Origin of the sequence: Streptosporangium sp. NPDC049078, assembly GCF_040648855.1 — a bacterium.
In the GTDB taxonomy this organism is placed as follows: Bacteria; Actinomycetota; Actinomycetes; order Streptosporangiales; family Streptosporangiaceae; genus Streptosporangium.
Window position 1 is genome coordinate 44375 of sequence record NZ_JBEZEL010000029.1, and the last position, 55579, is coordinate 99953.

Annotated in this window: 55 protein-coding genes and 2 pseudogenes; 31 read left to right on the top strand and 26 right to left on the bottom strand. The window is 70.2% G+C overall.

The window, feature by feature from the left end:
* The first annotated feature begins 659 nt into the window (after positions 1-659).
* Positions 660-2105 (top strand): amidophosphoribosyltransferase, encoded by a 1446-nt coding sequence (purF, locus tag AB0B90_RS36585; protein WP_350941240.1) that lies wholly within the window; start codon positions 660-662, stop codon positions 2103-2105.
* Positions 2106-2133: 28 nt separating this feature from the next.
* On the top strand, positions 2134-3159 hold the full coding sequence (gene purM, locus AB0B90_RS36590) for a phosphoribosylformylglycinamidine cyclo-ligase (protein ID WP_362906643.1): 1026 nt from the start codon (positions 2134-2136) through the stop codon (positions 3157-3159).
* A gap of 199 nt (positions 3160-3358) precedes the next feature.
* On the opposite strand, the gene AB0B90_RS36595 is transcribed toward purM, so the two are convergent.
* Both AB0B90_RS36595 and AB0B90_RS36600 read right to left on the bottom strand, forming a co-directional pair.
* A complete protein-coding gene (locus AB0B90_RS36595) occupies positions 3359-3592 on the bottom strand; it encodes a DUF3073 domain-containing protein (RefSeq protein WP_350941243.1) in 234 nt (77 codons plus the stop codon).
* Between the two features lie 149 nt (positions 3593-3741).
* A complete protein-coding gene (locus AB0B90_RS36600) occupies positions 3742-4845 on the bottom strand; it encodes a Glu/Leu/Phe/Val dehydrogenase dimerization domain-containing protein (protein WP_350941245.1) in 1104 nt (367 codons plus the stop codon).
* A 180-nt stretch (positions 4846-5025) separates the two neighbouring features.
* On the opposite strand from AB0B90_RS36600, the gene AB0B90_RS36605 reads away from it, so the two are divergent.
* Both AB0B90_RS36605 and bldC read left to right on the top strand, forming a co-directional pair.
* On the top strand, positions 5026-5883 hold the full coding sequence (locus tag AB0B90_RS36605) for a hypothetical protein (protein ID WP_362906648.1): 858 nt from the start codon (positions 5026-5028) through the stop codon (positions 5881-5883).
* A gap of 318 nt (positions 5884-6201) precedes the next feature.
* Complete coding sequence (gene bldC / locus AB0B90_RS36610) at positions 6202-6405, top strand: developmental transcriptional regulator BldC (protein WP_013133571.1); 204 nt, start codon at positions 6202-6204, stop codon at positions 6403-6405.
* A gap of 169 nt (positions 6406-6574) precedes the next feature.
* Here the strand turns inward: bldC and AB0B90_RS36615 are convergent, their stop codons facing one another.
* The gene (locus AB0B90_RS36615) at positions 6575-7300 is read right to left on the bottom strand and encodes a TetR/AcrR family transcriptional regulator (protein ID WP_350941249.1); all 726 of its coding nucleotides are present in this window, start codon (positions 7298-7300) and stop codon (positions 6575-6577) included.
* Between the two features lie 240 nt (positions 7301-7540).
* Here AB0B90_RS36615 and AB0B90_RS36620 point away from each other — a divergent pair, with 240 nt between their 5' ends.
* The 3 genes from AB0B90_RS36620 (at position 7541) to AB0B90_RS36630 (ending at position 10076) form a co-directional block, all read left to right on the top strand.
* Positions 7541-8521 carry a LacI family DNA-binding transcriptional regulator gene (locus AB0B90_RS36620; protein ID WP_350941250.1) on the top strand — a complete coding sequence of 327 codons (981 nt, stop codon included), beginning with the start codon at positions 7541-7543 and terminating at the stop codon, positions 8519-8521.
* A gap of 122 nt (positions 8522-8643) precedes the next feature.
* On the top strand, positions 8644-8892 hold the full coding sequence (locus AB0B90_RS36625; RefSeq protein WP_344978307.1) for a hypothetical protein: 249 nt from the start codon (positions 8644-8646) through the stop codon (positions 8890-8892).
* A gap of 269 nt (positions 8893-9161) precedes the next feature.
* Positions 9162-10076, top strand: a complete 915-nt coding sequence (locus AB0B90_RS36630) for an N-acetylmuramoyl-L-alanine amidase (protein ID WP_362926540.1) — start codon at positions 9162-9164, stop codon at positions 10074-10076.
* 190 nt (positions 10077-10266) lie between these two features.
* Here AB0B90_RS36630 and AB0B90_RS36635 read toward each other — a convergent pair whose 3' ends face one another.
* Positions 10267-11808: a N,N-dimethylformamidase beta subunit family domain-containing protein gene (locus AB0B90_RS36635; RefSeq protein ID WP_362926541.1), complete on the bottom strand. Its 1542-nt coding sequence runs from the start codon at positions 11806-11808 to the stop codon at positions 10267-10269.
* Positions 11809-11936: 128 nt separating this feature from the next.
* On the opposite strand from AB0B90_RS36635, the gene AB0B90_RS36640 reads away from it, so the two are divergent.
* On the top strand, positions 11937-13580 hold the full coding sequence (locus AB0B90_RS36640; RefSeq protein ID WP_350941255.1) for a beta-N-acetylhexosaminidase: 1644 nt from the start codon (positions 11937-11939) through the stop codon (positions 13578-13580).
* 186 nt (positions 13581-13766) lie between these two features.
* Here the strand turns inward: AB0B90_RS36640 and AB0B90_RS36645 are convergent, their stop codons facing one another.
* From AB0B90_RS36645 to AB0B90_RS36665, 5 genes are read right to left on the bottom strand one after another with little or no spacing between them, the layout of a single operon-like run.
* Positions 13767-13967 carry a heavy-metal-associated domain-containing protein gene (locus AB0B90_RS36645; protein ID WP_350941256.1) on the bottom strand — a complete coding sequence of 67 codons (201 nt, stop codon included), beginning with the start codon at positions 13965-13967 and terminating at the stop codon, positions 13767-13769.
* Between the two features lie 42 nt (positions 13968-14009).
* Complete coding sequence (locus tag AB0B90_RS36650; RefSeq protein WP_350941258.1) at positions 14010-15119, bottom strand: quinone-dependent dihydroorotate dehydrogenase; 1110 nt, start codon at positions 15117-15119, stop codon at positions 14010-14012.
* A gap of 11 nt (positions 15120-15130) precedes the next feature.
* Positions 15131-15475, bottom strand: a complete 345-nt coding sequence (locus AB0B90_RS36655) for an STAS domain-containing protein (protein WP_350941260.1) — start codon at positions 15473-15475, stop codon at positions 15131-15133.
* Positions 15472-16179, bottom strand: coding sequence for a GAF and ANTAR domain-containing protein (locus AB0B90_RS36660; protein ID WP_362926542.1), 708 nt, complete (start codon positions 16177-16179; stop codon positions 15472-15474). Before AB0B90_RS36660 ends, AB0B90_RS36655 begins: the two co-directional genes overlap by 4 nt.
* Positions 16180-16236: 57 nt before the next feature.
* The gene (locus tag AB0B90_RS36665; protein WP_350941263.1) at positions 16237-16695 is read right to left on the bottom strand and encodes a GAF domain-containing protein; all 459 of its coding nucleotides are present in this window, start codon (positions 16693-16695) and stop codon (positions 16237-16239) included.
* Between the two features lie 185 nt (positions 16696-16880).
* Here AB0B90_RS36665 and AB0B90_RS36670 point away from each other — a divergent pair, with 185 nt between their 5' ends.
* The 4 genes from AB0B90_RS36670 to AB0B90_RS36685 all read left to right on the top strand — a co-directional run bounded on the left by AB0B90_RS36670 (position 16881) and on the right by AB0B90_RS36685 (position 19381).
* Entirely contained in the window at positions 16881-17264 is a 384-nt protein-coding gene (locus AB0B90_RS36670) for a hypothetical protein (RefSeq protein WP_350941265.1), read from the top strand.
* 80 nt (positions 17265-17344) lie between these two features.
* Positions 17345-18124, top strand: a complete 780-nt coding sequence (locus AB0B90_RS36675; RefSeq protein ID WP_362926543.1) for a phosphatase PAP2 family protein — start codon at positions 17345-17347, stop codon at positions 18122-18124.
* A gap of 40 nt (positions 18125-18164) precedes the next feature.
* Positions 18165-18830, top strand: coding sequence for a phosphatase PAP2 family protein (locus AB0B90_RS36680; protein WP_350941267.1), 666 nt, complete (start codon positions 18165-18167; stop codon positions 18828-18830).
* 290 nt (positions 18831-19120) lie between these two features.
* Positions 19121-19381 carry a hypothetical protein gene (locus tag AB0B90_RS36685; RefSeq protein WP_362926544.1) on the top strand — a complete coding sequence of 87 codons (261 nt, stop codon included), beginning with the start codon at positions 19121-19123 and terminating at the stop codon, positions 19379-19381.
* 242 nt (positions 19382-19623) lie between these two features.
* Here the strand turns inward: AB0B90_RS36685 and AB0B90_RS36690 are convergent, their stop codons facing one another.
* On the bottom strand, positions 19624-21528 hold the full coding sequence (locus AB0B90_RS36690; RefSeq protein WP_350941270.1) for a glycoside hydrolase family 15 protein: 1905 nt from the start codon (positions 21526-21528) through the stop codon (positions 19624-19626).
* 259 nt (positions 21529-21787) lie between these two features.
* Between AB0B90_RS36690 and AB0B90_RS36695 the strand changes: the two genes are divergently transcribed.
* Positions 21788-22732: a hypothetical protein gene (locus AB0B90_RS36695; RefSeq protein ID WP_362926545.1), complete on the top strand. Its 945-nt coding sequence runs from the start codon at positions 21788-21790 to the stop codon at positions 22730-22732.
* A gap of 98 nt (positions 22733-22830) precedes the next feature.
* On the opposite strand, the gene AB0B90_RS36700 is transcribed toward AB0B90_RS36695, so the two are convergent.
* On the bottom strand, positions 22831-23793 hold the full coding sequence (locus AB0B90_RS36700; RefSeq protein ID WP_350941272.1) for an AraC family transcriptional regulator: 963 nt from the start codon (positions 23791-23793) through the stop codon (positions 22831-22833).
* 80 nt (positions 23794-23873) lie between these two features.
* On the opposite strand from AB0B90_RS36700, the gene AB0B90_RS36705 reads away from it, so the two are divergent.
* The 5 genes from AB0B90_RS36705 (at position 23874) to AB0B90_RS36725 (ending at position 29970) form a co-directional block, all read left to right on the top strand.
* Positions 23874-24395 carry an anthrone oxygenase family protein gene (locus AB0B90_RS36705; protein WP_362926546.1) on the top strand — a complete coding sequence of 174 codons (522 nt, stop codon included), beginning with the start codon at positions 23874-23876 and terminating at the stop codon, positions 24393-24395.
* Positions 24396-24726: 331 nt separating this feature from the next.
* Positions 24727-25413: a response regulator transcription factor gene (locus AB0B90_RS36710; RefSeq protein ID WP_350941276.1), complete on the top strand. Its 687-nt coding sequence runs from the start codon at positions 24727-24729 to the stop codon at positions 25411-25413.
* Positions 25410-27110, top strand: coding sequence for a HAMP domain-containing sensor histidine kinase (locus tag AB0B90_RS36715; RefSeq protein ID WP_362926547.1), 1701 nt, complete (start codon positions 25410-25412; stop codon positions 27108-27110). Before AB0B90_RS36710 ends, AB0B90_RS36715 begins: the two co-directional genes overlap by 4 nt.
* A gap of 186 nt (positions 27111-27296) precedes the next feature.
* Entirely contained in the window at positions 27297-28436 is a 1140-nt protein-coding gene (locus AB0B90_RS36720) for a serine hydrolase domain-containing protein (protein ID WP_362926548.1), read from the top strand.
* Positions 28437-28674: 238 nt separating this feature from the next.
* On the top strand, positions 28675-29970 hold the full coding sequence (locus AB0B90_RS36725) for a hypothetical protein (protein ID WP_350941281.1): 1296 nt from the start codon (positions 28675-28677) through the stop codon (positions 29968-29970).
* Between the two features lie 195 nt (positions 29971-30165).
* On the opposite strand, the gene AB0B90_RS36730 is transcribed toward AB0B90_RS36725, so the two are convergent.
* From AB0B90_RS36730 to AB0B90_RS36745, 4 genes are all read right to left on the bottom strand, one after another.
* Positions 30166-31197, bottom strand: a complete 1032-nt coding sequence (locus AB0B90_RS36730) for an ABC transporter ATP-binding protein (RefSeq protein ID WP_350941283.1) — start codon at positions 31195-31197, stop codon at positions 30166-30168.
* Complete coding sequence (gene modB, locus AB0B90_RS36735; RefSeq protein WP_350943511.1) at positions 31194-31928, bottom strand: molybdate ABC transporter permease subunit; 735 nt, start codon at positions 31926-31928, stop codon at positions 31194-31196. The genes AB0B90_RS36730 and modB overlap by 4 nt, the downstream gene beginning before the upstream one ends.
* A gap of 232 nt (positions 31929-32160) precedes the next feature.
* Positions 32161-32568: a helix-turn-helix transcriptional regulator gene (locus tag AB0B90_RS36740; protein ID WP_350941284.1), complete on the bottom strand. Its 408-nt coding sequence runs from the start codon at positions 32566-32568 to the stop codon at positions 32161-32163.
* Between the two features lie 130 nt (positions 32569-32698).
* Positions 32699-34858 carry an ATP-dependent RecD-like DNA helicase gene (locus tag AB0B90_RS36745; protein WP_362926549.1) on the bottom strand — a complete coding sequence of 720 codons (2160 nt, stop codon included), beginning with the start codon at positions 34856-34858 and terminating at the stop codon, positions 32699-32701.
* 1200 nt (positions 34859-36058) lie between these two features.
* Here AB0B90_RS36745 and AB0B90_RS36750 point away from each other — a divergent pair.
* Positions 36059-36529 carry a hypothetical protein gene (locus AB0B90_RS36750; protein ID WP_362926550.1) on the top strand — a complete coding sequence of 157 codons (471 nt, stop codon included), beginning with the start codon at positions 36059-36061 and terminating at the stop codon, positions 36527-36529.
* 272 nt (positions 36530-36801) lie between these two features.
* On the opposite strand, the gene AB0B90_RS36755 is transcribed toward AB0B90_RS36750, so the two are convergent.
* The gene (locus tag AB0B90_RS36755; RefSeq protein ID WP_362926551.1) at positions 36802-37806 is read right to left on the bottom strand and encodes a YafY family protein; all 1005 of its coding nucleotides are present in this window, start codon (positions 37804-37806) and stop codon (positions 36802-36804) included.
* Positions 37807-37869: 63 nt separating this feature from the next.
* Between AB0B90_RS36755 and AB0B90_RS36760 the strand changes: the two genes are divergently transcribed.
* The 4 genes from AB0B90_RS36760 (at position 37870) to AB0B90_RS36775 (ending at position 41722) form a co-directional block, all read left to right on the top strand.
* Positions 37870-38985, top strand: coding sequence for an epoxide hydrolase family protein (locus AB0B90_RS36760; protein WP_362926552.1), 1116 nt, complete (start codon positions 37870-37872; stop codon positions 38983-38985).
* A gap of 369 nt (positions 38986-39354) precedes the next feature.
* Positions 39355-40266: a helix-turn-helix transcriptional regulator gene (locus AB0B90_RS36765; protein ID WP_350941293.1), complete on the top strand. Its 912-nt coding sequence runs from the start codon at positions 39355-39357 to the stop codon at positions 40264-40266.
* 336 nt (positions 40267-40602) lie between these two features.
* Positions 40603-41574: a hypothetical protein gene (locus AB0B90_RS36770; protein ID WP_362926553.1), complete on the top strand. Its 972-nt coding sequence runs from the start codon at positions 40603-40605 to the stop codon at positions 41572-41574.
* 25 nt (positions 41575-41599) lie between these two features.
* Positions 41600-41722, top strand: coding sequence for a hypothetical protein (locus AB0B90_RS36775; protein ID WP_362926554.1), 123 nt, complete (start codon positions 41600-41602; stop codon positions 41720-41722).
* A 122-nt stretch (positions 41723-41844) separates the two neighbouring features.
* Here AB0B90_RS36775 and AB0B90_RS36780 read toward each other — a convergent pair whose 3' ends face one another.
* A complete protein-coding gene (locus AB0B90_RS36780; protein ID WP_350941296.1) occupies positions 41845-42750 on the bottom strand; it encodes an AraC family transcriptional regulator in 906 nt (301 codons plus the stop codon).
* Between the two features lie 157 nt (positions 42751-42907).
* Here AB0B90_RS36780 and AB0B90_RS36785 point away from each other — a divergent pair, with 157 nt between their 5' ends.
* Together AB0B90_RS36785 and AB0B90_RS36790 are read left to right on the top strand one after the other, a co-directional pair.
* The gene (locus AB0B90_RS36785; protein ID WP_362906704.1) at positions 42908-43213 is read left to right on the top strand and encodes an antibiotic biosynthesis monooxygenase; all 306 of its coding nucleotides are present in this window, start codon (positions 42908-42910) and stop codon (positions 43211-43213) included.
* Positions 43214-43247: 34 nt separating this feature from the next.
* The gene (locus AB0B90_RS36790; RefSeq protein WP_350941300.1) at positions 43248-44222 is read left to right on the top strand and encodes an alpha/beta hydrolase; all 975 of its coding nucleotides are present in this window, start codon (positions 43248-43250) and stop codon (positions 44220-44222) included.
* A 200-nt stretch (positions 44223-44422) separates the two neighbouring features.
* Here AB0B90_RS36790 and AB0B90_RS36795 read toward each other — a convergent pair whose 3' ends face one another.
* A complete protein-coding gene (locus tag AB0B90_RS36795; RefSeq protein WP_350941302.1) occupies positions 44423-44893 on the bottom strand; it encodes a MarR family transcriptional regulator in 471 nt (156 codons plus the stop codon).
* A gap of 75 nt (positions 44894-44968) precedes the next feature.
* Here AB0B90_RS36795 and AB0B90_RS36800 point away from each other — a divergent pair, with 75 nt between their 5' ends.
* Both AB0B90_RS36800 and AB0B90_RS36805 read left to right on the top strand, forming a co-directional pair.
* Entirely contained in the window at positions 44969-47065 is a 2097-nt protein-coding gene (locus AB0B90_RS36800; protein WP_362926555.1) for an MMPL family transporter, read from the top strand.
* 253 nt (positions 47066-47318) lie between these two features.
* Positions 47319-47438, top strand: a pseudogene (locus AB0B90_RS36805) (ABC transporter ATP-binding protein); the annotation flags it as partial.
* Positions 47439-47850: 412 nt separating this feature from the next.
* Here AB0B90_RS36805 and AB0B90_RS36810 read toward each other — a convergent pair.
* The 3 genes and pseudogenes from AB0B90_RS36810 to AB0B90_RS36820 all read right to left on the bottom strand — a co-directional run.
* Entirely contained in the window at positions 47851-48324 is a 474-nt protein-coding gene (locus AB0B90_RS36810; protein ID WP_350941304.1) for a hypothetical protein, read from the bottom strand.
* Between the two features lie 10 nt (positions 48325-48334).
* Entirely contained in the window at positions 48335-49123 is a 789-nt protein-coding gene (locus tag AB0B90_RS36815) for a hypothetical protein (RefSeq protein WP_350943572.1), read from the bottom strand.
* A 225-nt stretch (positions 49124-49348) separates the two neighbouring features.
* A pseudogene (locus tag AB0B90_RS36820) lies at positions 49349-49588 on the bottom strand (helix-turn-helix transcriptional regulator); the annotation flags it as partial.
* Positions 49589-49887: 299 nt separating this feature from the next.
* Here AB0B90_RS36820 and AB0B90_RS36825 point away from each other — a divergent pair.
* The 4 genes from AB0B90_RS36825 to AB0B90_RS36840 all read left to right on the top strand — a co-directional run bounded on the left by AB0B90_RS36825 (position 49888) and on the right by AB0B90_RS36840 (position 51638).
* The gene (locus tag AB0B90_RS36825) at positions 49888-50178 is read left to right on the top strand and encodes a hypothetical protein (protein WP_350941306.1); all 291 of its coding nucleotides are present in this window, start codon (positions 49888-49890) and stop codon (positions 50176-50178) included.
* Positions 50175-50633, top strand: coding sequence for an ATP-binding protein (locus AB0B90_RS36830; protein ID WP_350941308.1), 459 nt, complete (start codon positions 50175-50177; stop codon positions 50631-50633). Before AB0B90_RS36825 ends, AB0B90_RS36830 begins: the two co-directional genes overlap by 4 nt.
* On the top strand, positions 50630-50893 hold the full coding sequence (locus AB0B90_RS36835; protein WP_350941310.1) for a hypothetical protein: 264 nt from the start codon (positions 50630-50632) through the stop codon (positions 50891-50893). Before AB0B90_RS36830 ends, AB0B90_RS36835 begins: the two co-directional genes overlap by 4 nt.
* Before the next feature lie 298 nt (positions 50894-51191).
* Entirely contained in the window at positions 51192-51638 is a 447-nt protein-coding gene (locus AB0B90_RS36840; RefSeq protein WP_362926556.1) for a HAMP domain-containing sensor histidine kinase, read from the top strand.
* A gap of 107 nt (positions 51639-51745) precedes the next feature.
* Here AB0B90_RS36840 and AB0B90_RS36845 read toward each other — a convergent pair whose 3' ends face one another.
* The 5 genes from AB0B90_RS36845 to AB0B90_RS36865 all read right to left on the bottom strand — a co-directional run.
* Positions 51746-52279 carry a nuclear transport factor 2 family protein gene (locus AB0B90_RS36845; RefSeq protein WP_350941314.1) on the bottom strand — a complete coding sequence of 178 codons (534 nt, stop codon included), beginning with the start codon at positions 52277-52279 and terminating at the stop codon, positions 51746-51748.
* Positions 52276-52746, bottom strand: coding sequence for an Atu4866 domain-containing protein (locus AB0B90_RS36850; protein ID WP_362926557.1), 471 nt, complete (start codon positions 52744-52746; stop codon positions 52276-52278). The genes AB0B90_RS36845 and AB0B90_RS36850 overlap by 4 nt, the downstream gene beginning before the upstream one ends.
* Entirely contained in the window at positions 52743-53597 is an 855-nt protein-coding gene (locus AB0B90_RS36855; protein WP_350941318.1) for a helix-turn-helix domain-containing protein, read from the bottom strand. The genes AB0B90_RS36850 and AB0B90_RS36855 overlap by 4 nt, the downstream gene beginning before the upstream one ends.
* Before the next feature lie 239 nt (positions 53598-53836).
* The gene (locus AB0B90_RS36860; protein ID WP_362926558.1) at positions 53837-54817 is read right to left on the bottom strand and encodes a pyridoxal-phosphate dependent enzyme; all 981 of its coding nucleotides are present in this window, start codon (positions 54815-54817) and stop codon (positions 53837-53839) included.
* Between the two features lie 276 nt (positions 54818-55093).
* The coding region (locus tag AB0B90_RS36865; RefSeq protein WP_362926559.1) for an RICIN domain-containing protein at positions 55094-55579 on the bottom strand (486 nt) is incomplete at its 5' end.

The following is a 55579-nucleotide window of genomic DNA, read 5'->3' on the forward strand; positions in this document are numbered from 1 at the left end:
CTGGGGCGGCGGCCGGGGGGGCGGCGCGGGGGGGGCGTGGGGGGGGGGGGGGGGGGCCGCCCCCCCCCCCGGCGCCGCCCCCGGGGGGGGGGGGGGGGGGGGGGCCCCCCCCCCCCCCCCAACCCCACACGGCCCCCTCGCCGGGCACCCCGCCCTGCGGCTCGGCCCTGCCGGGAATCTCCGTCCACCCGGTCGACGCCGTCCTGTCGGGAGGCTCGGCGGAACCGGAAGGCTCGGTCCACCCGGTGGACCCGCTCGCCGGGGCGGCGGGCTCCCGCCACGTGGGCGGTTCGTTCGAGGGAGGGACGGGCCACGCGCCCGGTTCCGGGGCGGCGGGCGCGTGCTCGGGCTCGGGCTCGGGCTCGCCGGGGACGGCCGCCTCCTCGGAGGTGCCCCGCGTTTCCTCCGCGCCGGCCCCTTCCTGGTCGGAGCCCCTGTCCCGCGGCACTCGTCGCGGGCCGGGCTGGTTCGGGTCCACAGGGTCCACAGGTGTTGTCACGTCTCGTCTCCCGACGCTCGGGCATGCCGGATATCTCACACTCCCCTGTCGGCCGGTGACGAAACAGGCTGACACGGCAAAACACCGATGATCGTTCGGTCAGGGTGCGACATGCCACGGAACGGACCCTGGGTGCGAGCAGGGAAGAAGCCGACCTAGAATGAAGCATGTGCTGAAGGGCGACGGCCATCTGAGCCATGACCTCGACTCCCGCGACCGGCCTCCGAAGGACGCATGTGGCGTCTTCGGAGTGTGGGCCCCCGGGGAGGAAGTCTCCAAACTCACCTACTACGGGCTGTACGCGTTGCAGCACCGCGGCCAGGAGTCCGCGGGCATCGCGGTCAGCGAGGGCAGCAGGATCCTCGTCTACAAGGACATGGGCCTGGTGGCCCAGGTCTTCGACGAGTCCGTGCTCGGGACCCTCCGCGGCCATCTGGCGATCGGCCACTGCCGTTACTCGACCACCGGATCGAGCGTCTGGGAGAACGCGCAGCCGACGCTGAGCTCGACCGAGTCGGGCGGGCTCGCGCTCGCCCACAACGGCAACCTGATCAACACCCCGGAGCTGTCCAGGCGGCTCTCCCCCGGCTCCACCCGGGCGACGACCGACACCGAGGTGCTGGCCGCACTCCTGGCCCAGGACCGCGACCGGTCGATCGACGACGCGGCCGCCGACCTGCTTCCGCAGGTCAGGGGCGCCTACTCGCTCGTCTTCATGGACGAGAAGACCCTTTACGCGGCCCGTGACCCGCAGGGCGTCCGCCCGCTGGTCCTGGGACGCCTGGAGCGCGGCTGGGTGGTGGCCTCGGAGACCGCGGCGCTGGACATCGTGGGCGCCACGTTCGTCCGCGAGATCGAGCCGGGCGAGCTGATCACCATCGACGAGCGCGGTGTGCGCTCGCGCAGGTTCGCGCTCGCCGAGCCCAAGGGCTGCCTGTTCGAGTACGTCTACCTCGCCCGCCCCGACACCACGATCGCCGGGCGCGGCGTGCAGACCACGCGCGTCGAGGTCGGCCGCGTGCTGGCCCGCGAGCACCCGATCGAGGCCGACCTGGTCATCCCGACGCCCGAGTCGGGCACCCCCGCCGCCGTCGGCTACGCCGAGGAGAGCGGGATCCCCTACGGTCAAGGTCTGGTCAAGAATTCCTACGTGGGCCGCACCTTCATCCAGCCGTCCCAGACGATCCGGCAGTTGGGCATCCGGCTGAAGCTCAACCCGCTGAAGGAGGTCGTCGCGGGCAAGCGCCTGGTGGTCGTGGACGACTCGATCGTGCGGGGCAACACGCAGCGGGCGATCGTGAAGATGCTGCGCGAGGCGGGTGCCACCGAGGTGCACGTCCGGATCTCCTCCCCGCCGGTCAGCTGGCCCTGCTTCTACGGCATCGACTTCGCCACCCGGGCCGAGCTGATCGCCGGTTCGCTCAGCGTGGAGGAGATCCGCGCCTCGCTCGGCGCCGACTCGCTCGGATACATCTCGCTGGAGGGCCTGACCGCGGCCACCACGATCCCCGAGGACCGGCTCTGCCGCGCCTGCTTCGACGGTAGGTATCCGATCCCGATCGACCAGGACAACGTGGGCAAGTACGTGCTAGAGGCCAAGCGTTGAGCGGGCCCGGCACGCGAGGAGAGGGTTCATGACCAGCTACGCGGCCGCCGGAGTGGACATCGACGCGGGCGAGCGCGCCGTCGAGCTGATGAAGTCGAAGGTCGCGCGGGCGCGCAGGCCGGAGGTCGTGGACGACGCCAGCGGCTTCGCCGGCCTCTTCGACGCCTCGGCCCTGCTGTCGTACAGACGACCGCTGCTCACCACGTCGACCGACGGTGTCGGCACCAAGGTCATGCTGGCCCAGCGGCTGGACAAGCACGACACGATCGGGATCGACCTGGTCGGCATGGTCGTCGACGACCTGGTGGTCTGCGGTGCCGAGCCGCTTTTCATGACCGACTACATCGCCTGCGGCAAGGTGGTCCCCGAGCGGATCGCCGAGATCGTGGGCGGCGTCGCCGAGGGCTGCCGCCTCGCGGGCTGCGCCCTCGTCGGCGGGGAGACCGCCGAACACCCCGGCGCCATGGAGGCCGGCGAGTACGACCTCGCGGGCGCCGCCACCGGGGTGGTGGAGGCCGACAGGATGCTCGGCCGCGACAGGGTCCGCGCGGGCGACGTGGTCCTCGCGCTGGCGTCCTCGGGCGTGCACTCCAACGGATACTCGCTGGTCAGGCACATCATCGACCGGGCGGGGCTCTCGCTGGAGGCCGAGCTGCCCGAGCTGGGGCGGACGCTGGGCGAGGAGCTTCTGGAGCCGACCAGGATTTACTCCCTCGACTGCCTGGAGCTCGCCCGCGCGGTCGACGTCCACGCGTACGCCCACATCACGGGCGGCGGCCTCGCGGGCAACCTGTCCCGCTCGCTGCCTCCGGGGCTGGACGCGCTGCTCGACCGCTCGTCGTGGACCCCGCCGGCCGTCTTCGAGGTGCTCGCGGGGCACGGCGGGGTGGCCCAGGCCGACATGGACCGGACGTTCAACCTGGGCGTGGGCATGGCCGCGGTCGTCCCCGCCGAGGCCGTGGGGCCCGCCCTCGCGCTGCTCGGCGAGCGGAACCTCCCCGCCTGGGTGCTCGGTGAGATCGTCGAGGGCTCGGGCGAGGCGCGTTTCCGCTGATCCGTGCTTTTCCGGAAAACCTTCGCGTAGCTCTCCTCCTCCCCTCGCGAAGGGGAGGAGGAACCGGATGGGAGTCGGGTACGGCGAAAGGCGCTCCGGACCCACCGGAGCGCCGCATATGGTCGACCCGCAGCGAGAAGAACACCCGGCGGCTTGTGTCCACCACCGGGTGCCCTGCTCACATCAACCTGAAATCCGCCTAGCGGCGGCCGGATTTCCCGTCGTCGCGGTCATCTCCGGAGCCGAAGTCATCGGCGTAATCGGCGTACCGATCCGCCAGCTCGTCGTAGGCGTCGTTGGAGTCGTCATTGTGGTTGGAGTCGTCTCTGACTCCGAGCTCGTCGCGCAGACGCTCAAGATCAGTGCCACCGCTGTTGTACTTCAGCTGGCGAGCAACCTTGACCTGCTTGGCCTTTGCTCGGCCGCGCCCCATTGGCTCGACCCCCTCGTGTGGGGTCGTGCCCGACCCCTCGTCGCTAACGCACCACGCACTGACGCCACCTGACTTAGGCGTCAGCTCTCGTTCGCCTACAACCGTACCCGTTTTACGCCCGGCTCGGTACGTCGTATGGGCGTGTGGGGCTAGCGGCCCAGCCAAATGCCCCTAATTCGCCCGACTTCCGACATTCTGCGCTCAGCCAGCCTATCGGCTGCGACCGCCGGGGGAACGCCTTCCTCCGCCGCGCTGGAGAAGATCTTGAGAGTCGTGTCGTAGATCTGGGTGGCCTTTGCCCGCGCCCGCTCCATGTTGAACCCCCTGATCTCGTCCGCGACCTGGATCACACCGCCGGAGTTGACCACGTAGTCGGGCGCGTAGAGGATCCCGCGGTCGGCGAGCCGCTTCTCCACGCCGGGGTGGGCGAGCTGGTTGTTGGCCCCGCCGCAGACGATCGTGGCGCGCAGGCGGGCCACCGTCTCGTCGTCCAGCGCCCCGCCGAGGGCGCACGGCGCGTAGACGTCGATGTCGGCGGAGGTGATCTCCGACCGGTCGGCGACGACCTCGACCTGCGGGTGGATCCGCCGCAGCCGCTCCACCGCCTGTTCGCTCACGTCGCAGACCACGACCTCCGCGCCGTCCTCGATCAGGTGGCCGACCAGGCGGTGGCCGACCTTGCCCACGCCCTCCACGCCGACACGCCTGCCACGCAGCGAGGGCGTCCCGTACGCGTGCTCGGCGGCGGCGCGCATGCCCTGGAACACGCCGAGCGCGGTCAGGATCGACGAGTCGCCGGCCCCGCCGTTGGCCGGGGTGCGGCCGGTCACGTACGAGCACTCGCGGGCCACGACGTCCATGTCCTCGCTGTAGGTGCCGACGTCGCACGCCGTGTAGTAGCGGCCCCCGAGCGACTGGACGAACCTGCCGTAGGCGCGCAGCAGCGCCTCGCTCTTGTCCTTCGCCGGGTCGCCGATGATGACGGCCTTGCCGCCACCGAGGTCGAGTCCCGCCAGGGCGTTCTTGTAGGCCATCGCCCGCGAGAGGTTGAGCACGTCCGCCAGCGCGGCCTGCTCGCTCTCGTAGGGGTAGAACCTGGTGCCGCCCAGACCGGGGCCCAGGGCGGTGTTGTGGATGGCGATGATCGCGTGGAGGCCGCTTCGCTCGTCGGAGCAGAAAACGACCTGTTCGTGCCTCGCCTGGCCGGTTACCGGGCCCTCGTCCTTGTGGGACGGCCCGAAGACGTCGGTCACTGTGGTGACTCCCAGTCGTTCGTTACCGCCGCACCGTTGCGGCGGAGATCACCCTCAGCGTAACCACAAGTCCCCAACCGGGACGACGTGCGCGAACGTCCCATCTCAGTGACCGAGACGACCCCCGCGGAAGCGGGCTCGCTACGGACAACGGTCGGTCCTTCGTGACACGATGCGGTCGTGCTGCCCTATGCCGCGTACCTCCGCGTCTACGAACCGCTGGTCGCGTTCGCCCCGGCGGAGCGCGTCTCGTGGTCCGCCTACTCCGAGACGACCGACCGACCGCGCCGAGCGAGCGCCCTGCACGCCGAACACGGCGAGGCGGTGCGGCGCCTCCTCGGGGTACCGCCGACCCCGGCACCCGCCCAGGAGAGCCCCAACGCCTATCTGAGGCGCGTGGAGGAGGTCCTGTACGTCTGCCCCTGGCAGAGCAGGCTGAGGTCGTGGCTCGCCTTCTCACGCTTTCGCGGGGCGACCCCGCCCAAGCTGATGGAGCGCTTCTTCCCGCCGGCCGTCGCGGAGCGGACGGCCGACGACTTCGACCGGTTCAAGCGCGGCACCGACTCCGCCGCGCTGCGCACGCACATCCGCGGCTCCACCTGGCACGTTCCGACCTCGTGGTTCGTCCCCTTCGACGGCAACGAGCGCTGGCTGGTGATCGACGGCGGCGAGGGGCAGGGCGGCACGACCACCACGCGCAACCTGATCTACGTCACCTCCATGGCCCACGCGAGGCGCCGCAGCGCCCGCGCCCTGCAGATCATCAAGAGGCAGGTGGGCGACGCCTCGGTCACGGCCGAGGTCGAGGACGTGGCACGCTGGCTGGAGGAGTTCCACCCGCACTCCCTGGTCGAGCTGGACTACGGCGGCATCGTCAACCTCATGGACGACGAGACACTCCAGGCCGACGAGTCCGTGGCGGAACTCACGGCGGCGCTGACAGGTCTGGAAAAAGGCGAGGAAGAACTGGCGTTCGCCATGTACCAGCGCGTCATCCTCCGCTGGCGATCAATACAACTTCTCGAATCAGCAAACTGAGTCGCAAATCATCCCTTCGACCTGCGTAAGTAGGTCCGTCGATGACCGGGGATGCACCTACGAACTGAGTAGTTTGCCGTTTTCACTGCGATACCACGAAACGTGTCGCTAGAATCACCGAGCGTGACAACAACACGTGTACAAGAGAGATGAGTCGCTCAAAGACTCGCCAATCGCTCTACGTGGCTGTATGGTCACATCGGGTGATGCCGCATATGGCCCAAACAGCCGCACGCAAGGGCCATAGGCGGACATCCGTGACAAGCGTCAAGTCGCAGGATCGCTGTCGCCGGTCCACATGGAGGAGAGGCCGCACAAATGTCAGCTCGTACACCCGAGGCAGAGCCGCTGCTCACCCCGGCGGAGGTCGCAACCATGTTCCGCGTCGATCCCAAGACCGTGACCCGGTGGGCGAAGGCGGGCAAGTTGACGTCCATCCGCACCCTGGGTGGACACCGCCGATACCGGGAGACCGAGGTTCGCGCGCTGCTCGCGGGGATTCCGCAGCAGCGCTCAGAGTAAGACGGGGGCCGTCACTGACCTAGGGGGATTGGTGCGCGCTCACCCTTTGAGCGTGTAGGCCACACGGGTTTGTGGGGAGCGGCGTCGCCCGCCCGGCGCCGCCCCAGCACGTGCTCCGCACGGCCGGGCACGTGCTCCTGAACGGCTCAGCGGTGCCCCAGGGGCTTCCTCAGCCGTCCGTCCCCGACCTCTCCAGGTCCACGGGACGACTCGCCTGTTCTCTGAACAGGTCGTCCAGCAACTCGCCGACGCGCGAATCGTGCTCGGCCGCCACGCCGAGCAGCGCCACCAGCTGGCCGATCAGCATCCGCTCCAGCGTCGGCCGCTCGATGTCGCGGCGCTCCAGCCAGTCGAGGCCCGCGGTCTCGACGGAGGCGATCCACGAGCGCAGCGCGACCCGGAGCACGGGTCCCGGCTCCTCGATCCGCATCTGCTTCATGATCAGCCTGAGCAGCCGGCGCCTGACCGAGTCGACGACCTCCCCGATCTCGCCGCTGCGGTTGGCGGGACCGCCCTTGAGCAGCGCGGCGAAGCCCGTCGCGTGCTCCTCGACGAAGTCGAAGTATCGGGTGAGCCCTCCGGCGAGCTCGTCCAGCGGGGTGCCCGCCCCCTGAGGCCTGAGCCTCGCCTCCAACTGGGCCGCGGCGCTTCTCAGCGCGGCGACGTAGAGCTCCTGCTTGCCACCGAAGTAGTGGTAGACCAGGGCCCGCGACGCGCCGGCCGCGGAGGCCACGTCGTCGATCGACACGTGCTCGGCGTCATGCCTGCTGAACAGCTCCAGCGCCGCCGCCATGAGCTCCTCGCGACGCCGGTCGACACTGAGCCTGCGCCGCGCCGGTCGCGTGTCCCCCGGCACGGTTTTCGCCCGTTCGGCGGCTCCGGATGTCGACCTCACATCGTGAAGACTATCGGAGCCGTTCCGCCCGGCCGCTTGGTCAAGATCGGAGTTCCCTTCCCTCCAACCCGTACCCCATTCGGAACTCGATCGTTTTGAGTGACAGGTGCCCATCCACCATCGCGGGGGAGAGCCATGTCAGGACCGTCAGTCAACACCACCGTCACACGAGCCCGCGGGTTCGCCGAGCCCGTCTTATCCGACGGGAGCGGGCCACGCCCGAGACCCACGATCCGCAACGTGGCAGAACGAGCCGGTGTCTCCAAATCACTGGTCTCGCTCGTCCTGCGCGGATCGCCCCACGTCAGCGAACATCGCAGGCAGGCCGTGCTCCAGGCGGCCAGAGACCTCGGCTACCGGCCCAACGCCGTCGCGCGCAGCCTGGTCGAGGGCCGTACCCACCTGGTCGGGGCACTCGTCGCCGACCTGCACAACCCGTTCTACGCGGAGTTCCTGGACGGCCTGCAGGAGAGCCTGCACGGCGACGGGCTGAGACTCCTCATCGGCAACAGCCAGTGGGACCCCGCCTTCGAGGACGAGGCGGTCGAGGCGTTCCTCGAACTTCGCGTCGACGGGCTCGTCCTGCTCGGCATCGCGCCCACCAGCGGGACGCTCATCGAGGCCACCGGCTACACGCCGACCGTGGTGGTGGGCGAACGCGACATCGACCTCGGCGGCGTGGACATCGTCGTCGACGACGACCAGCTCGGTGCCCGCCTCGCCGTCGACCACCTCGTGGAGCTCGGTCACCGCAGGATCGCCCACATCGAGGCCGCGGGCATCTCCTCGGGGCGCTTCCGGTGCGAGGGTTACCTGGTCGCGATGCGCAGGCACTCCCTGGCGCCGTACATCATGGTCGAGGAGGGCGAGTCCAGCGAGGAGGGGGGCGCCAGGGCGGCGCACAGCCTGCTCACGCGCGACCCCCGGCCGACAGCGATCTTCGCCGCCAACGACCGGGTGGCGATGGGCGTGCTCTCCGCGGCCACCGAGCTGGGACTGCGGGTTCCCGAGGACCTGTCCGTGGTCGGGTACGACAACATCCACCGGGCGGGCACCCAGCCGATCTCGCTGACCACCGTGGACCAGCCCCGCCGCGCCATGGGACGCTCCGCCGCCGCGCTGCTGAACGACCGGATCGGAGACCCCGGCAAGGCCTCACGTCTGCGTCAGGTCACGCCGCAGCTGGTCGTACGGAACAGCACGGGCCCCACCGAACGCTGAAGAGCCTGCCTGGAGCGTTACAGTCCGCCCAGGCAGGCTCCATGACCTCCTCAAATCCGGGTCAACATCGAGGGCGCCCGCGTGCCGCCGGTGTTGACTCTGGCCGAGACGAGGGGGTAGCGATGCGTGATCCGGAACTTGTGTCATGCGCCCAGCGGGCCGCGGCCGAGCTTGAACGGGCATGGGCCCACTGGCGGGCCGCCCGGGGCCGCGGCGGCGACGCCGGAGCCGAGTCCGTGGCCAGTTACGTGGCTCATTCGATCGACCATCCGTGGGGACGGCCGCGTGTGGTCCTCGGGCTGGACGCCGAGGACGCCAGGGAGCTCGCCTCGCTCCTGCAGAAGCAGGAGGTCGGCGAGCACGTCTGGTGAGCCTGTCCCGGGACGGGAGAGTCCGGCTGAGACCGGGGCCCGTGACGGGAGGGTTCCCCGAAGCCGTGTCTCCTGGCGGGCCGTGTCCCGTGACGGGCCGTGTCCCGTGACGGGAAGGCCCGCCTGAGGCGGGAACGTGTCACATCGCGTGACGGGCGTCGCGGGGCGGGAGAGCACTGCTGAGGAGGGAGTGCGTCACGCCTCGTGACGGGCGAGCACATATCGCGACATCGGCTGAGTCACACGTCCGGGCCACGTAGGTTGGGTGATTGACGACTTCCTTGGGGGCGATGAGCGTGACCGGCAAAGCACTCGCGACGACCCTTGTCCTGTGCGGACTCGGCGCCGCCGCCTGCGGTGGCACCGCCACGGGCGCCGACCTCGCGCGAGAGCGCGGCCCTGTCCCTCCCGCCGCCGACACGGCCGCGGCACCGGCCGCCGACACCCTGAGCGGCCCGGCGACCGGCACGGCGAGCGATCCCACCGCGAGTCCCGCGGCGGGGCGGAGCGTCCAGAGCGACCGGCCGCTCAGCGGCAAGATCGTGGTCATCGACCCCGGCCACAACGGGCAGAACTACCGCCACCCCGCGGAGATCAACAAGAAGGTCAACGTTCTGACCCAGTGGAAGGCGTGCGACACCACGGGCACCGCCACCGCGAACGGCTACAGCGAGGCCGCCTTCACCTGGGACGTCTCGCAGCGCCTGGCCAAGATCCTGAAGAGCCGCGGCGCGACGGTGAAGCTGACCCGTGCCGACAACTCCGGCGTCGGGCCGTGCATCACCGAGCGAGCCGCGATCGGCAACAAGGCGAAGGCGGACGCGGCGATCTCGGTCCACGCCGACGGGGCGAACCCCGCCGACCACGGCTTCCACGTGATCATGCCGGAGAAGATCGGCGGCCCGGTCGACCCGGTGGTCGGGGCCTCCAAGAAGCTCGGCCTGGACGTTCGCAACGCCTTCGCGCGCGGCACCGGCCTGTCGTACTCCACCTACATCGGCAAGAACGCCCTCGACTACCGCGACGACCTCGGCGGACTGAACCTCTCCACGGTTCCCAAGATCTTCATCGAGTCGGGCAACATGAAGAACCCCACCGAGGCTGCCAAGTTCCAGCAGGCGGCGTTCCGGCAGAAGATCGCGCTCTCTCTCGCGAACGGGCTCCAGCAGTACCTCAAGCGGTAGGCGAGGGCGAGATCGCCCGAGGCGCCTCGGGCGGGCTCCGGCGGTATCCCGTGGGCACGGAGAAGCCCCTCAGCGGCTTCCAGCGTTAGCGCCGAGACTCCAGCCGCCGGAGGGAGTTACGGCGGCGCGGAGACATGCTCAGCGGCTTACAGCGGCACCTCCGAGCCCGCGCTCGGGGGGAGGGGACACCTCAGCGGGGTCCTTCCAGACCCAGGGACCTCAGGTTGTCGCGGGCCGGGTGGCTGCGCGCGGCCGGGCCGGCCGCGAAGACCTTCAGGATGTTCCCCGTCGCCCTGCGGACGAAGGTCCCCGCCTCCCGCGTGACGCCGTGGCCGCAGCGGGCACCCCGCATCGCGCACACCCAGCGCATCGTGCCCGAGCTGAACACCCCGGCGCCGCTCGGCACGGTGTAGTAGGCGCTGTGCGCGACCGTGGCGCGACCTCCGCAGTCGACCGGGGAGACCGACAGGACCTCCATGGGGCGCGGTACGCCCGCGCCGACCCTGTCGGTCTCGACGCCGACCATCCCGGGGAAGACGGTGCCGCGCCGCACCCCGGTCCCCTTGAAGATCCAGTTGCCGGGGCGCCTGACCACGTAGGCGGACTCGGAGGGAAAGCAGTCGTACATCGGGCCGGTCAGCGAGCTCTCCGGCCTGGCCGTGGCCCGCCACAGGACCGTCCGGGCGTCCTCGGCGGCGTCCTTGTGGCAGACCACCAGGCGGCGAGGTCCCAGGCGCGTCGCGGCGAGGCGGATCCGCCAGTAGACCGCGTTGGCACCGAGGAAGGCGAGGTTGGTGCCGCGGTCACGGGCGGCCTCGACGGTGCGGCGCATGCCCGGCGACCAGTACTCGTCGTGGCCCAGCGACACCAGCCCCCTGGCCCCGTCGAGGACGTGCGGGTCGCGGTCCAGGTCCAGGCTCGTGACGTAGGCGAGCGGAAGGCCGCGACGCTCGGCGAGCTCGATGGCGTCGCGTTCCATGTCCAGGAAGAGCCGCGCCCCCGATGTGTCGTACGGACGGTCGAAGCTGACCGCCCGGGACCTGTCCGCGAAACCGCCGGGGCCGTGGTAGAGGCTGCGGCCGCCCCAGTCGTTGTACGCCTGCCAGGTGGTGACCGCGTTCACGACGACGAGGCGTCCCCCGGCGGAGGCGGACCTCACGGTGAGGGGGACGTAGCGCCGTCCCCCGGTGGCGGCGTCCAGCCTGATCAGGTAGGAGCCCTCCGGCCATCCCGAGGTGTCCACCTCGGGGCCGGGCTTCCAGTGGGCGGCGGTCACCGTTCCCGTGGCGGCGATCGTCCTGGGCGGAGCCTGCCTCCTGCCGGGTAGCCCTGCCGCCCGCCAGACCTGCCTCGCCCCGGCCCCGCCGTACCAGCCCATCCGGAAGGCCCTCGCGGTGTAGCGGTCGGCGGTGGTCGAGACGTACAGCCGGAAGCTCTCGCCGGGCAGCACGCTCACCCGGTCGGCGAAGCCCTCGATCTCGTGCTCGGCGCCGCGTCGGCGCACCCGCCACCCGGGATCGCCCTCCCTCGCGTTCTCCGCCACGGTGGTGTCGTCCCCCTCGGCACTCCTCACCGCGGAGGAGGACACCGTGGGAGTGGGCGGGGACGAGGTCGAGGGGTCCTCGACGGTGACGGCGCACCCGGCGACCAGCATGATCGTCACCAGGATCGCCGACGGTGTGCGGGCCGGACGCCTGGAGACCCTGGAAGGTTGGAACATGAGCAGCAGCATGTCCGGACGGAGCGTCTCCCCCGCTTCTCCCGCGCGGTACTTGGGCGGTTCTTGATCCCGTGTCCGGGCTCGCCGGCGTGAAAAGCCGGTCCCTCCGGCGATTCCGGCGATTTGGCATGATCTATAGCATGACTGACCTCCTGCCGTCCCCCTCCGCTTTCACACCTGCCGGCGGCGTCCTCGGCCTGCCCCACGGGGTCGTCGTCTCCGGCCCCGCCGAGCCGGTCGACGCCGTACGTCTCGCGCTCGCCGTCCTCGACCCGCGCCCCGGCGAGGCGGGAACGATCACGGTGGAGCCGGACGCCTCACTCGGCGCCGAGGCGTACGTCCTGGAGGTGACCGGCGAGGGCGTGCGGATCGCGGCCGGAGACCGCGCCGGCGCCTTCTACGCGGGCCAGACGCTGCGGCAGCTGCTGCCCTCGGCGGCGTTTCGCACGGTGGCCGGTGGCGGGGCGGACTGGAGCGTCCCCCTCGGCCGGGTGCGGGACGCGCCCCGGTTCTCCTGGCGCGGGGTGCACCTGGACGTGGCGCGGCACTTCATGCCCAAGCGCGAGGTGCTCAGGATGGTCGACCTCATGGCGGTCCACAAGCTGAACCGCCTGCACCTGCACCTGGTGGACGACCAGGGGTGGCGGGTCGAGAGCCGTCGATATCCCCGGCTGCACGAGGTGGGCGCGCACCGCCCGCGTACGGTCACCAGCCACTACCGGGAGGATCTCGCCTTCGACGACACACCGCACGGCGGCTACTACACGCTGGAGGACCTCGCGGAGATCGGCGCCTACGCGCGGGCCCGAGCCGTGACGGTCGTGCCCGAGATCGACGTGCCGGGACACGCCTCGGCGATCCTCGCCGCCTACCCCGGGTTCGACGCCCGCGCCACCGGCGGCCGGAGCCCCGAGCCCTTCACGGTGCTGGATCGCTGGGGCATCTCCCCCGCGATCCTGTCCCCCCTGCCGGAGACGATCGACTTCCTGACCGGCGTGATCGAGGAGATCACGGGGGCGCTGGGCGAGACCCCGTACGTCCACATCGGCGGGGACGAGTGCGTGCTCGACGACTGGGCCGGCTCCCCCGAGATCGTCGCCTTCCAGGCGGAGCTGGGGCTGGGGAGCCTGAGCGACCTGCACGCCTGGTTCCTGCGTCGGCTCGCGGACGAGCTGGCCGAACGCGGCAGCAGGACGGTGGTGTGGGACGAGGCGTTCGTGAGCGGCATGCTCAGGCCCGACACGATCGTGATGCCCTGGCGCGGTCCCGGGGTGGCGAGGCGCGCCGCCGCCGCCGGGCACGACGTGGTGCAGACCCCCGTCTTCCCCCTGTACTTCGACTACGCCGAGGCCTCCAGCGAGGAGGAGCCCCTCGCGATCGGCGACGCGATCACCGTCTCCGACGTCGCGGCCTACGCTCCGGCGCCGGAGTCGTGGACGGCCGAGGAACGGGAACACGTGCTCGGGACACAGTTCCAGCTGTGGAGCGAACGGCTGCCCGACGCGCGGGCGGTGGACTACCGGGCCTGGCCCCGGGGGTGCGCGCTGGCCGAGATCGCCTGGTCGGGCTCGGCCGGGGCCGGGTTCGAGACCCGGCTGGAGGCGCACCTGACCCGCCTCGACGCGCTCGGTGTCGAGTATCGGCCGCTGACCGGCCCGCACCCCTGGCAGCGTGGGGGGACCGGCCGCCGACGCCACCGCCCGGGGGTCGTCAAGGTGGACGAGGCGATGAAACACCTGGAGGAGCTGACCCACGAGGCCGACTCGACCCGTCCCAGCATGTGACCCTCGGCGAGCTCCCGCCGAGGGTGACCGCCCGGGGGCCCGTAGCCCCGCCCCCGCCCCCGCCCCCGCGCCCGTCCCGGCAGGTGACGGCTCCGGCTCTTGACGAGCCCCCACGGGCGGAACCCGGATTCCGTCCCGGTGCGGGACGGGGGCGCCCTTCACGGGCGGGGCGTGGATTCCGGCCGGTCAGGAGACCTCGTAGCCCGCTTCCTTGACGGCGGCGCGGACGGCCGTGTCGTCGAAGGCGTCGCCGGAGACGTCGACCCGTCCGGTCTCAAGGTCGACGTCGACACCGGTGACACCCGGGACCTCGCCGACCTCCTCCTTGACCGAGCTCACGCAGTGACCACAGGTCATGCCGGTGACGGTGTATGTGATCGTGCTCATCGTGCCTCCAAAGCCGTGAGGTTACCCACCCAGGGTATAGCGTCAGGCCGTGGCGCTCCGGTCGGCGGTGCGGCCGATGATCTGGCGGAGGTCGACCACGCCGTGACGGCGCAGGCGGCGAGAGAGGTCGCGGTTGACGTGATAGGCCCAGAGGGGCCCCTCGTAGATCAGCGCGCTGTATCCCTGGACGAGCGTGGCCCCGGCGAGCAGGCGCTCCCAGACGTCGTCCACGTCCTCGACCCCGCCGACGGAGACGAGCACCAGGCGGTCGCCCACCCTGGCACGCAGCCTGCGCAGCACCTCCAGCGACCTGGCCTTCAGCGGACGCCCCGACAGGCCGCCGCTCTCGCGGCTGTGGTCACGGCCCGAGGGCTCCGCGACGGCCAGCGTCTGCCTGCCGATCGTGGTGTTGGTGGCGATGATGCCGTCGAGCCCGAGCTCCAGGGCGAGGTCGGCGACCGCGTCCACGTCGGCGTCCGCCAGGTCGGGGGCGATCTTGACCAGCAGCGGGGTGCGCTTGGGCGTGGCGTCGGCCACCTCCTTCACCGCCCGCAGCAGCGGGCCCAGCAACTCCACGGCCTGCAGGTCGCGCAGGCCGGGGGTGTTGGGCGAGCTGACGTTGACGACGAGGTAGTCGGCCAGGGGGGCGAGCTCCCTGGCACTGGCCACGTAGTCGGCGACGGCACCCGACTCGGGAACGACCTTGGTCTTGCCGATGTTGACGCCCACGATCGCGGGGACGCCCCTGGGCCTGGCCAGCAGCCTGGCCGCGGCGGACGCGCCCGCGTTGTTGAAGCCCATCCGGTTGACGATCGCCCGGTTTCTCACGAGGCGGAACAGGCGGGGCCTGGCGTTGCCCGGCTGGGCGTGGGCGGTGATCGTGCCGACCTCGACGTGGCCGAAGCCGAGCGCGGACACGGCCTCCACGCAGCCGGCGTCCTTGTCGAAGCCGGCCGCCAGCCCGAACGGGCCGGGGAAGTGCACGCCGAAGGCCTGCACGCGCAGCGCGGGGTCGCGTGGCGCGAGACGGCGGTGGACCAGCCGTCTGACCACGGGCGTCACCGAGAGGACGCGCAGGGCGCGCACCGTCAGATGGTGCGCGTCCTCCGGGTCGAGGCGGCTGAGGACCTGCGAGAAGACGAATCGATACATCACCGATCAGGTTAGTGCCCCGGCGAGGTGCCGCTCGCGCCGACCGCGTCCCCGGGGTATCTGATCAGGAGGTATCGGTCGAATCCCAGCAGCCGCAACAGGCGGAGCACAGGACCCGAGGGGCGGAGAACGATCATCTCGCGGCCCAGGCCGCGCATGTACTCGTCGGCCCGGAGCAGGGTCCGGGCGCCCGCGCAGTCGATGAAGCCCACGTGGGCCAGGTCGAACTCCACCGTCTTCGCGGTGGTCGTGCCGAGGACGCGTCGTAGCTCGACGCCTCCAACGGCGTCGAGATCACCGTGAACGGTGATCTCGACGCTGTTCTTCGAGGGCTCAGGCGACGTGAGCAGGATCACCGTATTTCGCCCGCCCCCTCACCGAGCACCTCGGCCGCCAGGTCGGCGACGCGGCGGCGGGAGTCACGGGCCTGCTTGCGCAGGCCGGTGAAAGCCTGGGTGGCGGTCAGATCGTGCTTTCCCATCAGATAGCCGATCGCCCGCTCGATGACCACGCGGTAGTCGAGGGCGTACTGGAGCTGGTCGGCCAGGGCGCTCTTCTCCTCGGCGGCCATCGCGACGGTGAGAAGCTGCTCGATCACATCCGCGTAGCCGTAAAGCGTCTGGACATCCGACTCGTCCCACTCGTACAACTTCGCCTGGTAGACGTTCAGCGTGCCCACGGGCTCGCCTCCAAGACGCACCGGCACCCCCGCCACCGCCCGCACCTCGGGGTGCAGCCGGTCGGCGAGCTTCGGCCAACGGGGGTCGACCCGCACATCACTTGAGGTCACCGCGCAATTCTGCTCATACGCGGAAACACATGGTCCCTGACCAAGATGGAGCTGCGCGCCTTCAAGACTGCGGCCCCGCTCATCGGTGGCCACCAAATAACGAAGATCTTTACCTTCTTCGGCAAACATCAAACCCGCACCCGCATATCCGAACAGCGAGTTCACCACATCCACGGCACGCTCCAACTGCTGAACTATGCCTGTGGTGGACGAGGTCGTCTGAAGCCTTCTCAGGCTCGCGACCAGCGCTTCCGGATCAATGTGAGTCATATGTGGAGCGCCTTTCAGCGTCGACCTGGTTACTTGACGTGCACACTACGACTTCCCTCAACAAGAAGATCTATGAGCCATGCTCTGGAGGACCATCACCATGAGCTCTCCGAGACGTTCTCCCGTACGGACTTTCGCGGGTTGCCATTCGTGGCTCGTCCGGTCGTAGAAATTCAGGGTGCCGATCAGCGTTTTCTCCGCCCGCAATGGCACGGAGAGCACCGCCCTGACCTCCGAGACCCGCGCGGCGACGCCGGGGAAGCCGAGGGGCCTGGCCGCCCGCAGGTCGTCGACCACGACGTCCTCGCCGCGGCTCAGGGTCTCGATGGCGGGCCCGGCGCCGATCTGCTCCTGGATCAGCTCCAGTTGCCGGCCCCGCTCGTCGGAGCCTCCGACCGCGCGCAACCGGTCGTGGTCGTCTATCAGCATGAGTGCGGCCCCGTCGGAGCCGAGAACGTCGGCGAGGGCGCTCAGGGTACGGTCGACGAGCTGAGTGAATTCAAGAACCTGGGTCATGGGCGAGCTTCCTCCACGTCGAGGTAGCTCCGCGGACACAGGGCGGAATGATCTGCGAAACAAAGCCTAGTGCTGCCCGATGACTCCGGCCAAGCGGTTCCCCCTTTGGCCGTACGCAGGGGCCGGACATCACCGTCAATACATCGTTAAGCGTTCGGCAAACAACGATCGGCAGGGTTGAGCCTATGAACATCCTGTCACGTTCGGCCATCGCCCGACGACGGCGCACCCTGGCGAACCTCGTGCTCCGCGATCTCGCGGACACCGGTGACGTCACCCTCCCCGCCTGGTGGGAGGAGGAGATCCAGCGGGAGTTCGGCGGGCTGGGCGGGTTCCTGGCCGAGCTGAGCCGCCAGTGGTGGACGGCCTACGCCGCGCACCTGGACGCGCTGATCGAGCTGGGCCTCGACGACCCCTCCCAGGCGTGGGACGACGTCAGCGAGCAGATGCCGTGGCTGCGGGCCGTACTCGACGCCCACACCGACGACGCGGCACTCGCCGAGGCCGAGCGGCGGCACTGCGACGTCCTGCGCTGGACGACCCGGCGCGAACCCCGCCACGCGGCCTGAGGACCCCTCGGGCCCGGACGCTCACATGTCGTGCGGGGAATCGCGGGGAATATTCGCGGGGAATCGGGTAGCCATGAACGATGGTCAGATTTGTCGAAGGCAAGCCCTCGCCGCAGAGGAAACCCGGTAACCACGCCTCTGACCTGCGGCTGGGCGTGCGCCTGACGATGGCGCTCGTGGCAGTGGCGATCTTCACGGTGCCGTTCGTGGTGCTGCTGGTGCTCGTGAAGACCTCCTCCTCGCCGCTCAAGAGCCTCGACGAGAACATCGCCCTGAGCCTGCACGCCCAGGCGCTGGCGAACCCCGGCTACACCACCTTCCTCAGCGTGGCCACCGAGGTGTTCGGCCCCTGGACGTGGCGTGTGCTGGTGGTGCTGGCCGCCGTCTGGCTCTGGCGCCGGGGCGCGCCGCGCCTGGGGATCTGGGCGGTCGCCACGATCACCTTCGGCGGCCTGCTGAACCTCGCCGTCAAGGAGATCGTCGACCGTGCCCGGCCCGACCTGCCGGATCCGGTGGCCTCGGCGCCCGGAGCCTCCTTCCCCTCCGGGCACGCGATGGGAGCGGCGCTGGGTACGTGCATCCTCGTGCTCCTCCTGCTGCCCTTCCTGCGGAGCACGGCCTCGCGGATCATCGCCTGGGTCGTCGCCGCGGCCATCATGGTGTTCGTCGCGTACAGCCGGATGGCGCTCGGCGTCCACTGGACCAGCGACGTGATCGCGGGGGTCGCGCTGGGCGTGGTGGTCGTGGTGGGAGCGGCGGCGGGGTTCGAGGCCTGGCGCCGTGGGGAGGGCCGCAGACCCGCCGAACCACACGTGGAAGGCGTCGAACCCGAGGCGTTCCGGGAGACCCATTCGGGGTAGCTGGCGCGCCATGTCGAAAATGTCGGTGGATTTCAAAGGCGTGACACGTCTCATCCTGGCGCCGCTGGCCATCATGGCCGTGCTGACGATCGGCGTCGGCCTCCTCATCACCAAGGTCCTGCAGACGACGACCCTCATCGCGAACGACCAGGGGGTCAACGCGCAGATGGCCGAGGGCCGCACGGCCCAGCTGAGCTCGATCACCGACGTGCTGTCGGGCCTGTCCGACACCCCGGTGATCATCACTGCCACCGCGCTGCTGGTCATCGGCTTCCGGCTCGCCTTCAAGCGCTGGAACGAGTCGATCTTCCTCGCGCTCGCGGTGTTCTCCCAGTCGGCGATCTTCCTGCTCGCGACCGTCTTCGCCGAGCGCAAGCGACCCGCCGTCGAACACCTCGACCCCGCCCCGCCCACCTCCAGCTTCCCCTCCGGGCACACCAGCGCCGCGGTCGCCTTCTACTGCGGCGTCGCCCTGGTCCTGACCCTCCACACCCACCGTTTCAAGATCCTGAACGTGCTGTGGTGGGTGGTCGGCCTGGGCATTCCCCTGGGCATCGCCTACTCGCGCATGTATCGCGGCATGCACCACCTGAGCGACGTGAGCTGGGGTTTCCTGCTCGGCGCGGTCTGCATCGCGGTGGCCGCCAACGCGCTGCTGTTCCGGCCGGTGGTGCAGGAAAAAAAGAAAAAAATTCTGAGCACGTAGCGATCCCCGGCCACGTCGGGGATCCAGGCGTCGCGAAGATCGCTGAAGCGTGCACCGGCGGGGGTGAGAGAGGGACATTCCCACCCGCCGGACCGCTTCACATGAGACCGTTGTGAAGCAGCACCACCAAGGTTCACACCCGCTATCAGGTGTCACCAAAAGATCACTGCGCGCTACGAAGTAAGATGAAAACCTCGTTAGGGAGATTCAACTCCTCCCCTCGGGGCACGAGCAGCCAGCCGACCGGACCGAGGACGTTCGCCGGCTACCCTCCAGGAAGGAAGCCGGCCATGGATCAACAGTCCGTCGTCTGCCAGAAATGCACAGGCGTTCTCCTCGCCACCGACTCCCGCACCTACACCGCACAGCGAGGACGCCTGATCCTGGCCAACGGCTACTGCACCTGTCCCGCCGAGCAGGCCCCCACCGAGCAGGCCGCTCCCCAGCAGCAGTCCCAGCCTCAGCCCGCCGCGGAACAGCCCGCCACGCACCGGCAGCCCGCCCACCCTCAGCAGCAGCCCGCGAACCAGATCTCGATGGTGGGCGCCTAGCACCTTCTTCGAAGGGGCGCCCTTGGGAGGGTCGTCGCGGCGTCGGGAGGCGTACGCGACGACGAAGCGGTGCTCAGCCGCTCAGCCCCCAGGCCAGCACCACGGACAGACCGCTCGTCGCGAGCAGGCCGACGACCACCACTATGGCAATCACTCGACGGTTCATACCCGAGAGCCTAGCCAGGCATCCGGATGGTCCCGCACGTCAGCGCCCGGGTGGGGCACCAGGGGCGAGTACGGGATCATGACGGCCAGCTGGTCGGGGGCGTCCGCTCGCTCTCCGCGCGGATGATGTGGATCACCGCGTTGATGAGCGCCAGGTGGGTGAACGCCTGGGGGAAGTTGCCGAGGTGGCGCCCGGTCACCGGGTCGATCTCCTCGGCGTAGAGACCGAGTGCGCTGGCGAAGGAGAGGACCCTCTCGCACAGCCTGCGGGCCCGGGTGAGCTCCCCGATCTCCGTCAGCGCCGAGACGAGCCAGAACGAGCAGATCGCGAAGGTGCCCTCCTCCCCGCTCAGGCCGTCGTCCGTGCTCTTCGTCTCGTAGCGCAGGACCAGCTCTTCGGCGGTCAGCTCGTCGGCGATGGCCAGCACGGTGGCGCGGACCCTGGGATCGTCGGGCGGCAGGAAGCGCACCAGCGGGATGAGCAGGAGCGACGCGTCGAGGGCGTCGGTGTCGTAGTGCTGCCTGAAGACCCCGCGCTCGCTGACGCCGTGGGCGCACACGTCGGCGTGGATCTCGTCGGCGACCGCCTGCCAGCGCTCGGCGAGTTCCGGCTCCTCCCTGAGCCTGGCGAGCCTCGCGCCCCTGTCGGTCGCCACCCAGCACATGACCTTCGAGGAGGTGAAGTGCTGTGGCTCGCCGCGTACCTCCCATATGCCGCGGTCGGGCTCCCGCCAGTGCCTGATGGCCGACTCGACCTGCCGCTTCAGGATGGGCCAGATCCGCTCGTCCAGGCGGTCCCGCGACCGGGTGTGGATGTAGAAGGAGTCGAGGACCGCGCCCCAGACGTCGTTCTGACGGTGCCGGTAGGCGGCGTTGCCGACCCTGACGGGCTTGGCGCCCTCGTAGCCGGAGAGATGGTCGAGAACGTACTCGTCCAGCTCCCGTTCGCCGTCGATGCCGTACATGACCTGGAGTTCCTCGTCCCGTTCCGCCACATCGGCGATGAACCAGAAGAAGTCGTCGGCCTCCCAGTCGAAGCCCAGCGTGTACAGGCCCCAGAGGGCGAAGGTCGAGTCCCTGATCCAGGCGTAGCGGTAGTCCCAGTTGCGGTCGCCGCGCGGGGTCTCGGGCAGGGAGGTCGTCGCCGCCGCGATGAGGGCACCCGTGGGGGCGAAGGTGAGGCCCTTGAGGGTGAGGGCGCTGCGCTCCAGGTATCTCCGCCAGGGGTGGTCGGGGAAGGCGCCTCTGGCGAGCCAGTGCTGCCAGTGGTGGGCGGTCCACACGAGCCGGTGGTAGGCGTCCTCGAAGGTGTACGGCGGCTCGTGCATGGTCCACGACAGCGCGCAGAAGCGCGTGTCGCCCTCCTTGAGCAGGGTGCGCGCCATCGCGCGTCCGCCCTCGAACCCCAGCCGCATGTCGGTGGTGAGCCGCAGCTCCAGGCTCTCCCCCTCCGCGGTCGCGACGCCCTGCTGGTAGCCCCTGTCGGTGTACGCCCAGTCGGCGGACTTGCGCCCGTAGTCGAAGATCGGCTCGCAGTCGAGCGTGACCTGTGCCTCCCCGCTGACGCACCGCACCGTGCGGAGCAGCACGTGGGAGGCGTCGTAGTCGGTCGGCGCCCTCCTGTGCGTGTGGGAGAGCTCCTCCTCCTCGTGGTGCCAGGGCCCCATGAGCAGCACGTCGCGCACGATGATCCAGCCGGTGGGGGTGCCCCAGCTCGTCTCCAGGACCATGGTGCCCGGCAGGTAGCGGCGCGCGGCGGGCACCCTCAGGTCGGCGGGGCCGAGCCGGAAGCCTCCCGCGCCCCGGTCGAGGAGTGCGGCGAAGACGCTGGGGGAGTCCATCCGGGGCAGGCAGAGCCACTCGATGTTCCCGCTCGGGGCGACCAGCGCGGTGGTCTCGCAGTCGGACAGGAACCCGTAGTCGGCGATGGGCGGGAAAGGGGAGGGACCGGGCAGCTGGTGCACGGGTGAGTTCCCTGTCATCAGTTCTCCTTGAGCCTGGAGACCTCCGCTTTCGAACGGAGAGGACCGTCAGGCGCCCTTCCTACCCCGCCTGTCGCTTTCAGGCACGTCTTTCACCCGGATATCCGCCGCTCAGGAAGCGATGGCTCGGTCCATCAATGATTCCCCGCGATGTCTCATAAGTCACATTATTCCCAGCCGCGTGTGAACTTTTCGGACATGCTGGTGTCGAATCTGCTATTAAGATGCCCGACCAAGGTTCACATCAGAGAGGGTCATCGTGGGGCGCGACGACATCCAGGGATCGTACGAAGAGGATCCTCGCGAGCAGACCGGTCCCCTCGGACCGGCCCAGCGGGAACCCGAACGCCCCGCCGGCGACGTGCTGTCGGACGGATGGAACGAGATCGACCTTCCGGACCCCGTACCGGGCGACGGATCTCAGGTGATCGTCCACGTGGACGGGTCCCGGGAGATCATCCGGACCGACGGCTCCCGGGAGATGGTCTATCTCGACGAGCGTCGCGAGACAGGGGACACCGACGTCACCTCCGACGGCCCCCTCTACCGCGACGAGGACGAGGAGACGCCGACGCGCGGTTTCCTGGGATCGGGCTGGCGGGAGGACCCCGACCCCTACGAGGATCGCCGCCGCAAAGGCAGGAGCAGGAGCAGGATCCTGCTCGCGGTCGTGGGTGGCGTCGTGGTCGCGGGAGTCGCGGGCGGCTGGATGCTCTCCGCCTCCGTGAACGGGCAGCCCGACACCAGGTGCTCACCCGGCGCGCGGTGCTCGGTGGCCGACATGCCGAAGCTGCCCTCCGAGACACCGGCCCCCGGGCCCGAGGAGACGACGGAACCGTCGGAGGAGGCGCCCACGGCCGAGGAGCCGACGACCGCCCCCACCCGGGCACCCCGGGCCCAGGAGCCCTCCGCCCGTCCGTCGCCGACCCGCAGCGCCCCGCCGAGGGAGACCCGCCCGACGCGGACCGCCGAGGAGAGCGAGCAGGAGGAGGCCTCCCGGGAGAACTCGACCCCGCGAGCGCGGATCACCTCGGAGCCCGCACCCTCGCAGACCGGCCAGGCCCCCACCGAGAGCGCCGAACCGAGCCGGCAGCCGACGACGGCACCGCCGACGCAGGACACCGGAACGAACGACAACTCGGGTGGCGGTGGAGGCGGCGGTGGTGGCGGTGGCGGCGGTCTGCTCGACTGGCTGTTCCGGTAGGCCGTCACACCACCATGGCCGGAGAAACCGGATCCGGAGAAACCGGATCCGGGGGGGAGCCGGATCCGGGGGAGCCGGTCATCGGGTCGCGCCCCCGGTCAACGTGCGGAGCCGGTCCGCCGGGAATTCCCGACCCCGGCCCGGTGCTCCTGCGGGCTGACGCCGCGTTCGCGCTTGAAGGCGACACTGAGCGCGAACGCGCTGCCGTACCCGACCCGCGTCGCCACCGCACCGACGGTCGCGTCGGTCTCGCGCAGCAGGTCGGCGGCCATGGCGAGCCTCCAGCCCGTGAGGAACGTCATGGGCGGCTCGCCCACCAGCTCGGTGAAGCGGCGAGCCAGGGCCGCGCGGGAGACACCGGCCCCGGCGGCGAGCGCGGCCACCGTCCAGGGATGGGCCGGGTTGTTGTGCAGCATGCGGAGAGCCTTGCCCACCACGGGGTCGCCGTGGGCGCGATACCAGGCGGGCGCCCCGGCCTCGGGGCGGGAGAACCAGGCCCGCAGGACGGCGATGAGCAGCAGGTCGAGCAGCCGGTCGAGAACGGCCTCCTGGCCCGGATCGTCCTTGACGATCTCGTCGCCGAGCAGCGGGACGATCGGGCAGTCCCAGGCGTCCTCCCGAAGGACCAGCAGCGAGGGCAGCGCCTCCAGCAGACGGCTGCTGATCTCCCCGCGCATCTGGTAGGCGCCGGTGAGGAGCACCGCTGACCCGTCGGGGCTGTTGCCCCAGGTGCGGATGCCCAGGTCCATCTCCTGAGCCAGGCTCCGCCCGTCGACGGTGGTGCAGTGCTGGCCCGGATGGATCACCACGTCGGGCGGTGTGGCCGGATCGCAGGCGACCGTGTAGGGGTCGGGGCCGAGGACGATCGCGACGTCCCCCGGCCCCAGACGCACCGGGTCGCCGTCGTCGGGGACCACCCACGCCTCACCCCGGACCACCGCCGTCAGGGCGAGCGGTGCCCGGTCCTGGACGCGCAGGGACCAGGGCGGGCTCAGGATCGAACGGAGCAGGAACGCTCCCCTGGCCCTCGGACCGTCCAGAAAGTCGGTGAGTGCGTCCACACCTTCACCGTAGACGCTGAAACATGGAAACGCGCTTCTCGACCATGGACCGTCTCAATCCACGCCGGTTCACTGGTCCCATGACTGCGATGTCGCTCTTCCGAGGCCCCGCGCTGGTCGCGGCGGCCATCACCATGGGACTCATGGCGGGTCTCTTCTACGCCTACACCTGCTCCGTCATGCCCGGCCTGGCCCGGACGGACGACCGGACCTTCGTGAGCGCGATGCAGCGGATCAACGTGGCGATCCTCAACGGCTGGTTCGCCGCCTGCTTCGGCGGCGCGCTGGTACTGACCGTCCTCGCCGCGGCGCTGCACCTCTCCCAGGACGCGCGGCCCGTGCTGCCCTGGATCGTGGCCGCGCTCGTCCTCTACGTGGTGACGCTCGCCGTCACGATGGGGATCAACGTGCCGCTGAACAACGCCCTCGACGCGGCCGGGGACCCCGACCGCGTCACCGACCTCGCGGCGGTGCGGACGAGGTTCGAGGCGGCCTGGGTGCGCTGGAACCTCGTCCGCACGCTGGCGTGCGTGGCCGCCTTCGGCTGCCTCACCTGGGCTCTTGTCGTGTACGGGCGCACCGGGCTGCCGAACGGATCGTGACCGGGCGGGTCGGTCGGAGGGATGTGCGGCCGAGCAGACGACGGCTCGGGGGCACGACCGGGCGGATGGCGGCCCGGAGATGACCGGGCGGGTCGGTCGGAGGAAGGTGTGGCCGGGTGGACGACGGCCCGGGGGCACGACCGGGCGGTGGTGCCCCGGATTGTGACCGGGACCTGGTGGGGCTGCCCGGTCCGTGTGGACTTCTGCCAGGATGCCGTCTGTCGCCGCCTCCCGCCCCGGAGTGGATCGGCACACCCAGCGGATCGGCACCCCCGGGGAGGCCGGTTCCGCCCCCCGCATCCTGACCACTGACACGCACGGGAGCCCTTCGATGACCGGGTACCGGATCCTCGCCGTCGACGACGACCCCGCGATCCTGCGCTCGTTACGGCGCGGCCTGCGCCTGGAGGGCTTCGGCGTGGAGACCGCGGACTCCGGCGAGCGGGCCCTGGAACTGGCCGAAGGCACAGCGCCCGACGCGATCGTCCTCGACGTCTCGATGCCCGGACTGTCGGGCATCGAGGTGTGCGCCCGCCTGCGGGCGCGCGGAACGGAGGTTCCGGTACTGATGCTGTCGGCGATGGACGAGGTCGCCGACCGGGTGGCGGGGTTGGCCGCGGGAGCCGACGACTACGTCGTCAAGCCTTTCGACCTCGGTGAACTGGTCCTACGGCTGCGTGCCCTGCTGCGCAGGGCCGGGCGGGCGGCCGGCGAGACGGTCAGGGTGGGCCCGCTCACGGTCGACCCGACCGCCCGCCGGGTCACCGTGAGCGGCAGGGAGGTCGAGCTGACCCGCCGGGAGTTCGACCTGCTGGAGGTGCTCGCGTACAACGCGGGGGTCGTACTGTCCAGGTCGGTGCTGCTGGAACGGGTCTGGGGGTACGACTTCGAGGTGACCGGCAACGCCGTGGACACCTTCGTGAGCTACCTGCGGCGCAAGCTGGAGGCCGGGGGTGAGCCGCGCGTGGTGCACACGGTGCGCGGGGTCGGGTTCGTGGTGCGGGACGGGCACCGGTGAGGCTCTCCACCCGGTTCGCGGCCTGCCTGGCCACGCTCGTCCCGCTGCTGGTGCTGCTGGGCGGCCTGCTCGTACTGAACCTGGTCTCCCGCGACCTGCGCGCCGAGCGGGACGAGCAGATGGCGACGCGGGCGCACGCGCTGGCGCCGCTCGCCACCTCGTACTCCTGGCGCGTCCGCATGACCCCCCGCCTACCGCCGGACCTCATCGCGCAACGACTCGCCGGGGCCGCCGCCATGGGGGCCGGCAGCCCCGGCGGGATACGCGTCGAGATACCGGGGAGCACGTCGTTCGACATGGGAGAGGTACCGGCCACGACACCCGCCGTGGCCGGTGAGGGGCCGGCCACCTTCGGCGAAGGCGCGCGGGAATGGCGGTTCGTGGTGTCCGACCTGGGTCCGCGAGGGGGCGCGGGCCGCCTGTGGGTGTTCGAGTCCGAGGAGCACCTCGACCGGCGGCTCGGAGTGCTCCGCAGCCGGTTGGCGCTGGTCACCCTGATCTCGGCGGGGGTGGGCGTCGTCGCCGGTCTCGCTCTCGGCAGGTTCGCGGTGCGTCCCCTGGCGGTACTTCGCGGCCAGGCGCGGGGAATCGGCGCGTCCCCCGTGGGGGAGACACGGCTGGAGACCGCCTCCGGGGTCACCGAGATCGACGAACTGGCCGGCGTGCTCAACGATCTGCTGGACCGGCGTGACGCGGCGGTGACGCGCACCGGCGAGGCGTTGGAGACCGCCCGCGCCTTCGCCGCCACCGTGGCGCACGAGCTGCGGACGCCGCTGACCAGCATGGGCACCAACCTGGAGTTGCTCGGCCACCCCGGACTGGATCCGGTGGAGCGCGCCGAGATCGTCGCCGATCTGAGTGCGGAACACGGCCGGACACAGCGGCTGATCACGATGCTGCGCCGACTGGCGCGCGGCGAGCTGGTCGAGCCCGCGGCCTTCGCCGAGACCGATCTGGCGGAGATCACCGCCGTCGCCGTCGAGGAGGCGCGGCGCCGCCACCCGAGGGCCGCGATCGCCTTCTCCCCCACGGCCGACCTGCCGGTACGGGGATGGGCCGAAGGACTCCGGATGATCGTGGACAACCTCCTCGACAACGCCGCGATCCACGGCACGGATGCCCCGGACCACCCTGACGGTAAGGACAGGGTGGTCCGTCCTGATGGCGCGGACAGCGCGGACGCCGTGAGCGGCCTGGACAGAGCGAACAACACAGACAGCACAGACCGCACGGACAGCGGCATGGGCAGTGCGAGTGCCAGGGACGGCACAGACCGCACGGACAGCGGCATGGGCGGCACGAGTGCCAAGGACGGCACCGAGGACACCGAGGACACCGAGGACACCGAGCGTGCCACGATCACGGTGACGCTGTCCGCCGACGGTACGGTCGCCGTACTCGCCGTTCAGGACGCGGGACCGGGGATACCGCTCGCCGAACGCGACTCCGTCTTCACCAGGTTCCACCGCCGACCCGGCAGCCCGGGTTCGGGCCTCGGTCTCACCCTCATCCGCCAGCAGGTGGCTCTGCACGGCGGCACGGTCACGGTGACCGACCCTGAACAGGGCCGCGGAACGCGCGTCGAGGTGCGGCTGCCCGCCTCGTCTCCCCTCTCCCCCCGCTCCCCGACGCGACCCGACGAGCGTCCTCCCGAGGTCGGCTCCTGGCTCACCGAGCCGCGCCGGTCCCCGCCGTAGACCCGCTGAATCTCCGCCGTGGACCGTGCGGGAGATTTGGGATCTCCGCGTAGTCCGTGCCGGAGACCCGCAGTGGGCCGTGCCGAAGTCCCGCAGTGGGCCGTGCCAGAAATCTGCCAAGAAAGTGCGTCATGATCCCCGCCGTACGCGAGCGGCTCACCCCGCCACCGAACCCACGGGGGGAACATGAACATCCATCGCCTGCGAGTACCCGCGATCGCGACGGTCGCCGCACTCACGCTGATCGGCTCGGCGGCTCCGGCCGGAGCCCTGGCCATGACGTCGGCCTCCCTCGCACCGGCCTCGTCACCGTCCGCGCCGGTCGTCGCCGAGGCCGGTGCCTTCGACCTCGTACGACCATCGGCGAATCCGGTCAGACTGCGGAGCGACCCGAGAAAGCTCTCGGTGACCTACACCTACGAGGGTGACGAGCGCACCCTCGACGACTTCCTCGCGCGCACGAAGACCAACGGCTTCGTCGTCCTGGACGGCCAGAAGATCGTGGACGAGCGCTACGTCGAGGCCGACCGCAACACCCGGTTCCAGTCCTGGTCGATGGCGAAGTCCTTCACGTCGGCCGCGATCGGCATCGCCCTGCAGGAGGGCCACATCCGCTCGATCGACGACCAGGTCACCCGCTACCTTCCCGAACTGCGCGGCTCCGGCTACGACGGGGTGTCCATCCGCAACCTGCTGCGCATGTCGTCGGGGATCGCCTGGGACGAGCGCTCCGACATCCCCAAGGTGCAGATGGCCGTGAAGCGGGGCCGGTCGGTCGAGAAGCTGGCGGCGCGGCAGGTGCGCGGCTGGAAGCCCGGCAGCAGGTTCGAGTACACCAGCATGAACTCCTTCGTGCTCGCCGACATCGTCAGCCGCGCCACGGGCACGCCGTACCACCGGTACGTGGAGAAGAAGATCTGGCAGCCCGCCGGCATGGAGTCCACGGCGCGTATCGAGAAGGACGCCACCGGCGACAGCCTCGGCTACTGCTGCTACCACGCCACCGACCGCGACTTCGCCCGGTTCGGCCTGCTCTACCTGCGTGACGGCAAGGCGGCGGGGCGCCAGGTCGTGCCGAGCGCCTGGGTGAAGAAGTCGACCACGCCCTCCGCCTCCTTCAACGCCGGCTACGGGCTGCACTGGTGGCTCGGTGACGGCGGCGAGGGCGACTTCATGGCCGCCGGGTTCGGCGGGCAGTACGTCTACGTCTCGCCCAAGCACGGCGTGGTCGTCGTCAAGTCGACCGTCTCCACCTCGGCCCACGACCAGCGCGAGGCGCTGGTCGCGTTCCGCGCCGTGGCCGCCGAGGTGGCGAAGAGCCGCTGACGACGACCCACCCGCACGGGGGGGCGGAAGCCGGATCGGCCGGGGGCCGACCGCGAGGACAGGCCGGGGGACGGCGCGTCCTTCCTGCCTTCCGCCGGAGGCATCGGCATCGGAGTTCCGGACCAAAGGTCCGGCATCAAGGTTCCGGAACCGGGCCTCCGACATCGGAGCTCAGGCATCAGGCTCCGGCTTTCCCGTGCCATCGAAAACACCTATCGCAAACAGGGGGACATCTCACATGACCAGCACGAAATCCGGTCCTCGGCGCTCTCTTCGCCTTCGAGGGCTGCTCGCAGCGTTGGGAGTCGGCGCGCTCATCGCCTCTCCGCTCCCACAGGCCGCCGCCGCGACCGCCGCACCGCCGGTGACACCGGACTGCTCCTGGAAACTCCGGGTGAGCGCGGACACCGTCAACGTCTTCTTCCCCGACACCGCGGCGTCGTACTGGGTGCTGCCGTTCACGGTTCAGGACCGTCTGCGGATCAAGCTCTCGGGTGAGTACGCGGACAGCCGGTACACCTCGTTCAACGTGTACAAGGACGGCGGAGGGTCGTTCACGTTCAACGGTGTCGGCTCGTCGCTGCCCGACCACCTCATCGACCCGGACCCGGGCAGTGTCAACCCGTGGCAGCAGCAGGCGGAGCCAGGCGGGCGTTACACGGTGACCGTGAGCTCCGACGCGGCTCCCGGCCAGGTCAACACGCTTCCCCTCGCTCCCGAGGGCACCGCGGAGGGCGCGGACGGCTACGTTCTGCTGAGGGCCTACCTGCCGGCCGACGGCGACTTCTCGCGGGTGCCGCTGCCGTCGGTCACCTTCGAACGCGACGGCGTCTCCACGCCGGTACCCCGGTGTGAGAGCACCGACACACCCACGCAGGCGCAGATGGAGGCGCTCGAAGGACTCCGCATGGACCCGCCGCTCGCCGAGCCGGAGCCGATGAGGTTCGCCCGCGTGAAACTCGACACGCGGCGCGTCGGCGGCTTCCCGAACGCGGACGCCGCCTACCTCAGCGCGACCGTCCCCCCACCGGCCGACCGCGAGGTCGTCGTCGTCCGGGGCAAGGCGCCGCGCGCCTCCGCCGGTTCCCACCCCTCGCCGTGGCCGGGGACGGACAAGGACGTGCGCTACTGGTCCATGTGCACGAACCTCACCTTCCCGCTGCTCCCCGTGGTGGTGAACAACCTGCCGAACGGGACGGTCAGCTACGGGTGCCGCAGCGACGACGAGACCGCGCTGGACTCCACCGGCCACTACACGTACGTGATCGGCAGGGAGTCGCAGCGCGCGGCGATCGAGAGGATTCCGGGGGTGACCTTCCTGCCGTTCTCCACGACGCAGCCGAGGGCCGCGCACACCGTCCTGCTCCGCAACATGGTGGTGGACGAGAACTTCGCCGAGGCCGTCCAGAACGTCCCCGAGGACGGTGACCCGGCCTCCGCCGCCGCCGTGATGGGCCCGTACCACCCGAAGGTCTCGGTCTGCTCGCTCGCCGACCTGGCCACGGGCGGCCCGCGGAACTGCCCGCCGGTCTAGGCGTCCGCCGCCCGCCGGTCCAAGCGTCCGCCGGGGCGAGTCCCGTCAAGGGGGCGGGGATTCGCGCCGGCGGACAGGGGCGTGTGCGGCGAGCACGGGCCGGTTCTCTCTCGCCTTCGCTCGCCGCGGCCCCACGCCCGCCCGGCCGCCCGGCTCTCGGCTACCCACCCGGCTCTCGGGCCGCACGGCTGCCGATCACGATGGGTAGGCGTGGGTCTCGGTGGCCTTGACCGACGCCCAGATCCGCTGCCCGGGAGTGAGGTCGAGATCCGCGACGGCGGCGGGGGTGACGTCCGCGGAGGCGGTGATGGGTCCCTCCAGGTGGATGCGGACGCATGAGCCGTGCCGTTCGATACCCTCGATCGTGGCCTCCCAGAGATTGCGCGGGGTGCCGTCGGGACGGGTCCGGTAGAGCGCGACCGCGCCGGGCCGGAAGGCGACGAACGCGGGGCCCTCCAGGTTCTCGGCGACGCTGAAACGCACCTCACCGACGGTGACCTGCCGTTCGGCGGCGAGTCCCCGGTAGAGGTTGAGGCCGACCAGACGGGCGACGTAGTCGGTGCGCGGGCGGCGGGCGACCTCGGCGGGGGCGCCGCGCTGCACGACGGCGCCGTTCTCGATGACGACCAGCTGGTCGGCGAGCACCATGGCGTCCAGCGGATCGTGGGTGACCAGGACGGTCGCGCCCTCGAAGTCGGCCAGGTGGCGGCGGAGCCGGGAGCGGATCTCCAGGCGGGTGTGGGCGTCGAGGGCGGCCAGTGGTTCGTCCAGCAGCAGCAGGCGGGGGCCGACGGCGAGGGCACGGGCCAGTGCGACGCGCTGGGCCTGACCGCCCGACAGCTGCCGGGGTTTCGCCGCGGCGTACCCGGCCAGGCCGACGCGTTCCAGCCAGGCGGCGGCACCGCGCCGCGCCTCCGCTCTGGAGGCGCCGCGGCAACGAGGTCCGAAGGCGACGTTGTCCAGGACGGACAGGTGTGGGAAGAGCAGGTAGTCCTGGAAGACCATGCCGATCGGGCGACGTTCGGACGCCAGGGGATGCAGCGCCTCGCCGTCCAGGAGGATCCGCCCGCCGGACAGGGCGGTGAGCCCGGCCAGCGCGCGCAGCGCGGTGGTCTTGCCCGCGCCGTTGGGACCGAGCAGTGCGACGACCTGACCGGCCGCGACCTCCAGTTCGATGTCCAGGCGGAAGCGGGGGCGGGTGACGACGAGATGGGCGTCGAGGGTCACGGGCCGCTCACCCACCGGTCGCGCAGGCCGGCCAGGATGATCACCGAGACGGCGAGCAGGACGAGGCTGAGCACGATCGCGGCCTCGGGTTCGGTCTCCAGGGCGAGGTACACGGCCAGCGGCATGGTCTGGGTCCGGCCGGGGAAGTTGCCGGCGAAGGTGATGGTGGCCCCGAACTCGCCCAGCGCGCGGGCCCAGCACAGCACGGCTCCCGCGACGATGCCCGGGACGATCAGGGGCAGGGTGACACGGCGGAAGATCACCCAGCGGGAGGCGCCCAGCGTCGCGGCGGCCTCCTCGAACCGCAGGTCGGCGGCGCGCAGCGCACCCTCGACGCTGATGACCAGGAACGGCATGGCGACGAACGTCTCGGCGACGACGACCCCGGCCGTGGTGAACGGCAGGGTGATGCCGAAGGTGGAGTCCAGCCACTGACCGACCAGGCCGCGCCGTCCCAGGACGAGCAGCAGGGCGACCCCGCCGACCACCGGGGGCAGCACGAGGGGGACGGTGACCAGCGCCCGTACCAGACGACGGCCGGGGAAGTCGACCCGGGCCAGCAGCCACGCCAGCGGCACGCCGAGCAGCAGGCACACCAGCGTGGCCACGGTCGCGCTCACCAGCGACAGGCGCAGTGCCTCCAGCACCCGCGGCTCGCCCAGCCTCTCCAGCAGGGTGGACCAGGGGGCGCGCGTCAGCAGCCCGACCAGCGGCAGCGTCAGGAAGACCATGCCCGCCACGGCCGGCAGCACCAGCACCCAGGGCAGACGGCCCGCCACCCCGCCGTCGCGCACCCCACCGGACGCACCGCCCGCACCACCGTTGGCCGGACCGCCGCGTACCCCGCCGGGAAGGTCTCCCGGCACGCCGCCGGACGGACCGTTTGGAACGGCGTCGGGGCCACCCGCTACCCCGTCGGCCGGGCCACCCGTTACGCCGTCGGACGGACCACTCACGGCGCCGTCAACCCGTCGTACGGGCGTGGTCGGCGATCTCCACGACCACGTTGGTGGACTTGATCACGGCGACGGCCGTCACGCCCACCGCCAGGCCCAGCTCGTCGGCGGCCTGGCGGCTCATCAACGACACCACCCGGTACGGTCCCGCGGCGATCTCCACCTGGGCCATCACCGCGTCCCTGATCACTTCGGTCACGATCCCGCGAAAGCGGTTTCTGGCCGAGGAGTGCCCCGTGCCCTCCTCGGACTCGATCCGGGCACGTGCGAACGCCGCCAGATCGACCCCCTCCACCATCCGGTGGCCGTGCTCGTCCCGCCGGGCCACGAGCCGTCCGGCGTCCACCCACCGGCGGACGGTGTCGGGGCTCACTCCCAGCAGCGCGGCGGCCTCGCTGATCCGAAACGTCGTCACGAGCAATCACCATACCTTCGCATATTCCTACCTAGGACCCACTCCCCCATGGCATTCGCGCCGAGATTCGTCCTCCCGCCGTGGTGCGAGGCACCGGGCCGCAGTAGGTCCTCGGGTAGGCCCTCGAAGGTCAGTCGGGGGCGATCTCGTAGTGGAGGCCCGCGCCGAGGCTCAGCGCGAGCCTGCGGGCGAGCCCCGTGTTGCGGCGGTGGTCCAGCCGGTTGACGGCCATCTCCAGGGCCTTGCGCTCGCCGACGACGACCACCCACGACCGTGCCCGGGTGAGCAGGGTGTAGAGCAGCTTGCGGCGCAGCATGACGCCCCCGGACTCGGTGACGAGCGGCGCGACCACGAAGGGATACTCGCTGCCCTGGGAACGGTGGACGCTGATGGCGTACGTGTGGGTCAGCTCGTCGAGCTCGCCGAAGCCGTACTTCACGGTCTGCCCGTCGTCGGTGCGGATCTCGACGACCCTCTCCTCGGGGGTGATGGCGGTGACCGTACCGGTGTCGCCGTTGAAGACGCCCTTGTCGTAGTTGTTGCGGATCGGCATGACACGGTCGCCGACCCGGAAGGCGGAGGCGCCCGACCAGTGTTCGGCGACCCCCTCACGAGCGGGGTTGAGCCGTTCCTGGATCATCCTGCCGAGTTCGGCCGTCCCCGTCAGGCCCCTGCGCATCGGGCACAGGACCTGGACCTGGTCCGGGCTCACCCCCTGCTTGCGGGGGATCGCCACCGTCGCCAGGTGCAGCACCCGCTCGGCGACCTGCTCGGGGTCGTCGACCTCCTCGAACCAGAAGCCTCCCCCGCCGGGAGTCGCGGGCACCTCGCCCGCCCTCACCCGGCGGGCGGCCCGGATGATCCCGCTGCCCTCCGCCTGGCGGAAGACGCGGGTCAGGCGCATCCGCGCGATCGTCTCGACGCGCAGCAGGTCGGCGAGCACGCTGCCGGGGGCGATGCTGGGAAGCTGGTCGCTGTCGCCCACGATCAACAGGTGGCTGCCGGGCGATATGGCCGCGGTGAGGCGGGTGGCCAGGCTCAGGTCCAGCATGGACGCCTCGTCGACCACGATCAGGTCGGCCTGCGCGGGCGTCTGCTCGAACAGCGTGCCGCTGTCGGGATCCGGCTGGTGGGCCAGCATCCGGTGCACGGTCATGGCGGGCAGGCCGGTGAGTTCCGACAGGCGCTTGGCCGCCTTGCCGGTCGGCGCGGTGAGGGTCACCGTGCCGCCCATCGCCCGCACGGTCGCCGCGATGGTCTTGACGGTGTGGCTCTTCCCGCAGCCCGGACCGCCGGTGAGGACGGAGACGGTACTGGTGAGCGCCATGTTCACCGCCGCCCGCTGGTCCTCGTCCAGCCCGGGATCCTCCTGGAAGGTGCGCATGGGCAGCGTCGAGGGAGCCTCCCAGAGCCTGGTCAGCTGGTCGGCGAGCGTGACCTCACGGCTGTGGGTCTCCTTCAGATAGACCACGGCCGTCGCCTGGCCGTCGGGCGACGCCTCGACGACCACGCGTCGGTCGGCGACGAGTGCGTCGACCATCCGCGCGACGAGGTCGTGGTCCTGCTCGACGAGCTCCGCGGACTGGGCGATCAGCGCGATCAGGCGTACGTAGCAGTGTCCGTCGCGGCTCGCCGCCGTCTCCAGCCTGTCCAGGATCGCCGCCTTGACCCGCTGCGGGCTGTCCTCCGCGACCCCGGAGCGCAGCGCGATCCTGTCCGCCGTGGCGAAGGCGATGCCCCTCACCTTGCCGATGAGCCGGTACGGGTCGGAGGTGAGCACCTCTCCCGAGTCGGCCCCGAAGACCTGGTATATCTTCGCCGCGAGCAGCGGGCTGATCCCGAAACCCTGCAGGACCACCATGAGCTCGGCGATCGCCTTCTGCTCCTGCCACGCGTCGGCGATCTGGGCCTGCCGCGCGGGGCCGATGTTGACGACCTCGGTGAGCCGTCCCGGCTCGGTGTCGATGACCGTCAGCGTCGCCTCGCCGAAGTGGCTCACGATGGCGTGGGCGAGCCTCGGCCCGATGCCGCGGATCAGGCCGGAGCCCAGATAGATGCGGATGGCCCGGACCGTGGCCGGAACCAGCCGCTCGCACGCGACGACCTCGAAGCGCCTGCCGTACCGCGGGTGGTCGCCCCAGTCACCGACGAGCCTGAGCGTCTCCCCCGGCTGGACCCCGCCAAGGGCCCGGCCGGAGGCGACGAAGCCGGGCATGCCCTCGGCGCTCATCCGCGCGATCGTGTACTCGTCCTCGCGGACGTACACCAGTTGCTCGACAGATGCCTCCACGGCAGAAAACAACCCCCGTACCGGCTCACCTCATCCTTCGCACATCAGACCAGCTCACCCGGTGTCCCCACAAGCCGTCGCCACCCGCCCGCACCCCGGGCCGCCGTCGTGGCGGGCTGGGGTGGTGACGGGCGACGACGGGCGGTGCCGGGCACGCCGGGACCGCTGGATGTGACGTACGAATCGCCGGCGCGGGCGAGCCACCGACGACGGTGAGGACCGGACCGCTACGCGCCAGGCTCACCCGGTGCCCGCCGGTGGAGGTGCCTCCCGAACGACCCGCGATCCGTCAGCGGCCGATGGCCCTGGGTCCCGGACCGGGAGGCAGCGGAGCCGGGTACGGAGGCCGCCCCGGTCCGGGGGGCAGCGGAGCCGGGTACGGAGGCCGCACGCCCGGATACGGAGGCCGCCAACCCGGGTAGCCGCTCGGGTACGGAGGCCACCCGGGATAGGGAGGCCGCCAACCCGGGTAGCCGCTCGGGTACGGAGGGCGCCAGCCCGGGTAGGGAGGCCGCCAACCCGGGTAGGGAGGGCGCCAGCCCGGGTAGGGAGGCGGGTATCCGACCGGATATCCGCCGGGGTAACCCCCCGGATACCCACTCGGGTAACCCGACACGGGCACGCAGTCGTACTGCGGGCACGGCGTGGTGAAGCACTGCTTGGGCGAGGGGACGCAGACGCGACCCGGACCGCAGTTGATCCCCGCGCACGGCGATCCCGGAAGGCACGTACCGGACGTCTGCGCGGCGGCGACCGACCGGGCCGCCGAAGCGGCCGGCGCCACCTCCGCCCAGGCCTTGGTCGCGATGGCGGGTGATCCGGCCGCCGCGACCGCGACCAGGATCGGGATCAGTTTTCGAAGCATTTTTCCCCCAGATGTCATGATCGGTTATGACTCTCCGACGATGCTGACACCGGCCTTACCTGCTAACGGCAAACTGGATCCCAGCAAGTCGGATGGCTTGTCGGGAGTCGGATCTCGACGCTGTCGCACCGATGGAAATCCAGTGGTTTCACCCTTTTTCCGCACTCGTCGGTCCGGGGTGAGGTCCACTCACAGGCATGAACGGAGGCCGACGTCACCCCGAACCGACGCCACGGGCGATCAGGCCTCCTCAGGAATCGGGTGGCCCGCACCCCTTGACGTTAACTTGAAGCATCGAAGCGATTACTCACAGTGATTACGGTGCATGAGGTCACATGCCAATCAACCCTCAGCACCAACGGGAGCACCCCATGCACACCCGCACCACTGCGACGGCGCTGGCCGCGTTCGGCCTTCTCGCCACCCTGACCACCGTCGGCGCCACCGCCACCACCGCCGTCGCCGCCACCGCCCCGGCCCCCTGCGCGCAGGAGCAGCTCGCGCTGATGAACGCCGAGGACGCCCTCACCGACGTCGACGCCCTACCGGAGGTCAAGGCCGCCCACGCCGCCCTGATGAAGGCCGGTGCCGCCGCGAACATCGACCAGCTCTCCCAGAAGGTGGCCCTGCAGCAGCTCGGGGTCAAGGCTCCGGCGCTGGACCCCGCCGCGAGGAAGATGGTGGAGGCATACAACGCCGCCGGAGCCAAGTACGTGCAGGTGCGCGACGCCGCGCTCATGAAGATCGCGCCGAAGCGTCAGGACTCCAGGGACACGCTCAAGAAGTGCCTCGTCGCCCACTCGTGAACCCGGCACTCGTGAACCCGACCGGGTGAACCCGAGCGAGTGAAACGGACCGGGTGAACCCGAGCGAGTGAACCCGACCGGGTGAAACGGACCGGAGTCCCCGAGGCCGCGACCGGGGCGACACGCCCCCGGCGATCGGGGACTCCGACCGGATCCGCGCGGAAGGCGGCGTTCGACGACGGCCCGACGACGGCCCGACGACGACTCGACGCGGAAGGCCGCGCTCGACGACGACCGCCCGGCGGTTTCCGAAGGCGGTTCCTCAAAAGACGTCACCCCTCCGGAAAAGACCTCACCCCTCCGCGTGGACCGACGTGGACCGGCGTGGAGCGGGCGTAGCGGGCCGCGAGGGCCCGCATGTGCTCGACGAGCTCCGGGGGCTCGGTGACCTCGAAGTCCAGATCGAGCATGCCGAGATACACGGCGATCACGTGCAGGCTGTCCGCGCCGGTGTTCAGCACGCAGGTGTGCTCGTCCACGGCCTCCACCACGCCGACCGCGGGGTTGACTCGCTCGGTCACGACGTCGGCGGGCGCGTGGACGACGACCCGTGCCCGGTGGCGCCAGGCCGCCGCCGAGACCCCGCGCGCGACGTACGCGGCCGCGCCGCCCTCCGGCGGATCGCGGGGCGGAAAGCGCGGGCCGGTGGGGGTGCGCGGTTCGACGCGATCCATCCGGAAGGTGCGCCAGTCCTGACGGTCGACGTCCCAGGCGACGAGATACCAGCGGCGTCCCCACGCCACGAGCCGATGCGGTTCGACGATCCGTACACTGGCCGACCCGTCGTGGGCGCGGTAGTCGAACCGTACCCGTTCCCCGTCGCGGCAGGCGGCGGCGAGCACGGTCAGCACCTCGGGGTCGACCACCGGGCCCGGACTGTCCGCGGGCACGGGTTCGACGTAGGTCTGCAACGCGTTGACCCGGTGGCGCAACCGGGAGGGGAGCACCTGCTCAAGCTTGGCGAGGGCTCGCACCGACGTCTCCTCGATGCCGGCGACGGTGCCTCCGGCTGCGGTCCGCAGACCGACCGCCACCGCGACCACCTCCTCGTCGTCGAGCAGGAGCGGCGGCATGACGGTCCCCGCGCCCAGGCGGTAGCCCCCGTCGGTGCCCCGCGTCGCGTTCACGGGATATCCGAGCTCGCGCAGCCGGTCGACGTCACGGCGCACGGTCCGCTCGCTCACGCCCAGCCGATCGGCGAGGGTCGCGCCGGGCCAGTCCTTCCTGGCCTGCAACAACGACAGCAGGCGCAGCAACCGCGCCGAGGTTTCCAACATGTCCCCAACCCTGCCAGGACTTCAGGACAGAAGCTGACCGGAAGGGTCCGTAGTGTTCCGATCATGAGCGAAAACGCCGAGATCAAGCCCTTCCGCATCGACGTCCCGCAGGCCAGGCTGGACGACCTCCACGAACGGCTCGACCGCACCCTCTGGCCCGACGAGCTGCCGGGCGCCGGCTGGGACTACGGCGTCCCCGTGGAATACGTGCGGAATCTGGCCGAATACTGGCGCCACGAGTACGACTGGCGGGCCCACGAGTCCGAGATCAACCGGCACCCGCAGTTCACCACCGAGATCGACGGGCAGAACATCCACTTCCTGCACATCCGCTCGCGACACGAGAACGCCCTGCCGCTGATCCTCACGCACGGCTGGCCCGGCTCGATCGTGGAGTACCTGAAGCTCATCGAGCCGCTCACCGACCCCGAGGACCCGGCGCGGGCGTTCCACCTGGTCATCCCCTCGCTGCCCGGCTTCGGCCTCTCCGGTCCGACCAGGGAGAAGGGCTGGAACCGGTACCGCATCGCCGGGGCGTGGGCGGAGCTGATGCGGCGACTGGGCTACGACCGCTACGGCGCCGTCGGCAACGACGGCGGCTCGCTCATCTCCCCCGAGGTCGGGCGGATCGACCCCGAACACGTCGTCGGCGTGCACGTCACCCAGCTCTTCTCCTTCCCCTCCGGCGATCCGGCCGAGTTCGAGAGGATCACCCCGGAGGACCAGAAGGCCCTGGAGGTGCTGCAGAAGTTCTACGACACCAAGATGTCGTTCAACACCCTGCACTCGCAGCAGCCGCAGACCCTGTCATACGCGATCTTCGACTCGCCCGCCGGGCTGCTCGGCTGGAACTCGCAGCTGTTCGGCGACAGCGCCGACGTCGACGCCGACTTCGTCCTGACCAACACGATGCTCTACTGGCTGACCGGCACCGCGACGTCGGCCACCCGGCTCTACTACGAGGACGCGCGCGCCGAACACCCCACCGAGCCCACGAAGACGCCGACCGGCCTCGCGATGTTCGACGGTGACTTCGTGTCCATGCGCACGTTCGCCGAGCGCGACCACACGAACATCGTGCACTGGAAGTCGTACGACCGCGGCGGCCACTACGCCGCTCACATCGTGCCCGACGTGCTCGCCGAAGACCTGCGCACCTTCTACGACGGCCTGCGCTGACCCCCTGACCACCGCCGGGCACCTCGCCGTGGCGGCGCCGTCGCCGGCTTCCGCGAGCGGCCCGATCGGGGAAGCCGCCGGCGGCCGAGCAGGCGGACCCGCAGATGAATCAGCGGGCGGACCGGCAGGTGGACCGGCGGATGGATCAGCGGGTGAACCGGCGGCGGACCGGCACCGGCTGCGGGCTCCTCCCAGCCGGTGCCCCCGACCGGAAGCGACGCTCACGGGCTCTCGTCGAAACGAAGAACCGAGTCGTCGAAGGGGGGACGCGCTCATCCTGGGGGCCGGGGCTCGCGCGAACCAGACCCCGCCGATCCCTACCCCGGCGGGGTGAGGCGCGGATCGCCGGCCGCGCGCATACTCGGTTGCATGAACAAGCACGGCCATCTCGCCGACTTCCTGCAGACACGCCGGGGCCAGCTGCGGCCGGAGGACGTCGGGCTGCGGACCTACGGCGAGCGGCGCCGGGTTCCCGGGCTGCGGCGGGAGGAGCTCGCGATGCTCGCGGGCATCAGCGCGCCCTACTACACGCGCCTGGAGCAGGGCCAGTCACACAACGCCTCGCGCGAGGTGCTCGACGCCATAGCGAACGCCCTGCGGCTTGACGATGCCGAGCGTGCCCACCTGCACGCCCTGGCCCGCGCACCGAGACGGGGCGGACTCTCGGGCCGGCCGCGTACCGAACGCGTCACCCCGGCGACCGCCGCTCTGCTGGCGGCCCTCGGGAGCACACCCGCCATCGTGATCGGCCGCCGCAGCGATGTCCTGGCCTGGAACCGCGAGGGCCACGGGCTGTTCGCCGGTCATCTCGACCGGGACGGCCCGAACGTCCCCGGCCGGCGGCCGAACATGGCCAGGCTGGTGTTCCTCGACGCGCACACCCGTGACCTGTACGCCGACTGGCCCGCCAAGGCCAGGGCCGTGGTGGGCAACCTGCGCCTGACGGCCGGGAGACATCCGGACGATCCGCTGCTGGCCGAGCTGATCGGCGAGCTGACCATGCGCAGTCCCGAGTTCGCCGTGATGTGGGCCGACCACCGGGTCCTGGCCTGTGATGTCGCCGACTACGAGATGCGCCACCCCCTGGTCGGGACGTTGACGGTCACCCAGCAGACGCTGCAGAGCCCGCAGGGGAACGGCCCGGCCCTGGTGGTGGCCACGGCCGCCCCCGGCTCCCCCTCGGCGACGGCTCTGACCCTGCTCTCCCAGGCCATCGCACCGCGAGAGGCGACACAGGAAGCGAACCGGCCGCGCATCGGCGCGGAGAGCCGTACCACCTGACCCGAGCCCCTCCATCGGCCGAGGAGGCCGAGGAGGCCGGGGCGTCCGGGCGCGTCCGAGCCCGAGGGCGTCCGGTGCGTCCGGGCGCGTCTGGTCGCAGCGTGTCCACCACGCCCTCTCTCCACCGTGCCGCCCTCCCCTCCACCGTGCCTCCCGTCGAGACCGGCCTCGCGCTCGGCGACCCGGTGGCACGGTCTGTACCGCCTCCCGGCCGCCCCCGTCTCCGGCCGCCCTCATGCCCGCCGGTCGGCGGCACGATCACGACCTCCCCAGAACCCCCTCTCGACCACGGCGCCGCGCCGCGGCTGCCGCATGCCGGAAAACAGTGAAGGAACCATGTCCAAGCGAAGCATCAAGATCACCCTGTCGGCCCTCCTCATGACCGCGGCCACCATGACCGCGACCGCGCCGGCCAACGCGACGTCTCCCAAGGGACCACTGACGGACGTGCGGATCGCCACCCACTTCGACCTGTCGGCGGGCCAGATGCCGGAGAACATCGCCCTGCTGCCCGACGGCACGGCGAACATCACCTTCGCCGCCAGCCGCCAGGTGGCCCAGGTCACCCCCCAGGGCAAGACGCGCATCCTGGCGACCCTGCCCGCGCCCGCCGACGGCGGGGTCAACACGCCGATCCTCGGCTTCCCCCTGGCCACCGGCATCGCCCACACCTCTGACGGCACCGTGTACGTGCTGTACGCGACCGGCACGGCCGACCTGACGGGGCTGTGGCGGCTGCGCCACGGCAAGGCCCCTCGGCGCATCGCCGCGCTGCCCGCGAACGGCCTGCCCAACGGGCTGGCACTGGACGGGAAGGGCGAACGGCTCTACATCACCGACTCGGTGCTCGGCACCGTGTGGACCGTCCCCGTCACCGGCGGCACACCCACCGCCTGGTCCACCGCTCCCGAACTCGCCTCCACCGGTTTCCTCGGGGCCAACGGCGCGAAGGTACACGGCGGCGCGCTGTGGGTGACCAACCTAGACCGGGGCACCCTCCTGCGCATTCCGGTCCGCCCGGGAAACCGGGCGGGAACGCCGCAGGTCAAGGCATCGGGCCTGGTCGGTATCGACGATTTCGCCTTCACCGGTCGCGGCGACGAGATCCTCGCGGCTCTCAACGCCCCCAACACGGTCGTACGCATCAAGCCCGACGGCACCAGCACCACCGTTCTGGACACCGGCGACGGACTTCAGAACCCCACCTCCGTCGCGCTGCGCGGCGATGACGTGTACGTCCTCAGCGCCGCCTACACCACGGCCACCGACCCCAACCTGCTGCGCGCACACCTGCGCAAGCACCCGTAAACCCGCCACGGTACGACTACAGGGCATGGTCACGGCCACCGTGACCATGCCCTGCCTCCAAGGAAGTGTGGCCCACCACGGTACGGACAACAGGGCACGCATCATGGGCGACGTCACTCCCGGCGACATGGAGGCGCCCCAGGTCTAGGCGACGAACGGACCGGTCCCGTCATCGGCGGCCGGTCCTTCGTCATGCCCACGGCCGGCCGGCCCGCGGACGGCGGCTACCGAAATGCGGGCCGGTGCCCGGCCTTCGGGCCGGGGAGCGCGTCAAGCGAGAGCCGGTGACAGGCGGGACGTCGAACCGCGCAGGCGGGCGGCGTCCTCGCTCGGCGGCACGCCGAACTGGCGGCGGTACTCCCGGCTGAACTGTGACGGGCTGTCGTAGCCGACGCTGTGACCGACGCCGGTGACGTCGTTGGAACGTGTGGCGAGCAGGAGCCTGGCCTCCTGCAACCGGATCTGCTTCTGGAACTGGATGGGGCTCATCGCGGTGACCGCCTGGAAGTTGCGGTAGAAGGCGGACACGCTCATGCCCGCGAGTCGCGCCACCTCCTCGACGCGGAAGGGCCGCGTGTAGTGGTCGCGGATCCACCGGACGGCGCGGGCGATGTGGGCGAGGCTGCTGTCGGCGAGTCCGAGCTGGCGTACGACGGCGCCCTGCTCGCCGGTGATGACCCGCCAGAGGATCTCCCGCTTGATCATCGGTGCGAGCACCGCGATGTCGCGCGGCTGGTCGAGCAGGCGCAGCAGCCTGACGACCGCGTCGACGAGCGCGTCGGGCGCGTCACTGACCGCCATGCCGGACGGGGCTCCGCCGCCGGCGGGCGGTAGGTCTCCGGGGGCGGCCTGCAGCAACAGCTCGGCGACGGTGGCCGGGTGCAGGACCAGGCCGAAGCCCATCGCCGGCCGTTCGGGGCTCGCCTCGGTGAAGTGGCCGGTGATCGGCATGTCGACCGAGGCGAGGAGATACTGCCCGGCACGGTATTCGTACACGCGGTCGCCCAGCGCGATCCGTTTCGCGCCCTGCGCGATGAGCGCCAGCACCGTGCCCGACATCGAGGAGGACGGTGGGCTCGGCCGCTCGACCTTCGAGACCAGGACACCGTCGATGGCGGTGGTCATGTCGGGCCGGGCGTGGCGGTCGAGCAGGGAACGCAGCTCCTCAAGGTCCATGCCCTCGATTGAAGCACAGGCCCGATACTCCTCAAAGAAAGAGTATTAGGCAAGGGCGAGAGAGCATCTCTCTAACGTTTTCCCTGGTCGCGCTGCTTTCATGGAGTTGCAAGCATCGCAGGAGCAAACGCGAGCTCCACGAACAAGGAGATCCCCCATGATCGTCGGCCACGGTTTCCACGCCACCATGACCGCGCAGCCCGGAAAGGGTGACGAGCTGGTCGAGTTCCTGCTCAACGCGCCGTCCCTGCCCAACGAGGACTGCGTCGTCTTCCTGGTCGGCCGCTCGGCCGGTGACCCGGACACCGTCCACGTCACCGAAGGCTGGACCAGCCGGGAGACCCACGCCAGGTTCTTCGCGACCGAGGAGGCGCAGGCGCTGGTCGCGAAACTCCAGTCACTGCTCGTCGGCGAGTCCCTCTACACCGACGAGGTGCCGGTCGGCGGCAAGGCCGCCTTCTGACCCCTCCGGCCGACCCCCGCGAAAGGAACTCACCATGACATCGGTACGCCCCGACCTCGACCCCGAACTGCGCGCGCTGCTCGCGGAGATGCCGCCCATGCCCCCGCTCGGCCCCGAGGTGCTCGCCCAGCTGCGCCAGTACCCGCAGACGCCGATCGACACCCTCCTCGAAGGCCGCGCCGTCGACCGGCGCGAGGTCACCGTCCCCACTCCGGACGGCACGATGCTCCCGCTGTCGATCATCAGTCCCGCCGGGACCGACCGCACCACACCGGCACCGTGCGTCTACTGGATCCACGGCGGCGGGATGATCATGGGGGATCGCTTCTCGCAGATCGACATCCCCCTCGACTGGATCGACCTGCTCGGCGCCGTCGTGATCTCCGTGGACTACCGGCTCGCGCCGGAGGCGACGGGCACGACCCTGGTCGAGGACTGCTACCAGGGCCTGCTCTGGATCGCCGAGAACGCCGAGGACCTGGGTATCGATCCCGCCCGCGTCGTCGTCGCGGGCGCCAGCGCCGGCGGGGGCCTCGCCGCCGGGGTCACCCTGATGGCACGCGACCGCGGCGCCCCGGCGATCGCCGCCCAGGTGCTGATCTGCCCCATGCTCGACCACCGCAACGTCACCACCTCCAGCCGTCAGTACTCCGGCGGGCACGGTGTCTGGACCCGCGAGATGAACGAGTACGGGTGGCGGTCGGTTCTCGGCGACCTCACCGGCCAGGACGTGTCCGGCTACGTCTCACCCGCGATGGCCGACGACCTCTCGGGCCTGCCCACCACCTACATCGACGCCGGCACCGCCGAGGTCTTCCGCGACGAGGACGTCGACTACGCCACCAGGATCTGGGCGGCCGGAGGCCAGGCGGAACTCCACATCTGGGCGGGAGGCTTCCACGGCTTCGACGCGCTGTATCCGCAGGTACGCCTCTCGGCCGCGGCGCGCCGGACGCGCGACGACTGGCTCACCCGGGTGATGAGCCCGGACCATGCCCCGAAGGCATGACCCCGGACCACGAGCCCAGGTCATGAGCCCTGATTCCGGCACGTGGGCGCCGCCCCGGCCGATGCCCCCGTACAGGCACGGCCTCGGGTCAGATGTCCGGAGGAACGGGGCGGAGACCCGCCGCCCGCACCCCCCGCCCACGACGAACGAGAAGACCGACGCCGTACGCAACCGCCGGGCCCGCGCGCTCGAAGAGCGGGTCAGTGAGAACCCGGCGCGGCTCGCAACACGTCGAGTTCCTCGTTCATCGCGTCTAGGAAGGCGGCCACGGTGCGCAGTTCCTCCGGGCTGAAACGCCGCAGGACCTTGTCCGTGCTGTGGCCGAGCGGGCGGAAGAAGACCGCGGCGAACTCCTGCGCGGCGTCGAGGTAGTGCAGGTGAACCACGCGCCGGTCGTGCACGTCGCGAACCCTGCGGATGTGCCCGGCCCGTTCCAGCCTGTCGAGGCACGCGGTGACGGCCCCCGAGGTGAGGTTCAGCTGCTCCGCCAGCCGGCTCGGGGTGATCGGCGACGGAGCGTCGAAGATCTTCATCAGGGCCTGGACGTCGGTGGGGTGCAGCCCGTGCTGGTGGGCGAACTCGTGGGCGATGCGGTTGAACTCGGCGGTCATCCTTCGCAGTCGCATCGCGAAGGCCAGCCGGTCGATGCCCTCCCCGCTGTCGCCGTTCATGACGCCATGCTACATTACTTCAATTATTGAGATACTCGATGATTGAGTTATCGTATGTCATGGAAAGGTGATGTCATGGGGCGGCGACCGATCCGCTGGCTTGTGCCGGCGCTGCTGGTGCTGGTCTGGCTGGGCATCGGCGGAGGGCTGGGGCCGTTCGCCGGCAAGCTCACCGAGGTGTCCACCAACGACCAGGCCGCTTTCCTGCCCGAGAGCGCGGAGTCGACACGCGTCCTGGAGGCGCAGGAGAAGTTTCGTCAGGACGAGACGCAGCCGCTCATCGTGGTGTGGACCGCGAACGGCGGCGACATCACCCCCGAGCAGAACACCGCGGCGACCCAGGCGCTCGCCTCGCTGCGCGGCACGGACGGCGTCGTCGGGACGCCCACGCCCTCCATCCCCTCCGAGGACGGCCGGGCGCTGCAGGGCGTGGTCCAGCTCAGCCCCGACCTCGACACCTCGCTCAGAGAGGTCCTGGACCGGGTCGGCTCTGCGGTGGCGGTCGACGGCCTGCGGGCCCAGCTCGCGGGTCCCGTGGCGAGCCGGGCCGACCTGTCCGACGCCTTCGCCGGGATCGACGGCCTGCTTCTCGGGGTGGCGCTCACCACCGTTCTGATCATCCTGCTCGCGGTGTACCGCAGCGTCCTGCTACCTCTCGTCATCATCGGCGGCGCGATCTTCGCGCTCGGCCTGGCGTGCGCCGTGGTGTACTTCCTCGCCGACCGCGACATCGTCCGGGTCGACGGTCAGGTGCAGGGCATCCTGTTCATCCTGGTCATCGGCGCGGCCACCGACTACGCGTTGCTGCTCACCGCCCGCTTCAGCGAGGAACTGGCCGCGACCGGCGACCGCTTCGCCGCGGGCCGCGTCGCGCTGCGGCGCTCGTTCGAGCCGATCGTCGCCAGTGCCGCCACGGTGGCCCTCGCCCTGCTCGCGCTGCTGCTCAGCGGCCTGACCAACAACCGCGCGCTCGGCCCGGTGGGCGCCATCGGCATCGCGTGCGCCGCCCTCAGCGCGCTCACCTTCCTGCCGGCGGCCCTGATCCTGCTGGGCCGTGCCGCCCTGTGGCCGTCGAAGCCGCGTCCGGCCGACAGCACGGCACGCGGGATCTGGCACCGCGTGGCCGCCGTGGTCGACCGCCATCCGCGCCGGCTCTGGATCGCCACCATCCTGCCTCTCATCGCCCTCGCCCTCTTCGCGCCGCAGCTGAGCGCGAGGGGTGTGCCGCTGGACGAGACCTTCGTGAACGACGCGCCTTCGGTGGCGGCACAGGCGGCGCTGAGCGAGCACTTCCCCGGAGGCTCGGGGCAGCCCGCGGTCATCGTCGCCCCCTCGGAGCGTGCCGAGGCCGTGGAGGAGACGGCACGCGGTGTCGAAGGCGTGTCCGAGGCCGCGACGGTGCCCGAGAGCGGACGGCCGGGTGACGACACCCCCAAGATCGTCGACGGGCTCGTGCTGGTGGAGGCGACGTTGAACGACGCCCCGGACAGCGACGCCGCCCAGGACACGGTCAAGCGCCTGCGCGCCGCCTTCGCCGCCGAGAACGACGTCCTGATCGGCGGTTTCAGCGCCCAGCGGTACGACACGACGGAGACCGCGAAGAACGACACGCTGCTCATCATTCCGGTCGTCCTGGTGATCATCCTGCTCATCCTCGTCGTCCTGCTGCGCTCGCTGATGACACCCGTGCTCCTGGTGGCCACCGTCGCGCTGAACTTCCTCGCCACCCTCGGCGTCTCCACGCTGGTCTTCACGCACGTGTTCGGGTTCACCGACGGCGACGCGTCCGTTCCGCTGTACGGCTTCGTCTTCCTGGTCGCGCTGGGGGTGGACTACAACATTTTCCTCATGTCCAGGGTGCGCGAGGAGACCGTGCACCACGGGGCACGAGAGGGTCTGCTGCGCGGGCTCGTCACCACCGGCGGAGTGATCACTTCGGCGGGTGTCGTGCTCGCCGCCACCTTCGCCGCGCTCGTGGTGATCCCCCTCACCTTCCTCGTACAGCTCGCCTTCATCGTCGCCTTCGGCGTCCTGCTCGACACCCTGGTGGTGCGCTCCCTGCTCGTCCCCGCGCTGGTACGCGAGCTGGGCGCGCGGGCCTGGTGGCCCAGCCGCCTGGGAAAGGCCGACGCGCCGCGGACGTCCCCGGAACTGACCGAGGCGTCACGGTGACCCCCGGGCCGGAAGGCGACGGCACGTCCCGTCGTTTCGTGAGCCTGCGGTAGCGGTGGAGGGCGGCGGTTACCGGGGAGCCGCCGCCCTCCACCCGGTGTGAATATCCTGTGAGCTCCGGCCCCGGCCCGCCCCGAGCACCGCCGAGGCGCCACCCGAGCGCCACCTGGGCGGCCTCGCGGGCCGGAAAACTCACAGGAGGCTCACAGATCCTCTCCGAGATCGCGCAGCCGGCTGGTCCAGGCTCGGTCACATGATTGAGTTACGGAGGTTGACCAAGCACTACGGCCAGGTGGCGGCGGTGAGCGACCTGAGCTTCGATGTCAGGCCGGGTGTGGTCACCGGGTTCCTCGGCCCGAACGGCTCGGGCAAGGCCGACTACCAAGTTAGGGCGTATCTCTGTAGCCAGATTGTTTTAGATATCCGCAGGCCAAGGGGCCTCATGGGGATCTTTTCATGCCAGGTGCTCAACGCACGGCTTCGCCGGACGCGTCGGCGCGCTGCCTATGTCCAGCTCTGTTTGGAACGGTCGGCACCATGCGGGATCCTGCACCTCCCTCAACCTCATAGCTGCTGACACCGGGACTGCCGACCGGGTTCTGTCAAGTGCGGCTTTGCGTGTACATGTTCCCCGTGACCTTCATACGGGCTGATTGTCCTGCGGTCGCAGCCGTGCTTGACGGGTTCCGGGAGCCCCGGATAATCGGGCGGCGGGGTCACCCACCTGCACGCGCTATGCGAATCGGTGTGTGGAGCGGGCCGTGCAGACCGAACAGACTGAGCCGTTAGCGTTGAGCGCCTTTGGGCCAGATGACGTGAATCCTCAGCCCTCGTTCTCTGGCTTCGGCTACGACATCTGCCGTTCCGCCGTATCCCCTGGCAGGCTTGCCGTCCCAGACGGCGAGTAGTTCGTCAGCGTGATCAAGCATGAAACGGCTGGCCGCCATGTGTGACTCAGCGGTGGACTCGATGAAGTCCATCGTGTGATCCTGCTCGGCTCTGGCGAGTAACGCGTCGTACTCCTGGTGCGCCTCGGCGGGCAGTCCTTCCCGGTACCTCCTGGCAGGGGTCACGACCTCCAGCGTTCCGCCTAGGTCGATGACGGCTCGGGCGAAAATCTGATCAGCTCCGTCCGCGAGGCATGACAAGCCCGTGAGCGGAGGGGTGTATTCGGTGAGCAGCGAGCGAATGGCATCGTCAATCAGAGTAGTGATCTCGGGGGAAAGGTTCCGGTGCCCGGAGACGGCGATGCGGATCATAGACTTCTTTCTAAAGGAGAGTCGCGCGAAGCCGCTCATCAAACGCGCGGGCACTGCCTGTCATTGGACCGCTATAAGTTCGGCGAAACCGTCTAGTGCGTTGGATGATCCGTTCTGAGCCGTAGGTGATCCCTACCGTCAGGGCGTTTGATATCAGGTGAAAAGCCTCGTCGTACTCCTCGGCCGTGGCCTTGGCGGTAGCGATCTCAGTCATGATCACTCCACGTTGCTTGATGGCTGGTTGGGCCGATGACAACGACTCGGCGAACGCGGTCACGGCTTCGTCCGCGCGGCCGAGTCGCACCATGACCAGTGCGCGATAGCCTGCGAGCTTCGCATCATCGAAGGGAAAGACCCAAGGCCACGGTGGTGCTGTTGCTCGTTCGCTGTCGATCACTGCGGATTCGGCCTCTCGCAGCGCGGCTACGGCGGCAGGGGCGTCATGGGCGGTCGCGTGGCCGAGTGCCTCAATGCTGCGCAGCCATGCCCGCGCGGTCGCCGGTGGCCGTTCACCGAGTTCCCTGCGCGCTTGGGCGAGCAGGTCCAGCGCCGACATGGGATCATCGGCGTCGATCTCGAAGGCGGCCAGGCTACCGATCATGTAAGCCGTCAACAGGGGGCGTTCGGCCTGACGGGCACTGTCGATCGCCACACGGTAGTAGGTGCGCGAGGTGCCGATGTCATGCATGTCGGCATGAACCCATGCGGCGAAACCAGCGGCCTCGCTCATCACTGCACGGATGTCACCGGTGAACTCGGAGTGGGTAGCCCGTCCGAGCACACGGTTCGCCAGATTCACATTTGCTATGGCTCCTCGGGCTAGCTCACTAGCGGGCGTCGTCGCCTCTAGACGTCGTTGAGCACCGGTGATGCTGGTCAAAGTGGGCGCGGTGGTTTCGTCTACCTCCGCACGTTTGGGCAAGGGCAGGGCTGCAAGAGCCGTGAAAGCCACCGCCTTGCCAAAATCTCTGCGTTTCGTTGGATCGTCATCCCCTCGGGTACCGAATCGGAGCAAATGGAGCGGAAGCCCGATTCGGACTGATATTTCCCGGACCTGGTCCACCGTGAGCGGCTGACGATTCCGCAGCACTTTAGAAACCCAGCTCTGGGAGTAGCCGACCGCCTCGGCCAGCTGGCCCTGCGTCCATCCGTTGGCCCGCTGCACCTCAGTGAGGACAGCGGGAATGTCACATTCCGCCAGAGCGGCTGCCACGGCGGGCGTGGACCAGAACTGAAGCGAGGGACGGCCTTGGTCCTGTCTCATAACGTTAGGTTAGGCGCGGAAGTGCTACCGCACAGATATTCGCGAGAAGAATAATCCCAGTGCTGCCAGTGCTACGGCATTAATTACGGCAATGCCCGCAGCGATGATCCCCCTGTGAGTGCTTATCCGCTCCGTACAGCAGGGGCTACTGCTTGCAGTCAAGAGTCACGACGCTCCCCTGCCCGCACTGGAGGCATGGCGTAGCCCTGGCTCTCGTCCAGGCTCACACAAGCGCGGACCCGCCTCAGTGATTGCGCACTGGACGGGTCCTTGATCGCACATCTGGAGGTGCACGATCCATGGGTAACTCTATGGCCGCTCGGAACACGGCACGAAATCACCTGGAGCAGCGGTACATCCATCTCGTCCGCCTGGCGTGGGATCTCCGCTGCCTGGGCCTGGGGGCAAGGCTGGAGGTCCCGCAGCAGATCGAGCCGTACCTGCTCGTGCTGGGCGCGAAGCGAGAGTTGCGCGTGGTCATCCTCGCGGAGAGGGGATGGGTCTTTCGCTGGGGTCGCGGCAAGGCCGGGCGGGTCGACGTCCTCAACGAGAAGGCGGCGCAGATCATCCTTCTTAAGGCGGCGCTGTGAGCCGGGAGGGCGTCTACAGCGCGGTGGAGGCGATGTTCCGGCGCTGGGACGGGCTGTGCATCGTGGGCAGTCGCAACTTCGCGGGCGAGAGGCAGTCGGCGGGGCGGGCTCGTGCGTGGGTGAGGGACCTGCTGAGCGCGCATCGCGTCTGGGGAGATGTCCTGGACACCGTGACGCTGCTCGTCAGCGAGGTCGTCACGAACAGCATCCTGCACAGCGACTCGGGCAGCGACCCCGACGGGGTGATCATAGTCGTCGTGGGACTGGGCAACGGCGGGATCCACATCGAGGTGATCGACCGGGGTTCGGCGGTCAACGTACCGAAGATGCGGCCGACCGATGCGGAAAGTCTCAGCGGGCGGGGCCTGGACTGGGTGAACGGCCTGTCGGATGGCTGGGGCTCCGATCACGACAAGGAGATGGGGCGCGCGGTCTGGTTCAGGGTGAAGACATGATGACGGCGGAGGCTGCTGCGGGGCTGTTGTCCGAGGCTCTGGACGATGAGGCTGTCTGCTTCGAGCGCGTCCAGGTCGGTACGGGCAGGGCGCACGGGCTGGCGCTGGTGGTGGTCTCGCCGGATTTGGTGGTGTGGTGCGACGGTCAAAAGTTCTGGTGGCCTGCCGGGTGGGACACCGAACGTCAGCGCACGCTCTACGTTTCGCGACGGGTCACCGACCTTGACGAGGTCGTGCGATGGATCGCCGAAACCCGGTGAGCGCCGTCAGGGTTCTTCGTCGTAGCAGGAGTCAGAGCCGGGCCGTCTGCGTGATGGCTCGGCCCTGCTGCGTGCCAGGCTGTGAGAGATCCGGCTCGGAGAGGAAGAACCGTGCCGACGAACTTGGGCTCTGATGGGCGCACCGTGTATCAAGATCGTTTTCGTGGGCCCGCGGCGCCTATTCAAGATCACTATGGAGTGGAGCGGCCGACGCCAATGCGAAGCACCCCGTAGGGGCCGCGTAGCGGTTGGGGCCGACGCCCACCACGACCTGCGCACCCTGGACCCCACCCGCCAGGTGACCCTGACCGGCCCGGACGGCGGCCCTCCCACTCAGGCGTCGGTCCACGGTGACGAGGCCAGGCTGCTGCAGGTGGTGACCAATCTCGTCGGCAACGCCGTCGCCCACACCCCGTCGGGCACCCCGGTGCGGATCGGCGTCGGCACGGTCGGAGACAGGGCCGTGCTCGTGGTGGAGGACGCGGGTCCCGGGCTCACCGCCGAACAGGCGGCCCGGGTGTTCGACCGCTTCTATCGCGCGGACGACTCGCGCAGCCGCACCCCGGACGGTGGAACGGGATTGGGTCTGGCCATCGTCCGCTCCATCGTCACCGCCCACGGCGGCCACGTGGAACTCCGCACGGTCCCCGCCGAAGGCGCCACCTTCCGAGTGGTCCTTCCCGCCACTCCGGATCCCGCGTCCTCCCACACCGAAGGAACAGGCCCAGTCGGTTCCCTCGCTTGAGAGGCAGGACCCCGTCGGACGCGACGGCCCCGAGGAGCCGAACGCCACGTGAAAGCCGGAGGCCTTGGCTCATCCTGAAGACCCTTCGGTTCCGGAGCGGAAACAGATCAGTCCGGTTCGACGCGATCGACGAGCTCCCGTACGGCGATCATGTCCAGGTAGGCGTGGCTGCGCATGACGCGGCCGCCCTGTAGCCACCAGACCCAGCAGTACTCGTTGTGGTACTCCACACCGTCGATCGCCGTCGCGTCGCCGGCGAAGCGAATGATCACGGTGTCGCCTTCACTCCACAGATCATGGATCGTCATCACGAGCGTCGAAGCCAGACGATCCATGATCGGTGCCGATCCCTGTGCGAGGAACTCAGCCTTGGACGTGTACGTGCGCCCATTCACAATCGTCCACTTCACATCGTCGTGGAGGATCCCATAGATGTCGCCGCCGGCGTTCTGCCGCTCGAAGGCTCGGAGCACGGCTGCCCTGTTACGGCGCTCCCGAGCCGACCGGCCGGGCCGCGCCGCGTCGGCATCCTCGTGAGGTGCCGCCGAGGCGCCGGCGGTCCCGGACACCATCATCAGCCCGCCGGCGATCCCCGCCGTCACGAATGTGCGCCGGCTCCGCTGTGACATGCCGTTCGTCATCTTTCTTCCTCCCTTGCTCGTCGGTGCGCGTCGCTGCCCTCTCGGTGGAAGACGTAGCCCCCGTGGTGCAGCACGTCCTCGTCGAACGTCCCGTCCGCGCTGAATCCGGTGTCGTCGACGTACTCGATCCGGGTCCCAAGGACCCGGTAGGAACCCGTGTAGGCGCTCTCCCGCTCTCCGCGAGCCTCGTCGTAGCGGCCGTTCGCGAGCAGTTCCTGGCGGATGTGCCCGTCGGCCGTCACCCACATTCCGACGTACGGGTGCGGTGACACCTCTCCGGTCTCGGCCGGACGTGTCCGTGGTGTCGCCGTACCGGGTGGCGAGGGCTCCTGCAGGCTGGGCCGCCCCGCGTTGTCGGGGCCCGCGAGACCTCCGCCGTCCGGCCCCGTGGAACACGCGGCGAGACCTCCGATGAGGAGTACGGCGGCGCACATGCCGCCGGTCATGGCTTCGAGACGAGCCCTCACGAGGTCCTCCCCCGCAGGTCTTCCCGCTGTCCGGAGCGAGTCGCCGTCAGCGAGCCGAGCAGGCGCAGCGCGTCCGCGGTCCGGGTGCCCTCCTGGGCGTGGTAAACGATCAGTTGCTGCCCAGGGGCTGAGCGTACGTCGAAGGCCTGTAGGCGCAGGGTCAACTCGCCGACCTCTGGATGAAGCAGGACCTTCGCGGCGTGACTCTTGCCGCGCGCGTCTCGCCGCCGCCAGAGGTCGGCGAACTCGCGGCTGTTCTCCGTGGCCGTCCGCAGTATCTCGCGGATCCGTGGATCGTCCGGCCGGGCGCCCTCAAGGAAGCGGAATCCCGCGACCACATTGGCCGCGGCCGTCTCCCAGTCGGCGTAGAACGATCGAAGCGCCGGGTCGAGGAAGATCGCGAGCAGCAGGTTCGTGCCGGGTTGGAGATGGTCGAAAACCGCGCGCCCCAACGTGTTCGCGGCCAAGACGTCGTAGGCCCGTCCCAGGATCAGAGCCGGTGTGCGGTCCCACTGCTCGGCCAAGGCCGGCAGTTGGGGATCCGCGCGCTCGATGCTGCCCTGATGGCGTGGGGACGGGGTCATTCCCCCGATCCGATACAGGTGCAGCCGACCGTCGTCGTCGAGTAACAGTGCGTCGCTCAAGGCGTCCAGAACCTGCGACGACGGCCGCCGCTCACGGCCCTGCTCCAGCCGCAGGTAGTAGTCGACGCTGATGCGGGCCAGCATCGCGACCTCTTCGCGGCGCAGGCCGGGGACGCGTCGCCGCCCGTCCTCCGGCAGACCCACGTCGGACGGCGCCACCTGCGCGCGTCGGCCCTGCAGGTACTCACCCAGTCTTGAGGTTGCCATGTCCTCAGGCTAGGTTTCCCCGCGGCCGGGAGCCTGGTCCCAGTGCTCCCAGGACGGACACGCCCCTCTTCCGCCGAGGCTCGGCCGAAGATGGAGCACATGATCGACATTCTCGCCGTCTTCGGCGCCGCTGACCTTGGCGCTGTCCTCATGAGCCCCGACAGCTCACGGCGCCGACCGATCCGGGGCGGCCACGCGCCGTCCTGCGCGACGGAGTACGGGGAACGTGGGGGCGATCGTCACGATCCGCGGACGGGAGCCGCGCCGATCCAGCGGTGATAGGCGTTCATGTCGACGTTGCCGCCGCACACGACGGTGACCACGTGGCGGCCCGCGAAACGGTCACGGTCTTCGAGGATCGCCGCGACGCCGAGCGCGGCCGACGGTTCGACGACGAGACCGGCGTGGTCGAGGAGCATCCGCATACCGGCGATGATCGACGACTCCCTGACGAGGACGGCGTCGTCGGCGACGAGGAGAAGGTCGTCCAGGACCTCGGGGATGGGACGCCGACCGGCGACGCCGTCGGCGATGGTGTCGGTCGAGTCGGTGGTGACGACGCGCCGTTGGCGCCACGAGTGTGTCATCGCCGGTGCGCCCAGTGGCTGGACGCAGATCACCTCGACTCCGGGCGCGAGGGCTTTCAGCACATGCCCCACACCGGTCGCCATCGCCCCGCCGCCGAGGGCGATCAGGACGGCGTCGAACGACGGTGCGGTGTTCACCAGTTCCAGGCCGATGGTCGCCGCGCCCTCGCAGGTCTCGATGTCCAGGCTGTCCTCGACCAGCCGGATGCCGTCGTGGCGCGCGATGGCCACGGCCCGCTCGCGCGCCGTGTCGAAGTCGCCGTCCACCAGTTCCAGTCTCGCGTCCAACGCGCGGATGCGATCAAGCTTGACCTCGGGCGCGAAACGGGAGGCCACGACGGTGACGTCGAGCCCTCTGCCGCGCCCGGACCAGGCGAGCGCCTGGCCGAGGTTGCCCGCGCTGGCGCACACCGCCGCCCGCGGTCCTTCGTCGGCGAGCCGGCTCGCGATCACCTCGGTGCCGCGGGCCTTGAAGCTGCGCACCGGGTTCGCCGTTTCCAGCTTGACGCTCACCGCGCACCCGAGGCCGGGCTCCAGCGCCTCGCAGCGGTACAGCGGGGTGTCGAGAAAAACCGGGTCGATCACATGGCGAGCCGCCCGGATCCGAGCGGTGTCGAGGCGGGTCTCCAGCACGACACGGCAGCGTAGTGCCACCGGCGCCGTTCCGTACACGGGCCGCCTCGGTGGCCGAGGTTCGTCCGTGTCGACCACGACGCACAGACCCGCACCGAGCAGGCGGGTCTCACCTCTCCGGACGTGAACGCCCTCCACGCGACACGGCGGACTCGGTGTCGTACCGAGCCCGCCGTGCCGACCTCATCGGGTCCTGGTCACGTGCCGTGACGCCGCTCCCCCGGTTCCGGGGAGCTCACGTGCCGGGTGGTGTCAGGGTCTCCCGAGCATCCCGTCCTAGCTGCTCCACCTCTGGGTGGACTGGCCGTTGCAGCTCGCGATGGTCACACCGGAGGTGTTGCCGGTGCCGGTGACGCTGAGGCACAGGTTGTTGGCGACGCTGGTGATGGTGCCGTTGGAGTTACGGTTCCACTGCTGGTTGTTGCCGCTGTGGCAGTCGTACAGCTGGACACGGGCGCCGGAGCCCGCACCGGTCGGGGAGTCCAGGCACTTGCCGAGGATCTGAAGCTGCCTGCCGGAGGTGTAGGTGAACTGCTGGTTGGGGTTGGTGTGGCAGTCGTAGATCTGCAGCTGGGTGCCGTTGGCGGTGGCGCTGTTCGGCGAGTCCACACACCTTCCCGCCGCCTCGTTACGCAGCCGGAACGAGGTACCCGGCGGCGGCGTGACCGTCGGGGTCACCGTCGGGGTGGGGTTCGGGTTGGGGCTGGCGGCGTTGAGCGCGTTCAGCACCGAGGTGTAGGCGGCCTTCTTGTTGCCGTTGCC

Bases quoted from the DNA above. Each gene is read 5' to 3' on its own strand.
- AB0B90_RS36685 (WP_362926544.1), top strand. From the start codon at position 19,121: ATGGATCAACAGTCCGTCGTCTGCCAGAAATGCACAGGCGTTCTCCTC.
- AB0B90_RS36675 (WP_362926543.1), top strand. From the start codon at position 17,345: ATGGTCAGATTTGTCGAAGGCAAGCCCTCGCCGCAGAGGAAACCCGGT.
- AB0B90_RS36835 (WP_350941310.1), top strand. From the start codon at position 50,630: ATGATGACGGCGGAGGCTGCTGCGGGGCTGTTGTCCGAGGCTCTGGAC.
- AB0B90_RS36845 (WP_350941314.1), bottom strand. From the start codon at position 52,279: ATGACGAACGGCATGTCACAGCGGAGCCGGCGCACATTCGTGACGGCG.
- AB0B90_RS36660 (WP_362926542.1), bottom strand. From the start codon at position 16,179: ATGACTCACATTGATCCGGAAGCGCTGGTCGCGAGCCTGAGAAGGCTT.
- bldC (WP_013133571.1), top strand. From the start codon at position 6,202: ATGTCAGCTCGTACACCCGAGGCAGAGCCGCTGCTCACCCCGGCGGAG.
- AB0B90_RS36595 (WP_350941243.1), bottom strand. From the start codon at position 3,592: ATGGGGCGCGGCCGAGCAAAGGCCAAGCAGGTCAAGGTTGCTCGCCAG.
- AB0B90_RS36650 (WP_350941258.1), bottom strand. From the start codon at position 15,119: ATGTATCGATTCGTCTTCTCGCAGGTCCTCAGCCGCCTCGACCCGGAG.
- AB0B90_RS36755 (WP_362926551.1), bottom strand. From the start codon at position 37,806: ATGTTGGAAACCTCGGCGCGGTTGCTGCGCCTGCTGTCGTTGTTGCAG.
- AB0B90_RS36640 (WP_350941255.1), top strand. From the start codon at position 11,937: ATGACTGACCTCCTGCCGTCCCCCTCCGCTTTCACACCTGCCGGCGGC.
- AB0B90_RS36725 (WP_350941281.1), top strand. From the start codon at position 28,675: ATGACCAGCACGAAATCCGGTCCTCGGCGCTCTCTTCGCCTTCGAGGG.
- modB (WP_350943511.1), bottom strand. From the start codon at position 31,928: ATGGTCTTCCTGACGCTGCCGCTGGTCGGGCTGCTGACGCGCGCCCCC.
- AB0B90_RS36855 (WP_350941318.1), bottom strand. From the start codon at position 53,597: ATGGCAACCTCAAGACTGGGTGAGTACCTGCAGGGCCGACGCGCGCAG.
- AB0B90_RS36825 (WP_350941306.1), top strand. From the start codon at position 49,888: ATGGGTAACTCTATGGCCGCTCGGAACACGGCACGAAATCACCTGGAG.
- AB0B90_RS36780 (WP_350941296.1), bottom strand. From the start codon at position 42,750: ATGGACCTTGAGGAGCTGCGTTCCCTGCTCGACCGCCACGCCCGGCCC.
- AB0B90_RS36790 (WP_350941300.1), top strand. From the start codon at position 43,248: ATGACATCGGTACGCCCCGACCTCGACCCCGAACTGCGCGCGCTGCTC.
- AB0B90_RS36795 (WP_350941302.1), bottom strand. From the start codon at position 44,893: ATGAACGGCGACAGCGGGGAGGGCATCGACCGGCTGGCCTTCGCGATG.
- purM (WP_362906643.1), top strand. From the start codon at position 2,134: ATGACCAGCTACGCGGCCGCCGGAGTGGACATCGACGCGGGCGAGCGC.
- AB0B90_RS36765 (WP_350941293.1), top strand. From the start codon at position 39,355: ATGAACAAGCACGGCCATCTCGCCGACTTCCTGCAGACACGCCGGGGC.
- AB0B90_RS36665 (WP_350941263.1), bottom strand. From the start codon at position 16,695: ATGACCCAGGTTCTTGAATTCACTCAGCTCGTCGACCGTACCCTGAGC.
- AB0B90_RS36775 (WP_362926554.1), top strand. From the start codon at position 41,600: ATGGTCACGGCCACCGTGACCATGCCCTGCCTCCAAGGAAGTGTGGCC.
- AB0B90_RS36785 (WP_362906704.1), top strand. From the start codon at position 42,908: ATGATCGTCGGCCACGGTTTCCACGCCACCATGACCGCGCAGCCCGGA.
- AB0B90_RS36710 (WP_350941276.1), top strand. From the start codon at position 24,727: ATGACCGGGTACCGGATCCTCGCCGTCGACGACGACCCCGCGATCCTG.
- AB0B90_RS36670 (WP_350941265.1), top strand. From the start codon at position 16,881: ATGAACATCCTGTCACGTTCGGCCATCGCCCGACGACGGCGCACCCTG.
- AB0B90_RS36720 (WP_362926548.1), top strand. From the start codon at position 27,297: ATGAACATCCATCGCCTGCGAGTACCCGCGATCGCGACGGTCGCCGCA.
- AB0B90_RS36690 (WP_350941270.1), bottom strand. From the start codon at position 21,528: ATGACAGGGAACTCACCCGTGCACCAGCTGCCCGGTCCCTCCCCTTTC.
- AB0B90_RS36635 (WP_362926541.1), bottom strand. From the start codon at position 11,808: ATGCTGCTGCTCATGTTCCAACCTTCCAGGGTCTCCAGGCGTCCGGCC.
- AB0B90_RS36750 (WP_362926550.1), top strand. From the start codon at position 36,059: ATGCCAATCAACCCTCAGCACCAACGGGAGCACCCCATGCACACCCGC.
- AB0B90_RS36800 (WP_362926555.1), top strand. From the start codon at position 44,969: ATGGGGCGGCGACCGATCCGCTGGCTTGTGCCGGCGCTGCTGGTGCTG.
- AB0B90_RS36760 (WP_362926552.1), top strand. From the start codon at position 37,870: ATGAGCGAAAACGCCGAGATCAAGCCCTTCCGCATCGACGTCCCGCAG.
- AB0B90_RS36705 (WP_362926546.1), top strand. From the start codon at position 23,874: ATGACTGCGATGTCGCTCTTCCGAGGCCCCGCGCTGGTCGCGGCGGCC.
- AB0B90_RS36645 (WP_350941256.1), bottom strand. From the start codon at position 13,967: ATGAGCACGATCACATACACCGTCACCGGCATGACCTGTGGTCACTGC.
- AB0B90_RS36810 (WP_350941304.1), bottom strand. From the start codon at position 48,324: ATGATCCGCATCGCCGTCTCCGGGCACCGGAACCTTTCCCCCGAGATC.
- AB0B90_RS36770 (WP_362926553.1), top strand. From the start codon at position 40,603: ATGTCCAAGCGAAGCATCAAGATCACCCTGTCGGCCCTCCTCATGACC.
- purF (WP_350941240.1), top strand. From the start codon at position 660: ATGAAGCATGTGCTGAAGGGCGACGGCCATCTGAGCCATGACCTCGAC.
- AB0B90_RS36625 (WP_344978307.1), top strand. From the start codon at position 8,644: ATGCGTGATCCGGAACTTGTGTCATGCGCCCAGCGGGCCGCGGCCGAG.